40 protein-coding genes and 2 pseudogenes (2 of these 42 cut by a window edge) are annotated in these 57,671 nt (G+C 72.7%); 11 read left to right on the forward strand and 31 right to left on the reverse strand.

Going from position 1 to position 57,671, the window contains the following annotated elements; genetic code table 11:
* The 3 genes in view from ACIRGB_RS10015 to ACIRGB_RS10025 are tightly spaced (at most 52 nt apart) and all read left to right on the forward strand, a layout consistent with a single transcriptional unit that may run on beyond the window.
* Positions 1-50, forward strand: partial view of a carbohydrate ABC transporter permease gene (locus ACIRGB_RS10015; RefSeq protein ID WP_403861048.1) — the 3' end only. 766 nt of this gene lie to the left of the window's left edge; 50 of the gene's 816 nt are visible here — the last part of the coding sequence; its start codon lies off the left edge, out of view; its stop codon occupies positions 48-50.
* A 47-nt stretch (positions 51-97) separates the two neighbouring features.
* Complete coding sequence (locus ACIRGB_RS10020; RefSeq protein WP_403861051.1) at positions 98-1,303, forward strand: glycoside hydrolase family 76 protein; 1,206 nt, start codon at positions 98-100, stop codon at positions 1,301-1,303.
* Positions 1,304-1,355: 52 nt separating this feature from the next.
* Positions 1,356-4,514, forward strand: a complete 3,159-nt coding sequence (locus tag ACIRGB_RS10025; protein WP_403861054.1) for a glycoside hydrolase family 38 C-terminal domain-containing protein — start codon at positions 1,356-1,358, stop codon at positions 4,512-4,514.
* Between the two features lie 1,321 nt (positions 4,515-5,835).
* Here ACIRGB_RS10025 and ACIRGB_RS10030 read toward each other — a convergent pair.
* The 8 genes from ACIRGB_RS10030 to ACIRGB_RS10065 all read right to left on the reverse strand — a co-directional run bounded on the left by ACIRGB_RS10030 (position 5,836) and on the right by ACIRGB_RS10065 (position 12,910).
* Positions 5,836-6,630: a MerR family transcriptional regulator gene (locus ACIRGB_RS10030; protein ID WP_403861057.1), complete on the reverse strand. Its 795-nt coding sequence runs from the start codon at positions 6,628-6,630 to the stop codon at positions 5,836-5,838.
* A gap of 15 nt (positions 6,631-6,645) precedes the next feature.
* On the reverse strand, positions 6,646-7,407 hold the full coding sequence (locus ACIRGB_RS10035; RefSeq protein ID WP_403861060.1) for an ABC transporter permease: 762 nt from the start codon (positions 7,405-7,407) through the stop codon (positions 6,646-6,648).
* Positions 7,408-7,417: 10 nt separating this feature from the next.
* Positions 7,418-8,317: an ABC transporter ATP-binding protein gene (locus ACIRGB_RS10040; RefSeq protein ID WP_403861063.1), complete on the reverse strand. Its 900-nt coding sequence runs from the start codon at positions 8,315-8,317 to the stop codon at positions 7,418-7,420.
* Positions 8,318-8,553: 236 nt separating this feature from the next.
* A complete protein-coding gene (locus ACIRGB_RS10045; RefSeq protein ID WP_403861066.1) occupies positions 8,554-10,314 on the reverse strand; it encodes a lysyl oxidase family protein in 1,761 nt (586 codons plus the stop codon).
* Between the two features lie 319 nt (positions 10,315-10,633).
* Entirely contained in the window at positions 10,634-11,143 is a 510-nt protein-coding gene (locus ACIRGB_RS10050; RefSeq protein WP_403861069.1) for a 2'-5' RNA ligase family protein, read from the reverse strand.
* Positions 11,144-11,229: 86 nt separating this feature from the next.
* Positions 11,230-11,724, reverse strand: a complete 495-nt coding sequence (locus ACIRGB_RS10055; protein ID WP_403861072.1) for a GNAT family N-acetyltransferase — start codon at positions 11,722-11,724, stop codon at positions 11,230-11,232.
* A gap of 248 nt (positions 11,725-11,972) precedes the next feature.
* A complete protein-coding gene (locus tag ACIRGB_RS10060) occupies positions 11,973-12,389 on the reverse strand; it encodes a hypothetical protein (protein WP_403861075.1) in 417 nt (138 codons plus the stop codon).
* 218 nt (positions 12,390-12,607) lie between these two features.
* A complete protein-coding gene (locus ACIRGB_RS10065) occupies positions 12,608-12,910 on the reverse strand; it encodes a hypothetical protein (RefSeq protein ID WP_403861078.1) in 303 nt (100 codons plus the stop codon).
* Positions 12,911-13,162: 252 nt separating this feature from the next.
* On the opposite strand from ACIRGB_RS10065, the pseudogene ACIRGB_RS10070 reads away from it, so the two are divergent.
* Positions 13,163-13,417: pseudogene (locus tag ACIRGB_RS10070) on the forward strand (VOC family protein); the annotation flags it as partial.
* A 195-nt stretch (positions 13,418-13,612) separates the two neighbouring features.
* Entirely contained in the window at positions 13,613-13,951 is a 339-nt protein-coding gene (locus ACIRGB_RS10075) for a hypothetical protein (protein ID WP_403861081.1), read from the forward strand.
* Here ACIRGB_RS10075 and ACIRGB_RS10080 read toward each other — a convergent pair.
* Genes ACIRGB_RS10080 through ACIRGB_RS10090 form a run of 3 tightly spaced genes read right to left on the reverse strand, consistent with a single transcriptional unit; the run spans position 13,935 to position 16,343 of the window.
* Positions 13,935-14,933 carry an amidohydrolase family protein gene (locus ACIRGB_RS10080; protein WP_403861084.1) on the reverse strand — a complete coding sequence of 333 codons (999 nt, stop codon included), beginning with the start codon at positions 14,931-14,933 and terminating at the stop codon, positions 13,935-13,937. The two genes, ACIRGB_RS10075 and ACIRGB_RS10080, sit on opposite strands and share 17 nt — an antisense overlap.
* Positions 14,930-15,682 carry an SDR family NAD(P)-dependent oxidoreductase gene (locus ACIRGB_RS10085; protein WP_403861087.1) on the reverse strand — a complete coding sequence of 251 codons (753 nt, stop codon included), beginning with the start codon at positions 15,680-15,682 and terminating at the stop codon, positions 14,930-14,932. The genes ACIRGB_RS10080 and ACIRGB_RS10085 overlap by 4 nt, the downstream gene beginning before the upstream one ends.
* Positions 15,683-15,731: 49 nt before the next feature.
* Positions 15,732-16,343, reverse strand: a complete 612-nt coding sequence (locus tag ACIRGB_RS10090) for an NAD(P)-dependent oxidoreductase (protein WP_403861090.1) — start codon at positions 16,341-16,343, stop codon at positions 15,732-15,734.
* 133 nt (positions 16,344-16,476) lie between these two features.
* Here ACIRGB_RS10090 and ACIRGB_RS10095 point away from each other — a divergent pair, with 133 nt between their 5' ends.
* Entirely contained in the window at positions 16,477-17,175 is a 699-nt protein-coding gene (locus tag ACIRGB_RS10095; RefSeq protein ID WP_403861093.1) for a TetR/AcrR family transcriptional regulator, read from the forward strand.
* A gap of 18 nt (positions 17,176-17,193) precedes the next feature.
* Here the strand turns inward: ACIRGB_RS10095 and ACIRGB_RS10100 are convergent.
* From ACIRGB_RS10100 to ACIRGB_RS10110, 3 genes and pseudogenes are all read right to left on the reverse strand, one after another.
* A pseudogene (locus tag ACIRGB_RS10100) lies at positions 17,194-19,182 on the reverse strand (acetoacetate--CoA ligase).
* Complete coding sequence (locus ACIRGB_RS10105; protein ID WP_403861095.1) at positions 19,179-19,808, reverse strand: SMP-30/gluconolactonase/LRE family protein; 630 nt, start codon at positions 19,806-19,808, stop codon at positions 19,179-19,181. Before ACIRGB_RS10105 ends, ACIRGB_RS10100 begins: the two are co-directional and overlap by 4 nt.
* Before the next feature lie 448 nt (positions 19,809-20,256).
* Positions 20,257-20,802 carry an MOSC domain-containing protein gene (locus tag ACIRGB_RS10110; RefSeq protein ID WP_403861098.1) on the reverse strand — a complete coding sequence of 182 codons (546 nt, stop codon included), beginning with the start codon at positions 20,800-20,802 and terminating at the stop codon, positions 20,257-20,259.
* A gap of 232 nt (positions 20,803-21,034) precedes the next feature.
* Between ACIRGB_RS10110 and ACIRGB_RS10115 the strand changes: the two genes are divergently transcribed.
* Positions 21,035-21,259, forward strand: coding sequence for a hypothetical protein (locus ACIRGB_RS10115; RefSeq protein ID WP_403861101.1), 225 nt, complete (start codon positions 21,035-21,037; stop codon positions 21,257-21,259).
* Positions 21,260-21,350: 91 nt separating this feature from the next.
* On the opposite strand, the gene ACIRGB_RS10120 is transcribed toward ACIRGB_RS10115, so the two are convergent.
* From ACIRGB_RS10120 to ACIRGB_RS10165, 10 genes are all read right to left on the reverse strand, one after another.
* On the reverse strand, positions 21,351-22,778 hold the full coding sequence (locus ACIRGB_RS10120) for a salicylate synthase (RefSeq protein ID WP_403861104.1): 1,428 nt from the start codon (positions 22,776-22,778) through the stop codon (positions 21,351-21,353).
* 89 nt (positions 22,779-22,867) lie between these two features.
* Positions 22,868-24,631, reverse strand: coding sequence for an ABC transporter ATP-binding protein (locus ACIRGB_RS10125; RefSeq protein ID WP_403861107.1), 1,764 nt, complete (start codon positions 24,629-24,631; stop codon positions 22,868-22,870).
* Entirely contained in the window at positions 24,628-26,457 is a 1,830-nt protein-coding gene (locus ACIRGB_RS10130) for an ABC transporter ATP-binding protein (protein ID WP_403861110.1), read from the reverse strand. Before ACIRGB_RS10130 ends, ACIRGB_RS10125 begins: the two co-directional genes overlap by 4 nt.
* Positions 26,454-27,182, reverse strand: a complete 729-nt coding sequence (locus tag ACIRGB_RS10135) for a class I SAM-dependent methyltransferase (protein WP_403861113.1) — start codon at positions 27,180-27,182, stop codon at positions 26,454-26,456. The genes ACIRGB_RS10130 and ACIRGB_RS10135 overlap by 4 nt, the downstream gene beginning before the upstream one ends.
* Before the next feature lie 73 nt (positions 27,183-27,255).
* A complete protein-coding gene (locus ACIRGB_RS10140; RefSeq protein ID WP_403861115.1) occupies positions 27,256-28,089 on the reverse strand; it encodes a thioesterase II family protein in 834 nt (277 codons plus the stop codon).
* A complete protein-coding gene (locus tag ACIRGB_RS10145; protein ID WP_403861118.1) occupies positions 28,086-29,321 on the reverse strand; it encodes a cytochrome P450 in 1,236 nt (411 codons plus the stop codon). The genes ACIRGB_RS10140 and ACIRGB_RS10145 overlap by 4 nt, the downstream gene beginning before the upstream one ends.
* 9 nt (positions 29,322-29,330) lie before the next feature.
* Entirely contained in the window at positions 29,331-31,346 is a 2,016-nt protein-coding gene (locus ACIRGB_RS10150; RefSeq protein ID WP_403861121.1) for a Gfo/Idh/MocA family oxidoreductase, read from the reverse strand.
* On the reverse strand, positions 31,343-32,494 hold the full coding sequence (locus tag ACIRGB_RS10155) for a saccharopine dehydrogenase NADP-binding domain-containing protein (protein ID WP_403861124.1): 1,152 nt from the start codon (positions 32,492-32,494) through the stop codon (positions 31,343-31,345). The genes ACIRGB_RS10150 and ACIRGB_RS10155 overlap by 4 nt, the downstream gene beginning before the upstream one ends.
* On the reverse strand, positions 32,491-38,106 hold the full coding sequence (locus ACIRGB_RS10160) for an amino acid adenylation domain-containing protein (protein ID WP_403861127.1): 5,616 nt from the start codon (positions 38,104-38,106) through the stop codon (positions 32,491-32,493). Before ACIRGB_RS10160 ends, ACIRGB_RS10155 begins: the two co-directional genes overlap by 4 nt.
* Complete coding sequence (locus ACIRGB_RS10165) at positions 38,103-44,921, reverse strand: amino acid adenylation domain-containing protein (protein WP_403861130.1); 6,819 nt, start codon at positions 44,919-44,921, stop codon at positions 38,103-38,105. The genes ACIRGB_RS10160 and ACIRGB_RS10165 overlap by 4 nt, the downstream gene beginning before the upstream one ends.
* A gap of 184 nt (positions 44,922-45,105) precedes the next feature.
* Between ACIRGB_RS10165 and ACIRGB_RS10170 the strand changes: the two genes are divergently transcribed.
* The gene (locus ACIRGB_RS10170; RefSeq protein WP_403861133.1) at positions 45,106-46,746 is read left to right on the forward strand and encodes a (2,3-dihydroxybenzoyl)adenylate synthase; all 1,641 of its coding nucleotides are present in this window, start codon (positions 45,106-45,108) and stop codon (positions 46,744-46,746) included.
* A 62-nt stretch (positions 46,747-46,808) separates the two neighbouring features.
* Here the strand turns inward: ACIRGB_RS10170 and ACIRGB_RS10175 are convergent, their stop codons facing one another.
* The 7 genes from ACIRGB_RS10175 to ACIRGB_RS10205 all read right to left on the reverse strand — a co-directional run bounded on the left by ACIRGB_RS10175 (position 46,809) and on the right by ACIRGB_RS10205 (position 54,110).
* Positions 46,809-48,392, reverse strand: coding sequence for an ABC transporter ATP-binding protein (locus tag ACIRGB_RS10175; protein WP_403861136.1), 1,584 nt, complete (start codon positions 48,390-48,392; stop codon positions 46,809-46,811).
* Positions 48,389-49,249 (reverse strand): ABC transporter permease subunit, encoded by an 861-nt coding sequence (locus tag ACIRGB_RS10180; protein WP_403861139.1) that lies wholly within the window; start codon positions 49,247-49,249, stop codon positions 48,389-48,391. Before ACIRGB_RS10180 ends, ACIRGB_RS10175 begins: the two co-directional genes overlap by 4 nt.
* Positions 49,246-50,196 carry an ABC transporter permease gene (locus tag ACIRGB_RS10185; protein ID WP_403861142.1) on the reverse strand — a complete coding sequence of 317 codons (951 nt, stop codon included), beginning with the start codon at positions 50,194-50,196 and terminating at the stop codon, positions 49,246-49,248. The genes ACIRGB_RS10180 and ACIRGB_RS10185 overlap by 4 nt, the downstream gene beginning before the upstream one ends.
* Positions 50,193-51,779, reverse strand: coding sequence for an ABC transporter substrate-binding protein (locus tag ACIRGB_RS10190; RefSeq protein ID WP_403861145.1), 1,587 nt, complete (start codon positions 51,777-51,779; stop codon positions 50,193-50,195). The genes ACIRGB_RS10185 and ACIRGB_RS10190 overlap by 4 nt, the downstream gene beginning before the upstream one ends.
* A gap of 79 nt (positions 51,780-51,858) precedes the next feature.
* Positions 51,859-52,050 (reverse strand): ferredoxin, encoded by a 192-nt coding sequence (locus tag ACIRGB_RS10195; protein WP_403861148.1) that lies wholly within the window; start codon positions 52,048-52,050, stop codon positions 51,859-51,861.
* 136 nt (positions 52,051-52,186) lie between these two features.
* Entirely contained in the window at positions 52,187-53,371 is a 1,185-nt protein-coding gene (locus ACIRGB_RS10200) for a serine hydrolase domain-containing protein (protein ID WP_403861151.1), read from the reverse strand.
* Positions 53,372-53,465: 94 nt separating this feature from the next.
* Entirely contained in the window at positions 53,466-54,110 is a 645-nt protein-coding gene (locus ACIRGB_RS10205; RefSeq protein WP_403861154.1) for a TetR/AcrR family transcriptional regulator, read from the reverse strand.
* Positions 54,111-54,225: 115 nt separating this feature from the next.
* Here ACIRGB_RS10205 and ACIRGB_RS10210 point away from each other — a divergent pair, with 115 nt between their 5' ends.
* The 3 genes from ACIRGB_RS10210 to ACIRGB_RS10220 all read left to right on the forward strand — a co-directional run.
* Positions 54,226-55,782 carry a long-chain fatty acid--CoA ligase gene (locus ACIRGB_RS10210; RefSeq protein ID WP_403861157.1) on the forward strand — a complete coding sequence of 519 codons (1,557 nt, stop codon included), beginning with the start codon at positions 54,226-54,228 and terminating at the stop codon, positions 55,780-55,782.
* A gap of 14 nt (positions 55,783-55,796) precedes the next feature.
* Positions 55,797-56,966, forward strand: coding sequence for an acyl-CoA dehydrogenase family protein (locus tag ACIRGB_RS10215; protein WP_403861160.1), 1,170 nt, complete (start codon positions 55,797-55,799; stop codon positions 56,964-56,966).
* A gap of 72 nt (positions 56,967-57,038) precedes the next feature.
* On the forward strand, positions 57,039-57,671 hold the start of the coding sequence (locus tag ACIRGB_RS10220; RefSeq protein ID WP_403861162.1) for an MFS transporter. It continues 717 nt past the right edge of the window; only the first 633 of its 1,350 coding nucleotides appear in the window; the start codon lies at positions 57,039-57,041; its stop codon lies off the right edge, out of view.

Here is a 57,671-nt window from a genome sequence, read left to right on the forward strand (position 1 = left end):
TCTTCTCCGCCCAGCGCTTCTTCGTCAGCAGCCTCAAGATCCACCGCTGAGCCCGCACGCCTGCTCCTCCCCCGTCATCGTCGCGAAGGGAACCCCCATGCTGCGCTCGCTGCTCACCCGCGCCACCGCCCCCGTCGTCTGCGCCGGCCTGCTGTGGACCGCCGCCCCCGCACACGCCCAGAGCCCCGAACACACCCGCCCGGTCTCCTCCGGAACCTGGGCCGACCGTGCCACCGGCAGCTACCGCGCCCTGCAACGGAACCTGTACGAGGGCCCCGGCAGCCACGGGCTGTACCGGGAGCACACACCCCGGCAGGCCACCGACCCGGAGCACTCCTACCTGTGGCCGTTCCGCGAGGCCGCCCAGGCGGCCGTCGACATGCAGCGACTGCCGCGCACCGGGGACGCCTACCGCCAGGACGCGACCGAGCGGTTCGACACGGCCGAGCTGTACCACACCGGCGGCGAGCGTCCGGGCTACCAGTCGTACCTGCCCGCCCCCCTGGGCACGGGCGGCGACGTGTACTACGACGACAACGCCGTGGTCGCCCTCAGCCAGCTCGACCAGTACGAGGAAACCGGCGACGCACGCTACCTGCGGCGGGCCGAGCAGGTCGTGCCCGTCGTCTCCCGGGCCTGGGACGGCGACCCCACCAAGACCTGCCCGGGCGGCATGGACTGGTACGACGCGCCCGGCAACACCATCCGTGCCACCAACGTCACCGCCCTGTCGGCCCAGCTCGCCGCCCGGCTCTACGAGCACACCCGCGACCGCGCCTACCTCGACCGGGCCGAGCAGTGGTACGGCTGGGTGTACGCGTGCATGCGCACGGCACCCGGCCTGTACGTCAACGACCGCGGCGACGACGGCAGCACCAACGAGACGCTGTGGACCTACAACTCGGGCGCCATGATCGGCACCGCCACGGCGCTCTACCGCGGCACCGGTGACGCCCGGTACCTGAGGAAGGCGGTGGAGGACGCCCGCGGCTCCCTGGCGTACTGGACCGGGGGCACCCGCCTGCACGACCAGCCGGCCGTCTTCAACGCCTTCTACTTCAAGGACCTGCTCGACCTGGACGCCGTCCGCCCGGACCCCGCCTATCTGAAGGCCATGAGCACGTACGCGGACAGCACCTACCGGTCCAACCGGGACACCTCCACCGGCCTGTTCCGCTTCCAGCCCTCCAACGGCGGCGACTACGACCCCGCCGCACCGGCCGCGACCCTCAACCAGTCGGCCATGGTCCAAATCTTCGCCACCCTCGCCGACGCCACCCACCGGGACCACCGGACTTCCTGACGCGGCGGACCGCGCCCCCCGCTCCCCACGACGCAAAGGACCTTCACGCACCATGCCCAAGCCACCGCTGACCCGGCCGTCCTGGTGGGACTCCGACCTCGCGCGCGACCTCCTGAAGGAGCGCGTGGCCACCACCGTCGGCCTCGGCGGCCTCCAGGTGCGGCTGTCGGGGGAGCCGCTGCTGCGCCACGACGGGACGGGCGGACTGTTGCAGTCCGTCCGGCTCGGGGTGCGCCGTCCCGGCGGCGCACACCCGCGGCAGCGCGTCACCCGGGCCCGTGTCACCACCGTCGGGGGCACCCCCGTCCACTGCGAGACCATGCCCGGGCCGGGAGACGACACCCGTCTCCTGGTCCCGGAAGTGGACGCGCCCACCCCCCTGCTGATCGAACTTCCGGAACTCGAAGAGGGAACCCAGGTCGCCTTCGAGGTCCGGCCGCAGCGCCACTGGACGCTCCACCTGGTGCAGCACTCCCACCTGGACATCGGCTACACCGACCCGCAGGGCCGGGTGATGGCCGAGAGCCGCGCCTACCTGGACTCGCTCCTCGAACTGTGCCGCGACACCGACGACTGGCCGGAGCCGGCCCGGTTCCGCTGGGCCGTCGAGGGATTTCACTCCTTCCAGGACTGGCAGGCCAACCGGCCCCGCCGCCAGGTGGAGAGCTTCCTGGATCGGGTGCGCGAGGGACGCGTCGAGCTGACGGCCATGCCGTTCAACCTGCACACCGAGACCTGCTCCACCGACGAACTGCACGAACTGCTGCGCCCCGTGACCGCGTTGCGCGACCGGCACGGCGTCGACATCACCACCGCCATGCAGACGGACGTGCCCGGCCAGGTGGTGGGCCTGCCCGACGTCCTCACGGACAACGGCATCCGCTACCTGTCCGTGGCGCACAACTGGGCCGGCCGCGCCGTGCCCCACCTCGTCGGCGGGGAACACCTGCCCCGCCTGTTCCGCTGGCAGGCGCCGAGCGGCAACAGCGTCCTGGTCTGGCGGACGGACACGCCGCACGGCCTGGCCTACATGGAGGGCTCGATCCTCGGCTTCGACGAGTCGTACGACCACGTCGACGACCTACTGCCCGCCTACCTGGGCGCCCTGGCCAGCTTCCCCTACCCCCACCAGGGGCGCGGGATCCCCGGCTTCCCCGCCCTCGACCTGCCCGGCACCGCCGACCCCTACCCGTGGGACGTGCTGCACCTGCGGGTGCTCGGCAAGTTCGCGGACAACGGCCCGCCGCGCCGCATCATCTCCGACACCGTGCGCCGCTGGAACGAGCAGTGGGCCTACCCGCGGCTGCGCGCGTCACGCAACCAGGACTTCTTCGAGGACGCCGAGAAGCGCGTCGGAGACCGCCTGGAGACCTACCGCGGCGACTGGAGCGACTGGTGGGTCGACGGCGTCGGCGCGGGCGCCGTACCGCTGGCGGCCACCCGGCGCGGGCAGGCGGCCCTCGCCGAGGCGCAGACCGTGGCCGGGTACGCGCACCTGATGGGCGTACCCGGCAGCACGACCGTCGCCTCGGCCGCACCGGACGTCTACCGGTCCGCGTCCCTGTTCAACGAGCACACCTGGGGCGCGGGCGACCCCTGGACCCACGGCGACCACGGCCACGGGTCCGGCGAGAAGCAGTGGCACTGGAAGTACTCCCAGGCCATGCGCGCCCACGACGACGCCGAGACGCTCCTGGACGCCGCGTCCGCCCTGCTCGGGGAGGCCCTCGCCCCGTCCGACACCGCGGCGGCGTCCTTCTACGTCGTGAACACGTGCAGCTGGCCGCGCACCGAGACCGCACGCCTCTTCCTGCCGGAGAGCACGGTCGCGCTCGGCGACGCGGTGCGCGTTCTCGACGGGCGCACCGGCGAGCCGCTGCCCTTGGCGGAGGAGGCGCAGAGCAACGAACGCCACCGGGCGGCCGGGCGGTTCCTGCACGTCCCGGTCGCGGACGTACCGGCCTGCGGCGCCGTGCGGCTGGACGTCGTCACCGGCGCGGACTCCCCCGCACCGGCCGCCGGGACGCACCCGCCCGCCGACGCCACCGTCCTGGAGAACGACCACCTGCGCGTGACGGTCGACCTGCGCGAGGCGTGCATCGCGTCCGTCGTCGACAAGGCGAGCGGACGCGAGCTGGTCCGCCAGGACGCCGTCGTCGGCTTCAACGGCTACGTCTACGACGAGTACGCCACGGCCGGCGCGTTCAACCACCAGTCCAGCAAGACCGTGGCCGACGACTCGATGCACCTGCTCGCCTCCCGCAGCACCGCGCCGCCCGCCGCCCTCGTCGACCGCACCACGGACGCCACCGGGCAGACCCTGGTCTACGAATGCGCCCCGGCCGGCACCCGTCGGCTCCGGGTGCGCGTGCACCTGCCGCACCACGCGGCCCGCCTCGACATCGAGAACCGTATCGACAAGAACGCGACCCTCACCAAGGAGAGTGCCTTCTTCGCCTTCCCCTTCGCCCTCGACGACCCCGCCGTGCACACGGAGTCCACGGGCGGTGTCCTGGGCACCGACCGCGAGACCGTGCCGGGCTCCGCGGCACACATGCGCGCCGTCCGGCGCTGGATCAGCCTGAGCGACGGCACCCGCCACGCGGCACTGGCGACGGCCGACGCCCCGCTCGTCCAGCTCGGCGGGATCGCGATCCCCTACGTCCCCTACCCCCAGTCGCTGCCGCAGGCGGAGCCGGCCACCGTCTTCTCCTGGGTGCACAACAACATCTGGGACACCAACTTCCCCGCCCAGCAGGCCTTCGACCACGTCTTCCGCTACAGCGTCGGCTTCGCCACGACCGCGGAGCACGACACGGCGCGGGCCGACGAACTCGCCGTACGCGTCGCCGCTGTCACCGGCCACCCCCTCGTGCCGGTACGCGCCCGCGCCGACGCCGGTGCCGCGTCCCCGGCGCTGGTGCGATTCCTGGACCTGGACGATCCCCGGGTCCGGCTCGTCGGGGTGACGGTGCCCGACAGCGGCAGGCTCCTGGTGCGGCTCCAGTCCCTGGCCGACGTCCCCGTCACCTGTCGCCTGCGCACGCCCTTCGCCGTCGACCGCGCCGTCCGCAGCACCTACCTGGGCCTGCCCCTGCGGGACATCGGCCCGGAGCCGGACGGAGCGATACCGGTCGACGTACCGGTGCTGGGAACGGCGGCCGTGGTCCTCGATCTGCACAGCGACCGGACCTCGTCCAGGAGAGCCTGATAGTCCTCCCCATAAGCGGCCACCGCCGCGTACACGGCGTCGAGGGCCGCCTGGAGCGGGTCGGTTGCCGCCGCGCCGAGGAGTGCGGGGAGCGCCATGTGGGGCTGGGACATGCGCAGGCCGGGGTCCGGTTCGCCGACCGTGATCCGCAGGCTGTGTCCCGCGCCCTCATGGGCCCGCGATGCCGGTGCGGCGGAAGGACGCGCGGGCTCCACGCCGGCCGCGGCAGGCCCCACGATGCGGTGGGCCGGGGCGGGGCGAGCTGTCGGCGGTCGCTCGTCGTGACGGGCGGATGATTGAAAGGGCGGCCGCTTGGGTGGGACGGCCCGACCGACGGTCCGCTGCGGCACCCGCGGATCGGTTGCCAGGGCCTGCCACGCCCGGTCCGCGTCGTCCAGAGGCGGTGGCAGTGGGCGGCCCCCGGCCAGGGCGGCGAGTCCCGCGCGGACCCAGTCGAGCTGGTCGAGCCCGGCGGCCTCACAAGCCCGGCGTGCGGCCAGCCGGGCTACCGCACGCTGCGTGTCCGCCCCGGCGACGTCGATGGCGTGAACGAGAGCCGGGTCGAAGGAGAGCAGACCGCGCACGTTGCCGCCGACGGCGCGCAGGGCCCGGCTCGGCAACTGCCCGCCCCACTCCCACCGTTCGCAGTCCAGTCGGTGCTGCTCAGCGGCTCGCTCCTGCGCGAGGCGGGCCCGTCGCTCCGCCTCGGCACGTTCCGCCGGTGACGGCGGGGCCGGTTGCTCACGGGCGTAGCCTTGGCAGTACGCGGCGATCGCCGAGGTCTGCTTCAGGATCCGGTCCGGCGCGGGTTCCGCCGGCCAGAACTGGAGGAGGTAGCAGTCCATTTGCGGTTGCCCGTCCATCCGGGTGTCCTGCCGGTGCGCCTCGTCCATCCCCCGGGCGCAGTACCGCACCCGGTAGTCGATCTCTCGCAGACCGAGTTCCCGTGCGGCTTCACCCGCCCATTCGACGAGGGCGGCTCCGGCCGACGCAGGACGGAAGGAGACCTCCACGACGTCCTCCCACACCGGGTCCAGGGGCGGGGCGTGGTCGTGCACTTCGACAGTGAAGCCGACGTTTCCGGTGTGCAACCCGGTCCGCAGCCACAGCGCACCGGGTACCGCAGCTCCGCACAGCCCGGAACTCTGGCCGCCGAACGCCTCGGCCAGATCGGGACCGACGGCGTCCGGATCGCTCTCGACGTAGATCTGGCTGTAGTGAACATGAACTTCGCCCCCCACCGGCCTCTGCACCCTCTACCCCCACGTCACCGGAAACCCCCTGCACCGCCACACTATGCCGAGGCACCGCTGTCCGGTCGTCAAGGCGGCGGCGACTCGGTGGGCAGCCTGTCGGCAGGCACTCGCTCGATGCGGGTCCAGCCCTTCCAGCCCCGCTGCTCCAGAATCGCCAACAGCCGTGCGGCATTCGGTGAGGACTGGACCATGGTGGTGTCCAGCAGGTCGACGAACTGATCGTCGACGCCGTCGTCTGCACCCGCCTCGCCGGCCCCCACCGCCCGAATCATCAGGCGCTCCATGATGTCGGCGACCTCCACGATCCGCGGGTCGTCGGCCGGCCAGTCGAGAGCCCCGCTGAGAAGGCCGTAGAGCTTCACCATGTCCGGGTCGTCCAGCTCCTCGTGCTTCTTGGCGATCAGGGAGTCGATCAAGTGCGGCACCTGGGCTGCGATCAGGATCCAGGCGTCCCGCTCCAGCTCGATGTACGACTCCTCGACGCCGAGACCGCGCAGCCGGTCGAGGTAGGCCACCACGCTCTGCGGGAGCGCCAGGTGCTCTCCGGCGGCGAGCCGGGCGAGCCGTCTGCGGGTCTCCCCCAGCCGTCGGATTTCGGCGCGCAGACTCTTGTCGATCTCCTGAATGCCTCCGGCGAACTCCTCCGGGCCCGCGTCGAGTAGCTCCTGCACCCGGGCCAGCGGTACGCCGGCGTCTGCCAGCGTACGGATCCGGATCAGTCGCACGACCGCAGCAGCGTCGTAGGTCCGGTAACCGGACGGGTCGCGTTCGGGCTCCGGCAGCAGCCCGATCTTGTGATAGTGGCGTACCGCCCGTACTGTCACCCCGGCGTACGCCGCAAGCTGGCTGATGGTGAGCATGGCTGTCAGACTGCCTCAGGCGATCTTCCGGCGATAGGCGGCCATCGCGGAGACGTACGCCACGACGAGGATGCCGGCGCACCAGGCGAGGGCGGTCCAGATGTCGTCGCCGACCGGCCGTTGCGCGAACAGGTCCCGGATCGTGTTGACGATCGATGTCACCGGCTGGTGTTCGGCGAACCAACGCACCGGGCCCGGCATGGTCTGCGTGGGCACGAACGCCGAGCTGAGGAACGGCAGGAAGATCAGCGGATAGGCGAAGGCGCCCGCCCCCTCCACCGACGTCGCGGAGAGCCCGGGGATGACGGCGATCCAGGTCAGGGCCAGAGTGAACAGGAACAGGATGCCTGCGACCGCCAGCCACGCTCGCACTCCTGCCCCCGTGCGGAAGCCCATGAGCAGAGCGACGCCCGTGACGATCACGAGCGAGACCAGGTTGGCTGCCAGAGAGGTGAAGACGTGTGCCCAGAGCACACCCGACCGGGCGATCGGCATGGACTGGAACCGCTCGAAGATCCCGCTCCTCATGTCGGTGAAGAGCCGGTACGCGGTGTAGGAGATGCCCGACGCGATCGTGATGAGCAGGATGCCGGGCAGCATGTAGTTCACGTACGGACCCGAGCCGGTGTCGATCGCGCCGCCGAACACGTAGACGAACATCAGCATCATGGCGACCGGCGTGATGACGGTCGTGATGACGGTGTCCACGCTGCGTGTGACATGACGCAGGGTCCGTCCCGTGAGCACGGCGGCGTCTGTGAAGAAGTACGTGGTCATCCTCGTCCCCCTAGCGGTTCGTGCCGGTGGCGCGGCTCTTGTCGCCGCTGCCGGTGATCGCGAGGAAGATCTCCTCCAGCGTCGGCTGCCTCTCGACGTACTCGACCGTGGCGGGCGGGAAGAGCTGCTTGAGCTCGTCGAGGGTGCCGTTCGCGATGATCCGGCCCTGGTGGAGGATCGCGATCCGGTCGGCGAGCTGTTCGGCCTCATCGAGGTACTGCGTGGTGAGCAGTACCGTCGTCCCGTGCCCGGCGAGTTCCTTCACCGCCCGCCACACCGCGATGCGCGCCTCGGGGTCCAGCCCGGTCGTCGGCTCGTCCAGGAAGATCACCGGCGGATTCCCGACGAGGCTCATCGCGATGTCCAGCCGGCGGCGCATCCCACCGGAATACGTGGACACCTTGCGCGTGCCCGCGTCGGCCAGTGAGAAGCGACCGAGCAGGTCATCCGCGATCGCGCCGGGATCCTTGAGGTGGAGCAGTCTGGCGACGAGTACGAGGTTCTCCCGGCCGCTGAGGATCTCGTCGACGGCCGCGAACTGTCCGGTAAGGCTGATGGCCTCCCGGACCTTCGCCGGTTGAGTGCCGACGTCGTATCCGTTGACGCCGGCCGTCCCCGCGTCGGGCTTCAGGAGCGTGGCGAGGATCCTCACGGCCGTTGTCTTGCCCGACCCGTTCGAGCCGAGCAGGGCGAAGATGCTGCCGCGCGCCACGTCGAAGTCCACGCCACGCAACACCTCCAACGTCCCGTACGACTTCTCAAGACCCTGCACGCGAATCGCCGGATGGGCGATCGACTGGGTCGTCATGGTCGCCATCATGATCATCTGCCTCCTTCGCAAAGCTGCTCCACCGCGGTTGCGAGGAAGCCCTGCCGGAAGGATGAAGGGTTGCCCCAGCGTCAAGGTCAAGCCCGCTCCGACCACAGCACCCTGATCCCCGGTGCTGATCGACCCGCGCGCGCTGTCCGGTCATCGACCAGCCTCTGGCCCGGTTCAGGGACCAGCAGGAGCGGAGTGCGGGTCGGCGGCCCCGGGTTCGCGTACGGAGAATTCCACCGCTCGCTCGGTGACGCAGAGGAGCCGACGGCCACCGTGGGCGGCCGTCGGCTCTTCGGTGCGGGGCGCTGATGCCCCCGGGGGTCAGGTCAGTTCGCGTTCACCAGATCGTGCGCCGGTACGGTCACGGTCCTCGCGTCCGGCTTGCCGCCGAGCACGATCTTCCGCAGCGCGCTGTTGTTGGTGAGGCTGGTCTCCTTGAGCCGCTTCTCGGGGTTGGCCAGCACCTGGATGTAGTACGTGCCGTTGGGAACGTCCGTGATGTCGAAGGACTGGCCCGGCAGGTCCTGCGAGTACGTGTCGCCGGAGCCGACGTCGAGCACCTCACGCACGGAGATGGAGTTCTCCTCCCCGCAGGCGGTGGCCAGGTCGGTGTTGTACGGGTGCCAGTTGGCGTTCTTCACCGTGTAGTCGATCGCGTCGGTGTTGGCCAGGCAGAAGGCCTCCTTGCCGCTGCGCACGGCCTCCTTCTTGTCCGCCTTCAGCAGCCGGTAGCTGGCGAAGTCGGTGAAGTGCCAGTGCACGTGTCCCGGACGCGGGTCCCATTCCATGGTGCCGGTCGGGGTGTAGCCGACCTGCTTGCCCTTGGCGTCGTAGAAGTACTGGTAGGCGTCCATCTTGGCCTTGCCCGGCGACCGGAAGCCGTCCACCACCAGTTGGGCCGGACCGGCGTTCCACACGTTGGCGCTGAAGGCCAGGTAGTCCTTGCCGGGGATGTCCTTCTCCCCGTCGGTGACGACGATGCCGTAGGCCGGCAGCGAGCGCAGGTCGGGCTTGGGGACGTCCGGGACGGCGGGCTTGCCCGCGGGTCGCTTCGCCAGCGGCTGGAGTGCCGGAGCCTTGCGCGAGCCGTCGGTCTGGCCTCCCTTGTCGCCGACCGCCATGGAGCGCGCGGCCTGCTGCTTCTTCAGCGCCCACGGCAGGGCGGGCGGCGCCGCCTTGAGCGGTCCGTGGCCCACGTTGTACGAGGGGCTCGCCCCGCTGGTGACCGGCGCCGCGGCCTGGGCGGGTGTCGGTGCGTGACCCGGCCCGTGGCCCGCGTGCGCGGCCGGGGCCTGGTGGTCGGCTCCATGGCCGGCGTGCTCGCCCGCCGTCGCGGAACGGGGCGCGGCCGACTGGGCGGTGACGCCCTCGTTGTCCTCGTAACTCCGCTCCACCACGGTCATCTTGACGGTGGCGGGCTTGTTCGCGATGCCGAACAGGTCACGGTACTTCTTGGCGACGCCGACCTTGGCCGTGTAGGTCCCGGCCGCCAGTGCGACGGGCTCGGTGTAGGAACCCGCGTAGGTGTTGGCGGCCCAGCCCTTCTCGACGCCCCACACCGAACCGAGCGTGAACGGGTTGGTGGGGCAGCTCTCCGGATACTTGGAGGTGGCGGGCGCGTCGGGGCGTACCCGGCCGCTGGCGTTGTTCGGGCAGAAGTCCTCGGTCCGGCTGAGGACCTTCTTGCCCGACTTGTCGGTGATGGTGATCTCCGCGAAGCCGGGCAGCCCCGAGAAGTCCTTCACCGTGCCCTTGGGCAGGACCTTGGCCTTGGTCTTGCCGCCCTCGTACACGGTCTGGGTGATGGTCACCGGGTCCTTGTAGGACTTCCGGGTCACCTTCAGCTCCAGCGGCCTGCCCTCCGCGGTGAGGTAGGTGCCGAGGTCGAGGTAGACGCCCGGATCCTCCTTCCAGGAGGTGAGCGTCAGTGAGTTGGTCGCGGCGATGAGGCTCAGCTTGGGCCCGGTCGCCGCCTCCGCCGACTCCGCGGTGGCGGCCACGAGTCCGGCGGTCACGGCCATGGCGGCGACGGCCGTGGTGCCTGCGAGCAGTGGACGCCGCAGCCGGGTGGTGCGCGTTCTGGTCATCAATCCCTCGTCCTTCAAGTACTGGGGGGTGCGGTGGGAAGGAAGCAGGCGGGCACGTTGCTGTGCCCGCGCTGTGAGAGGGAGCGGCCGGACGCTCGGTTGTTCAGAAGGTGGGAAAATCGTGGGAGGTTGGCCGGATCGCTGCGCTGTGGACGAAATCAGGCTGAAGTCTGAGATACGGGCCGTCTGACGGCGGGTGGTGGGGTATACGGGCCGCCGCGCGACGCCGGGTGATCGGCACGGAGGACTTGCGTGGTTCCTGGCTGGGCAAGTTGCGCGGCTCGGTGTCGGGTCGGCGATGCCTCCGGGGCTCGGGAAGTCAGCGGCTGAGCGGCAGTTCGGCGAGGCCCTGCCAACCCGTGTGGGTGAGGCCGACCACGTGCACGCTGTTGACCTCCGTGGTGATCGGCAGGGCGGTGGCGGTACGGCGGGCGATCTCGGCGGCGGCCTGCGGGGCCGCGTCCAGAGCGACGGTGACGTGCACCGGCGGACGGGGGCCGAACCGGCCGCCGTAAGGGACCTGCGCCGGAAATGCGGTGCGGACAGCGTCGGCCATCCGGCTCAGTTCGGGCACCGGGACACCGACGAACCCGCCGGTTCGTTCCACCGTGGCCAACCTGACGGTGACCGGGCCGGCCGGCAGGGCGGCGCGCAGCCGGTGCAGCTCCGCCGCTTCGACCTGGTTGGCGGGCAACCAGGGATGGAGCAGCGCCGCGTGTGCGGGAATGCCCGGTCGCACCGCCATCTCGTCCACCTCGGCGGCCGACCGCAACAGCGGCTCGGCGTCCGGCAACAGCGCCAGCACCGCCGTCATTCCCGTCCGGGCCATGGGCTTCCTCTCCCCGCGCCTCGTCGTCCCCCGGCCGAACCGACCCTACGGCGTCGGGACGATCCCGGCGGAGACGAGATCAAGGTCTATGGCTGAAGGTCGCGTTGGTACCAGGTGCCTGACGTGCCGCCGAGGTCGGCCGGTGCGGCGGGGCCAACCGGGACGAACCCGGCCTTGGTCAGGACTTTCCGGGACGCGGCGTTGTCGTGGGAGGTGGCCGCCCGCAGTGTGCGCAGGCCGTGTGTCGCCGGCGCCGTCCGGCACAACTCCCGGACCGCCGCGGTCGCCACGCCACGGCCGGCGACCTGCTCGGCGACCCGGTAGCCGAGTCTGGCGGTGCCGTCCTCCACGTCGTACAGGTTGAACCTGCCGAGCACCGAGCCGTCCTCGGCGACGAGCACGTAGAAGGCGCAGACACCGTCGTCCTGCTCGGCCAGCGACGCCTCGTACCGTTCGGCGAACCGGTCGAAGAAGTCGTCGCCCCGGTCGGGGATCGACGTGGCGAAGTAGGCGCGGTTCGCCACCTCGAAGGCCAAGACCGCCGGCGCGTGGTCGGCATGCAACCGCTTCAGCTCGGGCATTGCCCGACTCTACTCCGGTCGCGCGCTGGTCCTCATGGGGTGCGATCGGCCCACCCATGTACGCCGGCATCTAGAGGGCGGACTCAGATATCACGGCTGGAAGCCCTCGGCTCATGAGCCCGTCGCCCGTGGAGGACGAACGCCGCGCGTTCCCGTGCGCAGTTCGGCCCGCCCAGGCCTCGTGAACAGGCCGGGGCGGGCCGACCGGCGGCCGTCCGTAGCGGAGTCGTCCGCGGTCCGCATTCCGCTCAGAACTGGGGGACCAGCTTGGAGCCCCAAAGGACTTCGCCACTGGACCCCACCCTCGGCTCGCTGCTGAGCCGCACCGTCACCCAGTCGGGGTTGTCGGGGTCCAGTGTCGTCTCGTGGTAGTACTCGTCGTCGCGCGGCTCCAGACAATCCCGCCACGTGTACCACCCGGCGCCGATCCGGAAGTCCTCCCGGTACGCGCTCCCGAGGACCTGGTACCAGTGGTAGTCGCCGGTCGCCAGCTGGATACGGCGTTCGAAGCAGGCCTCCGGCAGGCCCTCGTCGGGATGGGCCACCAGGTACTGGGTCCTGGTGTTGTAAGCGGTGTCGGCCGCTGCCGCCGGGCCCGCCGCGGCGAGGACGGACAGGCCGACCGAGGCCGCCAAGCAGACCAGGATGCGTGCGATTCGCGTCACGATGGTTTCCTTTCGCTCCGACAGCCGGGTGTCCCGCCACAGGACACGGGCGGAGTCCGCGCCGCCCCCGAGGCCGATCACTCCCGGCCGTCGCCTACAGAGGGGGCCCTGCGCCAGCCGCTGTTCCGGCAGGCGTCGGCCACACATCGAGTGCAGCACCCGCGCGAATTGTTCAGCACGTGCCCGGTGAACATGAACAAACCCGGGCCGCGCCCGTCTCACCCCCGTGGCGGCGCCGTCAGACAGGGCACAGGCCGGGCGAAGTCCTTACCGGGACGCCCCATCCACCCGGGGCGAGCCTGCGGTGGGTAGAGATCGATGAGCGGCAGCCCGTCAGGACGCAGCAGGCGCGTCGGGTCGCCCCGCAGCCACTCCCAGGAGCCCCACCAGTTCGCGCCCACGTCCATCACCATCACGGCGCCCGCCAGCCGGACGCCCTCCGCACGTACACGGCCCATCCGTACGGCGACCAGCGGATCGAGGATCACGAGGCAGATGAAGGACACCTGCGCGTAGACCATGGGTAAAACGCTGATGCAGCACCGTATCTGCCGTCATCCGCATTCGTTCGCCGGATAAGCAACACCCCCGACTGGACCGGACCATACAGCTCAAGAGTTGCGCGGAGTTGTTCACTGCGGCGGAACCGGCTGCTGAACAACTGCGACGTTGGTGCAATTAAGGGGACAGGCCATTGAAACACCCTTGAATGAGACAGAGGCATGCACTCTCACGCTCTGTTGATAGTCCTGGCTGTTGTGATCGTTGCCGCAGCACTGCTGTTCGACACGAAGCCGATCGCGTTCGCGGTCCGCGACATCGCGCCCGGCACCGACCTCGCCTCCGTTGCCCAGCCCGGCATCGGCGCCGCGATCTGGCTCCACGCCACCGGCGTCCAGGAGATCCACGACGCCCTCGTCGCCGACGGCCACACCATCGTCTCCGCACCGATCGACGGCCCCTTCGGCCGGACCTTCACCTTCGCCGACCCCGACGGCTACCACGTCACCCTCCACGACCGCGCCTGACGATCCGCACGCCGCTGGGGATGATCAGGGGCCACGTCACTTGTCCGGCAGACGCAGTGGCCGCAACGGTAGTGAACAGCGCGAGCGGCTGCGCTGGCTGGAACAGCTCCGCGCGGCCGCGGCTCCGACTCGATACGATCCCGCGGTCCTCCCACCCAGCGTTCCAGGGCAGCTATCGCTTTCCCAGTCCGTCGGATGCTGTCCATCGACGTCTGCCGACGCATTCTGCAACGGCCACTCGTCGGCTATACCGACGTCGTCGAACACACTGCGGCATTCGCCGCGGACACCGGCATCGGCAAACCGATGCAGCGCAAGCCGCACGAGATGCTGCGCCTGGCGCTCGCCGTGCGCGACGCGGACGGCGACGACCTCGTCGATGAGCTGGTGCTGGACGACATTCCCAACTACGGCCGGTCCGTCCGGGCGATCCTGCTGCGGGCGGAGATGCTCAGGCCCCTGCCAGCGCCGCGCGAACCCGAGCGCCCACAGCGGTCTCGGACGTCACGCGGCGCGCCTACCCGGTCAGAGTGAACACCCGTTCCGCCGTCCGATGGGCGATCGCCGTGCGCTGGTCGCCGGTCAGCGGGGTGTTCTGCAGGAAGTCCACGGCCGCCTTCGGGTCCTCGTAGGGGTAGTCGATCGCGAACATGACGCGGTCCTCGCCAACTGCGCGCAGGGCCAGGCCCAGGACGTCCGGGTCGTCGATGCCGCTTGTGGTCAGTACGAAGTTGCGGCGGACGTACTCGCTCGGGGTCAGTGACAGCCGTGGCATCGGCGTCGCCGCGCCGGCCGTCGCGGCGGCGAACGCGTGCCGGTTGTCGACGCGCCGCAGCCAGTACGGAATACCCTCGCCGAGATGGCCGAGTATGACGGTCAGCCCTGGATAACGGTCCAGCGTGCCGCTGAGGATGAGCCGCATGGCGTGGAGGCCGGCCTCGGCCTGGTAGCCCCAGATCGCCCCGAGCAGCCCGTAGGGCCGGTAGGCGTCGAGCATGCTCGGCACCCGGGGGTGCAGATAGACCGGTGCCGCGCTCGCCTCGGCCGCCGCCAGCAGCGGGCCGAATCGCGGTTCGTCCAGATAGTGCCCGCCGGTGTGGGAGTTGATCATGATGCCGTTGAGGCCGAGCGTGCCCATGGCCCGTTCGATCTCGGTGGCCGACGCCTCCGGGGCCTGCGGAGTCACCGTGGCCAGTCCGCCGAACCGGGCCGGGTGCCGACGTACGATCGCGGCGAGTGCGTCGTTGAACTCCCGGGCCAGCGGCACCGCGTCGGCCGCCGGGTACGCCTGCACCCCGGGCGGGTTCAGGCTCAGCACCGCCATGTCCTGACCAAGCGCGTCCATCTCCCGCAGCCGGACGGCGAGATCGGTGAGCCGGGCGCGGAACGCCGGGTCGCTTTCCATGGTGCGCATGCCGTTCATCTCGGCCTGGTCACTCGGCGCGACGTCCAGCCCGTGCGCGACGCGCAGGAACGCCTCGGTGGCCATGTGCTCCTCGACCGCTACGACCCTCATGCCCGCCGCCCACCGTCGACTGACAGCGCGACGCCTGTGATGTAGGACGCGGCGTCCGAGCAGAGCCAGACCGCGGCGGCCGCCGCCTCTTCCGAGGTGGCCATCCGGCCGAGCGGGGTCATCGCCGACTGCATCGCGATCATGTCGGTACCCTCCGCCACCCGCTCGAAGCCGGGGGTGCGGGTCGGGCCGGGGCAGACGGCGTTGACGCGGATGCCCTGCGGCGCGTAGTCCACGGCGGCGACCTTGCTGAGGCCGACGACGCCGTGTTTGGCTGCCACGTAGGCGGGGGCGGTCGGGATCGCATACAGGCCTCCGTTGGAGGCGACGTTGACGATCGCGCCGCCGCCTCGGCTGTGAAGCTCGGGCAGTTCGTACTTCATGCAGAGAAAGGTCCCCGTCAGGTTGACGCGGACCACGTGCTCGAACTCCTCCGCGGTCATCTGGTCGAGAGTGCGGTGGTGCGAGTCCAGGCCGGCGTTGTTCACGGCGAAGTCGAGGCCGCCGTATGTCTCGACCGTACGCTCGACGGCCCCGCGTACCGCGTCCTCGTCGGCGATGTCGACGGGGAGGGCCTGGGCCTGTCCGCCGTCCTTCCTGATCAGTTCGGTGGTCTCGGCGGCAGTGGCCTCGTCGATGTCGGTGACCGTGACGGCGGCGCCCTGCCGGGCCAGTTCGATCGCCGTCGCCCGGCCGATGCCGCTTCCGGCGCCCGTGACGAGTCCTGCTTTTCCTGCGAACGCGCTCATGATGACCTTTCGGTGCGGTTGCCGCGGTACTTGCGACTGCCCCCGGTGGCTAGCTCCGGGGCACGACGATCTCGGCGCCGTACATGCCCGCCTCCGCCTCGTCCAGCAACAGGGCCGCCAGAGTGACGCGGGAGATGCGGGGCGGCAGCAGGGGGCGCCGCAGCTCCGCCAGGGGGATGGTGCGGCGGGTGGGACTGAGGGGGCCGTCGGTGACGTCCGGGGCGTGGAAGACCGTGGCGCCCGCGGCCAGGGCGACCTCATCGGCCTCGGCCTTCTCGGCCAGTTCCGAGCCGACGAACATCCGCATCACCCCGGCGTAGATCAATCCGCCCGACCGGCTGGACACTCCCGAGCCCAGTGCGCCGAGCCACACCGTGCGCACGTCCGCCGCCGCGAGCGCCCTGGCCCCGGCGACCAGCGCGCCCGGCCCGTCGCCCTTGCCGATGCCGATGGCCGAGACGGCCACGTCGACGTCGCTCAGGTCGGGGAAGCTCCGCGGGACGGTGACGTCCGCCGTCCGGACCTCCACCTGCCGCGGCGCGGGCACGGTGACCTTGGCCGGTGTGCGGACCAGGGCCACGACGTCGTGCCCCCGCTCCAGCGCCTGGTCGACGAGTGTGCCGCCGGTCCGTCCCGACGCTCCGAGTATGGCGATGCGCATGATCGAACATCCTTTGACTGAACAACTGTTGGTGACATAACTAAACAACCGTTGGTTAAGGATGTCAAGGCGCGGGGGCCTGTACGGTGAACGCCTGTTACTCAGCCGTTCACACTGGTCGGAAGGGATGAAGATGGCGCCTCAGGAGCGGTCCGCTCCCCGTCGCCGCAATCCGCGCGGACAGGGGCAGGTACTCAAGGCCCAGCTCGTGGACGCCACGGCGAAGCTACTGGCGACGCTGGAGCAGCCGGAGACGCTGACCCTGCGGCAGGTCGCGCGGGAGGTCGGCGTGGCACCGGCCAGCATCTACGGCCACTTCCCCGACCTGGGCGCGCTGATCCAGCACGTGCTGCGGCTGCGTTACGAGGAGCTGGCCCGGCTGATGGACGAGGCCGCGCAGCCCGCCCCGGATCCTCTGTCCGACCTCGTGGCTCGGTGCGCGGCCTATGTGCGCTGGGGAGTCGGCCGACCCGGCCACTACCGCACCCTCTTCGGCGGACGGATGCCCGACGACCTCGTCCCCGGCTCGGCACACAGTGCCGGGGCTGAACCGCTGGAGGCGGTGGTGGTCTCCCTGGCGGCTGTCACCGGCGCCGAGACCACGGCGGAGCGGCAGTGGCAGGCCGGCCTCCTGCTCTGGACCGCGCTGCACGGCCTGGTCAGCCTCTACAACGACCACGGGAACATGCCCTGGCCGCCCCTGGACGACTTGATCACCGACCTGCTCAGCCTGCACACCGCTCGCCCGGCGGCCGAGATCGCGCCCCTCCTGCCACCGTTGGCGGACGACCCGGCTTCCGCCGGCTCTCCGTCTCCTTCGTCCGGCCTCTGATGCGGTCCCGCGCCACGGTCACCCGGGGGTGCCCGGAGCCGTGTCGCGTCTCGCGCGGTGCGCGGCGCCGATTTCCGTGTACCAGTGGAGGAGGTCAGGCCGGTCGACGCTGCCGGGGTCGGCCACGGCGTGCTGGGCGTCTCCGCGCAGCAGGCGTTTGACCGGGACCTCGAGTTTCTTGCCGGTGCGGGAGTGCGGGATGCCGGGGGCCTGGATGATCTCGTCGGGGACGTGGCGGGGAGAGGCTCCGCGGCGGATGGCGGCGCGGATCTTCTCCCGCAGCGCGTCGTCGAGGCCGGTGCCGTCGATGGTGGTGACGAACAGGGGCACCCAGTAATCACCGCCGTCCTGCTCGATCCCGACGACGAGAGCCTCGGCGATCTCCACGACCTCCTCCACCGGACCGTATATGTCGCTGCTTCCCATGCGTACGCCGTGGCGGTTCAGCGTCGCGTCGGACCGGCCGTGCAGGAGCACTGAGCCGTGGCCGGTGAGGGCGATCCAGTCGCCGTGCCGCCACACTCCCGGGTAGGGGTCGAAGTAGGCGGCGCGGTAGCGCGAGCCCTCGGGATCGTCCCAGAAGAACAGCGGCATCGACCGCATCGGCCGCAGAACCGCCAGTTCCCCCACCTCGCCGCGCACTGATTTCGCGTCGGGGCCGTAGGCGTCCAGGCACACCCCCAGGCAGGGGGTGGACAGTTCGCCGACCCGGACCGGCGTGGTGGGGCGGCGCCCAGTAACGCGGTGACCACGTCGGTGCCGCCGCTGGTGCACACCATCTGGGTCCCGGGCCCGAGTTCGCCGGCGGCCAGTGCTGGAGGTCGGCGGGGAACGCCGAGCCGGTGACTCCCAGCCGCGTCGGCGCGACCGAACCGTGGCCGGTGAGCCGCACGCCGGCCTTGCGGCAGGCAGCGAGGTAGCCGGGGCTGGTGCCCAGGACGCTCACCTCCAGGCCGGCCGCGAGACGCCAGAGCGCGTCGGTGCCGGGATGGGCCGGGCTGCCCTCGTAACATACGGCGGTGGCGCCCAGCAGCAGGCCGGAGACCAGGACGTTCCACATCATCCAGCTCGGTGTGGTGTGCCACAGCAGGCGGTCCCCGGCCCCGCAGGCCGAGCTGGAGGCCCAGGTTCTTGAGCTGCTCGAGCACCACCCCGCCGTGGCCGTGAACCATGCCCTTCGGCCGCCCGGTCGTGCCCGAGGAGAACACGACCCACAGCGGATGGTCGAACGGGGCCGCCAGCGGCGTGAGTTCGGCGTCGTCGTGCACGGTGCGCGCGGGCCACGCGAGGGCGCCGGGCGCCTGCGCCGCGTCTCCTACGGCGACGGTCGCCGCCAGAGCTGGCAGGGCGGCGCGCAGGGCTTGTACATCGGCGCTGCGGTCGACCCGCTTGCCGGCGTGTACGCAGCCGGTCGAGGTGATCAGTACGGTCGGCCGGAGTCGCGCGAACCGTGCCGCAGCCGCCGCCCCGGTGTAGTCCTGTCCGCACACCGCCCAGGTTGCGCCCAGGGCGGCGGAGGCGAGGAAGGCCACGACGGCCTCCAGGCCGTTGGGGAGGTATCCCACGATCCGGTCCCTCGGGTGTACGCCCTGTGCGGTGAGTTCCCGCGCGAGCGAGGCGACCTGGCGGCGCAGGCCGTCCCAGGTCACGGCGGTCGGGCCGGTGTCCTCGGTCACCGTGATGACGGCGGCGCCGGTGTCGGGCCGGCCGCGGAACACCTCGGCCGTGTAGTTCAGGGTGCTGCCGGGAAACCAGACGCTGCCCGGCATGGCCTCGGTGGCCCAGCGCGGGGCCCGCCGGGCGCCCGGGCAGACCGAAGCAGTCCCACACCACGGCCCAGAAGCCGTTCACGTCGTCGACCGACCACTCCCACAGCCGGTGGTAGTCGCTGCTCAGGTCGCCTGCGTCACGTCCGGTGTGCTGTTCCACGAAATGCGCGAAGTCGGTGATCCGGGCTTCCTCGACGGCCCGCTCCGTCGGGACCCAGTCCCGTGGCTCCGTATTCACAAGGCGTCCCCCGTCCTCGTCACGTCGAGCGGCGCGACCGTCGTACGCACCGCTTTGTGGGCCATGGCTTCGCCCAGCGGGCGGTCACCGGTGTCGGCGAGGGTGACGAACAGCCGGTCCCCGCCGTCGCGGCAGCACGCGATCGGCGCCAGCGTCCCGGTGCCCACCGATGTGACCAGCTCGTTCTCCCGCACCAAGGCGACGGTATGGCCGGTCGTGGTGGCCACCCACACGCCGTCCGGTGCAGCCCAGATGCCGTCCGGCCTGGCGTCCTCGCCGACCAGATGGGCGAGGTCGGCGTAGGTTCGCCGCCCGGTGAGGGCGCCGTCGTCGGCGACGGTGAAGGCGGTCAGCCGTTGCCGGGTGGTCTCGGCGACGATCAGGGTGCGGCCGTCGTCGACGAAGGCCAGGCCGTTGGGGAACTCGATGTCCTCGGCGGCAACCCCCACCGTTCCGTCGGCGGCGACGCGCAGCAGCCGGCCCGGCCGCACGGGCTCACCAGCGTGCGCGGCGAAACCGACGTCGTCCACGTAGAAGTTGCCGCGCGGGTCGCCGGCCATGTCGCCGAGCCGACCGGTAGCCACCGCGCCCAGGTCGGCGTAGGTGTCCCAGCTGAGATCACTCAACGTAACGAAGCACTACTAGCCGGTGGGGGCACCTGGCGCGAGATCTGCACCTGCACCACTGTTCCGGCGCTGGCAGCGGCAGGTGGTACGGGCGCGACTGCCGATGTTGTTGCAGGCGAGGGCAGACTTGGTCCGGCTGTCGCCTGGGACGCCGACGTCGACTCCACGCTCCCCGGGGCTCACCGGCACGCAGTCGGTGTCCGCCGGGACGGCGCCGGGCTGAAGGAACCGCCCGGCGAGATTGTCACGAGCCGGACGACCATGGGCTGCGCAGGCGCGGGACCAGGCGCACGATCCCCGAGCCGGCCGACCAGGTCCGCAGCCGCAAGCGCCGCGGCGGGACCGGCGGTCGCCACCCGCTCCGACAAGTTCGCGGTCCGGTTCGAGGCGGCCGTCCAGGTCGCGGCGATGCATCAGTGGAGCACGCCGATGACCACGGAACAAGAACCTAGACCCGTTCCAGCGGGCGGTGAGGAAGGGGCGGGAGCTCGACCCGGATGGAATCGTCGGGGCGGACGGTCCCGCCACGGCGGACCACCGCCATGACGCCAGACTTGAAGGTGAACTCGCCGGACTCGGGGTCCATGGCGAAGACCTCACCGAGCAGCCCCTTGCGAAAGTCGTTGATCTTCGAGCACGGATTGCGCAGTCCGGTCACCTCGATCACCGCCTGCTCTCCAAGATGGAGCAGAGCGCCGGTGGGCAGGTCCAACAGCGCCACCCCGCGCGTGGTGATGTTCTCGCCGAGCTGGCCCGCGGAGACCTTGTAGCCCTTGAGCGCGAGTTCGTCGAAGAGTTCCTCGTGCATCAGGTGGACCTGACGCAGGTTGGGCAGGTCCGGCTCGTAGGTCATGCGGAACTGGTGGCGGATCGTCTCACCTGCGTGAACGTCTCCTTCCACTCCGAGCCCCGTGAGCAACGTGATGGCATCGCGATTGGGCTTGCTGAATGAGTACACCTCGTTGCGGCTCACTGCGGCGACCTGACCAGGCATCGCGCCCTCCCCCTGTTGTCGTTCTGCGGTCGGTCGATCATAGAGGCGGTGCCACCAGCCCTGTGAACGTGATGAGATGCCCGTTCCGCCACACCGTCATCGCCGTTCAGTGGCCCGCGTGGTCCAAGAGGGCTCCGGGGTATTCACTCGGCGATGATCAAAGATGGATGGAACAAGGACGAGGGAACGCGTCGGCTTGGCCTCTGCGCTGAGCCAGGGAAGGGAGATGCACATGGCCAAGGCGGTACGGGCCTCGTTGGGCGAGATGTCGATCACGTGCCAGGTCTGCAAGAACGACCTGTTCCGCGAACGCGGGGTGAAGCTCAACAGCACGGGCGGGGAGTTGTTCAATCTGGCCTGGGCCGACGAGACCGCTACCGGGCTGATCTGCCTGCGGTGCGGTTTCGTGCACCTCTTCGTCAATTCGCAGATCGAACTGCGCCGCGCCAAGGACTGATGCGTGAGCGGCGACGACCAGCGGCACCGCGCGCCTCACTGGTCGAGGCGTGGTGGGCGCTGGTCGAGGCCATCGCCCACCGCGCCCGTCTTCAGTCCGTGGAGAACCGCAGATACGGGGCGACACTGCGCAGTTTCTCGCAGGTCTCCTCGATCTCCCGTTCCGGACTGGACTGGGCGGTGACCCCGGCGCCCGCCCGCAGCCACGCCTCGTTCCCCGTGCCGATGAGGGTGCGCAGGACGAGGGCGGCGTCCAGGGCTCCGCTGGTGCTCCCCCGGAACACCGCGCCGCCGTACAGGCCGCGTGGCCCGTCCTCGTGCCGGGCCAGGGCCTCGAGCGCGGCGCGTTTGGAGACCCCGGTGGCGGTGATCGCCGGGAAGAGGGAGGCGAAGGCGTCCCACGGCCCGGTGTCCGGCCGGAGCCGGCCCGTCACCCGGGAGGCCAGGTGCTGCACCGATCCTCGTGGGCGGACCGTCATGTACTCCTCGACCACGACGGAGCCGGGGCGGCACACGGCCGCCATCTCGTCCCAGGCCAGACGCACGGACACGGCGTGCTCGTGTATCTCCTTGGGGTCGCTGAGCAGTTCCGCGCGCCGGCGCTCGTTCTCCACCGGGTCGGCGCCCAGGGCGCGGGTGCCCGCGAGGGGCTGGGTGCTGACCCGCCCGTCCGCCCCGACCTCGAGAACGGTCTCGGGGCTGAACCCCGCAGCCTGGTAACCGCCGAGGTCCAGCAAGAAGGAACGTGCCGGTGTGTTGGCCCGGCGGCCGGCGAGATAGGTCGCGGGGAAGTCCGGGCGGGACCCGGCGGGCAACGGGACCTTCCGGGACACCACGGCCTTCTCCAGCAGACCGGCGCGGATGTCCCGGACCGTGCGCGCGACCGCTCGGCCGTAGGCGGCGGTACCGGCGGCGATGACCTCCTCGGTCCTGTCCCGCGTGGGCTCGTCGGGGGCGCAGACCCACCCGGCCGCGGGCTCCGCGAGCAGGTCGGCCACCTTGCGTGCCCATGCCTCGTCGACCGCGCGGACCACCGTCGCGTCGCCGGTGAGGGTCACCTCGACGGAGGGGACCAGCGCGTGCAGCAGGGGCTGGTCCCCGGCCGTCGCGGGGTCCGCGTGGAGGAGGTGGGCGAGTTCGAAGGCCGCCCAGCCGTAGAAGCGGCGTCCTTCATCGCTCTCGTCGCCCTCGTCCCTCGCGTCCCTCGCCTCGCGCAGGGCCGACAGGGCGGTGGCGAACGCCCCCAGTGGTGCCCCGTCGGTGCGCGAGGTCCAGGTGCGCCCGGCGGCCTGTGCGGTGATGCCGGTGGTGTCCGCGGTGACGCTCACCTCGGAGCCCGCCGCGAAGTGCCAGACGCCGCCTTCCGTCTCGTACACCACGTACTCGCCCGCGAGTTGGGCCTGGGCCAGACGGGTGGCGGTGGCCGCCGGGTCGTGGCAGGGCTCCCGGGTGCTCACGCACGCGAGCGGCGGGATGGAACTCGCCCATGTCTCCCACCTGTTCCGGGACCGGGTGCTCATCGTGTCGTGCCTTCTTTCTACCGCTGAGTTCTCTGCCACTGAGTTCTCTGCCGCTTGGGCCCAGGGCGTCGGTGGTGTCGGGTGACGGGTCATGACGGTGTCGCTTCCAGGCGCCAGCCGTGGGCCCGGGTACGCCGCTCCCAGAAGGAGGCGTACGTGCCGCCCGTCGTCATCAGGGCGTCGTGCGTGCCCCGTTCGGTGATCTCGCCGTCCTCCAGGACGAGGATCTGGTCGGCGTCCACGACGGTGCTCAGCCGGTGCGCGATGACCAGGAGGGTCTTGCGGTCGGCCAGGGTCCGCACGGCCCGCGCGAACAGCGCCTCGTTCTCCTGGTCGAGGGCGGCGGTGGCCTCGTCGAGGACGAGGATCGGCGCGTCCTTGAGGAGGGCGCGGGCGATGGACACGCGCTGCCGCTGACCGCCGGACAGGCGTGCGCCGCCCTCCCCCACCTTCGTGGCCCACCCCTCGGGCAGGTCCGCGAGCACGCGGTCGAGGCCGGAGAGCGCCGCGGCCTCGGCCAGTTCGCCGGGACTCGCGTCGGGGGCGGCGATGCGGACGTTCTCCTCGATCGTGCCGTCGAAGAGGTAGACGTCCTGGAAGACGAGGGAGACCTGGGCCGCCAGGTCGTCGGCGGCGATCTCGCGGACGTCGACGCCGCCGATGCGGACGGTGCCCTCGGTGGTGTCCCGGAAGCGGGCGAGCAGCCCGGCGATCGTGGTCTTGCCCGCGCCGGACGGGCCGACCAGCGCCGTCATGCTGCGTTCGGGCAGGCGGAAGGTCACGTCGTTGAGGACCGGGCGTGCGGCTGCCCCCGCCGTCGGAGCTGCGCCGCCGTCGTAGCGGAAGCCGACCCCGGTGAACTCCACGCTCGCGTCGCGGGGGGTCTTCGGCTCGGCGGGCTGGGGGAACGGCGGTTCGTCGAGGAACGCGCCGAGGCGTTCCAGGGTGTTGCGGGCGATGCGCAGGCCGGCGCCGGCCTCGGCGGCGGACGACACGCTGTCGATCAGGCGGACCAGCAGCACGAGCAGCGCCAGCAGGGTGGGCACGGTGAGTGATCCGTCGAGCTGCCAGGACACGCCCAGGGCGAGCAGCAGGGCGAACACGAGCCGGGTGGCGAACGAGAACGACACCAGGCCGGGCAGCCCTCGCACGATGAGCCGCCGGTCCGCGCGGGCCTCGGCCACCAGGGCGTCGTCCAGCGCTCCGTGGCCTTCGGCGGTGCGGCCGAAGGCCCTCAGTACCGGCTGGTTGCGCGCGTACTCCAGGACCCGGTCGGCGGACTCGCCGATCGCGGCGTCACGGCCGAGGTCGAGGCGGCGCATCACGGCGGTGCTCGCCGCCTGGACGGCGAACAGCACGGGCGCGCAGACCAGCAGCACCAAGGCCGTGCGGACGTCGAAGAAGAACGTGGCGATCACCAGCGTCGCCGGGGTGAGCAGCGAGTTGATGAACGGGCGCAGCAGGTGGGCGGGGGTGCTCATCACCTGGATGACGTTCGGTCCGGCCAGCCTGCTGAACTCGGCCGTGCGCCCGGCGGTGAACCAGCCCAGCGGCAGGCTCAGGGCGTGGTCCGCCATACGGCGGTGGAGCACCCGGGAGAGTCGGGAGCCGACCGTGAACCCGCCGCTGATGGCCGCGCCCTGGAGTACGGCGTGTGCGAGGGCGCAGCTGACGAACGCCGTCAGCCAGGGCCACACGTCGTCGGGTTCGGGGCCGAGCAGGGTCCGCAGGACGGGCACCAGGAGGGCGAAGGCCACGCCTTGCAGGACGGCCGCGCCGCACTGGAGGACGAGCAGCCGGTTCAGCGGGCGGGAGCCCTCCGGCCCCAGGACGCGGTAGAGCTGACGGATCATCGTGCACTTCCTTCTCGGATGTCGTCCGCGCTCCGCTGGGCGTGCCACAGCGTGGCGTACCGGCCGCCGGCGGCCACCAGGTCGTCGTGGCGGCCCTGTTCGGTGACGCGCCCGTCCTCCAGCACCACGATCCGGTCGGCGGAGCGGACGGTCGACAGCCGGTGGGCGATGACGAGCAGGGTGCGGCCGGCCGCGAGCGCGGACAGCGCGTCCTGGATCAGTGCCTCGGAGTGCGGGTCGGCGTACGCGGTCGCCTCGTCGAGCACCAGGACCGGGGCGTCGGCGAGCAGGGCCCGCGCGATGGACAGGCGCTGTGCCTCGCCGCCGGACAGGGTGACGGACGTGCCGAGTTCGGTCGCGTAGCCGTCGGGCAGGGCCAGGACGCGGTCGTGGATGCGGGCGGCGCGGGCGCACCGCTCGACCTCCTCGTCGGTGGCCTCGGGGCGGCCCAGACGGATGTTGTCGGCGACGCTCGCCCGCAGCAGCCGTACGTCCTGGAGGACGAAGCCGACCCGGCGGTACAGCTCGGTCGCGGCGATGTCCCGGAGGTCGGCGCCGCCGAGGGTCACCGTGCCGGCGGTGACGTCGTGGAAGCGGGGCAGCAGCGACGCCAGGGTCGACTTGCCGGAGCCGGAGGGTCCGACCAGCGCGGTGACCGTGCCGGGCGCGAGGTCGAGGTCGATGTCGCGCAGGACGTCGGTCTGCCCGTCGTAGGAGAAGGACACCCCGCGCAGGGAGATGTGATGGCCGTCGGGCAGGACGGGGTCGGCGGGTTCGGGGAGGGTCGGGGCGTGCAGCAGCCGCGTGATGCGGACGGCGGCGGCCTGGCCGGCCCGGATCTGCTGGACGCGCGGCCCGACGACGCCCATGGGTGCGGCGACGGCGGGGCCCAGCAGCAGGAAGGGGACGAGGGCGGTGCCGGTCGTCCACTCCTGGGTGACGAATACCGCGCCCACCACGGTCAGGAGCAGCAGGACCACGGCCGGGGCGACCACCAGGACGGCCGCGGTGGAGCTGAGCAGGGTCGTGCGGACCCAGCGGGAGAAGAAGTCGGCGAAGCCCTCGGTGGCGGCGACGAAACGCTCGTGGGCCTTGCGGCCGCGGCCGAAGCTCTTGAAGACGGCGATGCCGGAGGCGAACTCCACGGCGGCGGCGGAGATCCGCCCCAGCGCGGCGCCGAACTCGGCCATCTGCGTCCCCGCGCCCGCCATGGCCCGGCTGAACAGGAACACGCCCAGCAGCAGGGGCACGACGCCGACCAGGGCGAGGCGCCAGTCGACGGCGAACAGGTAGGCCAGGGCCGGCACCGGTGCGGTGAGGACCGCGACGACGTCGAGCAGGGTGTGCGCGAACAGCGTGTGCAGCGCGCTCACGTCGTCCTGCACCGCCTGCTTGACCTCGCCGGTCCCCCGGTCGGTGAGCCTGCCGAGCGGCAGCCGCCCGATGTGCCGGGCGAGCCGGCGGCGGAGGGTGAGCTGGAGGTCGTTGTCGGCGACATGGGCGAGGGCACCGGCCGCCGTGCCGCACACCAGGGCGAGGAGCCCTGCCCCGCAGGCCAGCGCGACCAGCGGCCACAGAGTGTCGCCGTCGGCGGGGGTCTCTGCGGTGAGACGGTCGGCGATCTCGGAGACGGCAAGAAACGGCACCACTCCGGCGAGGGCCGCGACGGTCTGGAGGCCGACGGCGACGGCCAGTCGGCCCCGGACGGGTTCGGTCAGCGCGCGCAGGGGACGCAGGGGGCGCGGGGGTGCCTCGGTGCCCGCGCCGGGGGCTGCCGGGGGCCGGGGCACCGCTTCGGCGCCCGACTCGGGTGATTGTGACGTCACTTGACGAGTACTCCGATTTCGGGGATGGGCCCGCCGCCCGCCTCGGTGATGCGGCGGCTGGTCATGCCTGCCTCGCGGGCCAGCCGGGCGACGTCGAAGGTGTGCCAGTCGTAGCTGTCGGCGACCTCGCGCACGGTGCGGCCGTCGCGCAGGACCTTCCAGGTCGTGGTGAACCGCATGGCGTCGCCCTCGGTGGGTTCGCCGCCGATCCACCACTCGTACGTCTGGCGGCCGATGGTCTCCCTCAGGGACATCACCGGGGGGATCACGCGGGGTGCGGAGACCCCCATCAGTTCTACGACGATGGGCGCCCCCTCCGGCAGCCGGGCCGCGAGCCGCTTCCACAGGGCCACGCGCTCGGGGACGGTCAGATGACCGGCCACGCCGAAGATGACGACGGCGGAGAGCCGTTCGGGCAGGACGAGCTCCTGGGCGGCGCCGTCGACCACCGTCACTCTGCGGCGCAGGTCCGGGTCGCGGGCGACGCGGGAGGTGAGCATGGCCCGCATGACGGCCGACGGTTCGGCGGCGAGGATCTCCGCCTCGGGGAGCGCGGCGGCGATGACCTCGGTGACGCGTCCGGTGCCCGCGCCGATCTCCAGGACGGGGCCGTGCGTGGTGTCCAGGCCGGTGAGGACGCGGGTCAGCGGGGGGCCGCTGCTGGCGGTGTGCCGGGTGGCGACCAGTTCGTAGAACTCGGCCGAGGCCGAGTAGTAGTCGATCACGACGGTCTCCTGACGGGGGCGGCCGAAGGGGTGGGCGCGGCGGGCCGGACGGGGGCGGCCGGGCGGCGGGCGCTCACGGGGTGCTCGGCCAGGTGCGCCGGCCGTCCGTGGTCAGCGAGGGGTCCATCCGACGCAGGACGGTGGCGACCACCTCGCGTCGTCGCGGGGTCAGGTAGAAGTGGTCGCCGGGGAGGACGCGGACCTCGGTGCGGGCGGTGGTGAGGTCTGCCCAGCCGCCGGCCCGGTCGCGGCTGCGTTCCTCGCCGAGTTCCGGGTCGGCGGCGCCGGTCAGCACGTGGATAGGACAGGACAGCGGCGGGCGCTCCTCGGGCCGGTGGGTCTCGATGATCCGGTAGTCGTGGCGGACGGCCGTGAGGATCAGGGAGCGCAGGCCGGGATCGTCGAGGACCTCGCGGCTGGTACCGCCGAGCCGGGCCAGTTCCGCGCCCAGGACGTCGTCGTCCTGCCGGTGCAGTTGCCCGGTCACCGCGGTGCCGGGTGCGGCCCGGCCCGACGCGAAGATCCGGCGCGGGCCGGGGGCCTCGCGGCGGTCCAGTTCGTGGGCGAGTTCCCAGGCCACGGCGGAGCCCATGCTGTGCCCGAAGAGGGCGTACGGCCGGTCGAGCAGCGGTTGGACGGCGTCCGCCACCGCGGTCACCAGCTCGCCCATGTCGGCGCTCGCCGGGTCGTCGAAGCGGTCCTCGCGGCCCGGGTACTGGATGCCGACGAGTTCGACCTCGGGGGGCATGAGCGCCGCCCAGGGCCGGTAGAAGCCCGCGCTGCCGCCGGCGTGCGGCAGGCAGATCAGGGTGTGCCGGGAGGCGGGGCCCTCGGTCCACCGTCTGATCCACGGGCTGTCGGCACGCGCGGCGCGGGCGGAGGTGTGCGGCGAGAAGGCGGCGGTCACCAGGTCACCATCAGTTCTTCGAGGCCGAAGGTGGCCGAGTCGTGCTTGACGACGACCTGGTCGCGGTCCCCCGCGAGGCGGAGGGTGGGGACGCGGCGGACGAGCGTTTCCAGGGCGATCTCCAGTTCCAGCCGCGCCAGGTGCTGGCCGACGCACTGGTGCACGCCGTAGCCGAACGCCACGTGGTGGTTGTCCGTGCGGTGGAAGTCGACCCGCTCGGGGTCGTCGAACTGCTCGGGGTCGTGGTTGGCACCGGCGAGGAGGGCGATGACACCGTCGTCGGCGGGGACGGTGCGGCCCGACAGCTCGATGTCCTCGGCGGCGACGCGCAGCGGTATGGAGTCGGCGACGGACAGGACGCGCAGGAGTTCGTCGACGGCCGCGGGCATCAGAGAGGGGTCCTGGCGCAGTTCCGCCATCAGCTCCGGCCGGTCCAGGAGGAGCAGGGTGCTCAGGGCGATCATGCTGGTGGTGGTCTCGCGGCCGGCGTTGACGGTGATGCCGAGGGTGGACAGCAGCTGGTCCGTCGTCACGTGGCCGGGGACCAGGTGGTCGGTGACGAGCTGGGAGATCAGGTCGTCGCGGGGTTCCTCCCGGCGCTCGGCGATCAGCTCGGCGAGCAGGCCGAAGAGGCCGCCGAGGGCTTCGGAGACCTGCTCCGCGGTGCTGGTGCGGGAGCCGGAGATCCTGGTGACGTCCCGGAAGAACTCCAGGTTGTGCGGCGGGATGCCGAGCAGTTCGCAGATCACCGACGTGGAGACGGCGTTGGCGTACGCGCTCACGAAGTCCACCGGGCCGCCGGCCTCCAGCACGGCGTCCAGGATCTCGTCCACCCGTGCCTGTACGGCGGGCCGCATCGCGCGGACCCGGCGCACGGTGAACGCCGGCAGGAGCATGCGCCGGTAGCGGGTGTGCTCGGGGGCGTCGGTGCGGATGAAGGGGCGGAACCTGGCTCCGGCCTCCTGCTCGCCCTCTCCGAGAGCGGGGAAGCCCGGGCGGCGGATGTCGGCGCTGACGCGCGGGTCCGAGAGCAGTTCGCGTACGTCGTCGTAGCGGGTCACCACCCAGGCTTCCCGCTGGGTGGGCAGGGTGACGCGGGCGACCGGGTCGTCGGTGCGCAGCGCGGCGTACTCCGCGGGCGCGGCGAAGGGGCAGCCGCGCCGGATCGGGAAGTCGCGGGGCGGGGTGGCGCCGGGGGTGTGGGCCGCCGTCGGGGATTCGGGGGGTGTCATCGTTGGTCCTCAGCCGTCAATAGAGGTGGAGATGGGAGTGGCGGTGGAGATGGGGGTGGAGGTGAAGCTGGAGGTGGCGGTGTCCGGCGTGTCCGGTGCCCGGGTGAGTACAGCGAGCGGGGGTGCTCCGGGGCGGGTGGGCAGAGCGCGTGCGGTCATCCCGGACTCGGCGACCACGTCCTTCAGCCCGAAGGGCACCCACCGGTAGGAGTCGTGCACTTCGCGCTCCGCGTCCGTGGCGTCGTCGCGGTAGACGCGCCAGGTGGAGTGCAGGCGCATCACACCGTCGTCCGTCTCGTCCGGTGCTCCGCCGAACGACCACTCGTAGCGGTGCCGTCCGGCGGTGGCGGTGGCGAGTCTGGTCTCCGGGAGCGTCAACGGCTCCTCGAACTGCATGAGTTCGACGACCACCAGGCCGCCGAGGGCCAGCCGCCGGGACAGCCGCTGCCACAGCAGCGCCCGTCCGTCGGCGTCGAGGTGGCCGAGGACACCGCACAGCAGGACGACGCTGACCCGGTCCGGAAGGTCGAGGTCGGGCGCGGCGTCCGCGGTGACGGTGACCCGGGAGCGCAGGTCCGGGTCGCTGAACACCCTGCTGGTGAGCACGGCGCGCATGCCGACCGCCGGTTCGCAGGCGAGGATCTCGGCGTCCGGCCGGGCACGGGCGACGGCCTCGGTCACCAGGCCGGTGCCGGCGCCGATGTCGACCACCGGTCCGGTGCTCAGGTCGGCGTCGGCGAGGAGCGCCGCGATCGCGGGCGCGCTCGCGGTCGCGGTGTGCTCGGCGGCGACGAGGTCGAAGAACTCGGCGGACGGGGTGTAGGCCGAGTCCCCCGAAGCGGCGCGGCCCGTCTCGGCGCGGCCCGTCTCGACGCGGCCCGTCTCGACGCGGTCCCTCTCGGCGCGGCCCGTCTCGGCGCGGGGCGCGTCGCCGCGCGGCTGCTGCGGGGTGGGGAAGACGTCACTGACCGCGAGGGGCCGCGGGGTGGCCGGACGGACGATCTCGGGCGGTCCGAGCCGTGCGGCGAGGTCGGTCCAGATGCGGCACACGGCGAGGTCGTACTGCCCCGTGCGCAGGGCGTCGCCGCCCTGCTCGACGGCTGCGCGGAGCCCGTCGAGAGCGCTGCCGACCGCTTCCGGCCACAGGTCGGAGAAGACGGTCCGGAAGGTGCCCGTGGTGCCGACGACGGCCGTGGTGCCCAGGCCCAGGTGGCCGGTGCCGGGTCCGTCGAGGACGAAACGCCGGTCGGCGTCCCGTCCGACGTGCAGCCGGGGACTCCACAGCACGGGGCCGTGGGTGTCGGCCAGGGTGAGGACGCCGCCTTCCGTGCCGAGCGAGATCCGGTGCCAGTGCAGGGCGTGGTTGTCCCGGTCGGAGGGGTCGAGCTGGTGGTGCACCCGCAGGGTGAGGGGCACGCCCGCGAACACGCCGTGCAGGGAGCGGAACGGCTGCGGGCCGATGTCCGCGGGCAGCGGTGCCGGGTCGGCGAAGCGCCAGGGGCGCAGGGTGCCCGTCGCCCGGCCGAGGATGTCCACGAGCGGGTGCATCAGGTGGACCGGGGTGGCGGCGTCGACGAAGAGCGGTCGCTGGTGCGCGACGAGCCTGCGGGCGGCGTCGACGAAGGCGCGGACCGGGGCGACGTGCGGGTAGTGGGTGTTGAGGCGGTACTGCACGCCCCGGCGGCGCGCGTGCTTCAGGTTGTCGGTCAACTCGGTGAGGTGGACGGGGTGTTCCTGGAGGACGTGGATGCCCCGGTCCATGAGGGCGCGGGCCAGCTCGGTGCCCCGGCCGCCCGAGATGGCGGAACTCACCGCCACGCAGGCGGCGTCGATCCCGGCCGGGAGGTCGCCGACGTCCGTGTAGTGGGGGACGCCGAGTCGCTCCGCGTACGCCCGGGAAGCGGCCGAGCCCCGGCTCAGGAGGCCGGCCAGCGCGTATCCGGGGCGCCGGTGTGCCGCCTCGGCGTAGAAGCGGCCGAAGTTGGTGCCGCAGACCAGCACCCGGAAGGGCGTGGAGGGGGTCACAGCACACCCTCTTCCACCTGGTCGGCCCCGGTCGCCGCGCCGGTGAGCCGGAGGTCCGCGGTGCCGCGGGCGCGCAGGTGCCGCACCACGGTGCCGGGGTCCAGCACGTCGCAGGCGAAGTGCACTCCCGGGGGCACCTGGGCCCGCAGCACCGCGTCCACCGCGAGCGCTCCCACGGTCGCGGTGAGCCGGTAGCTGCTGGCCGCGCGCAGGGTCAGTCCCGCGCTGGCCGGCCGTCCGGACGCGGTGCCCGACAGCGCGAAGTCCATGACGTAGAAGGGCGACCGTCCGGCCAGGTCGAGGCCGGCGGCGAGGAACAGCCGGTCCGCCAGCTCCGCCGGGTCGTCCCCGGCGGCGAGGCGGCCCGGCAGCACGGTGAGCAGGGCGCGTACGGCGGGACCGGGGTGGACGTTGTACCAGTCGAGCCGGTCGAGGCCGAGGACGGTGGCGAGGCGTTCGCTCTCGCCGCTGAGGTAGGGCTGGAGCGCCACCCGGCCGGGGAAGGCGTGGTGTTCGGTGTCCTCGGCGGTGCGCAGCGCGCGCGGGACGCGCCGGCCGCCGCGGACGGCGGCGAGGGCCTCGCCGTAGGCCGCGCCGTCCGCGCCTCCGGAGGTGAGGGAGAGCATGAGGTCGTGCGCCACCGTCGGCGAGCAGGTCTCCAGGCCGCCGCAGTGCGCGGTCAGCGCGGAGACGCTGTCCAGGCCCTGCCCGGCCAGCCAGCGGGGCAGGAGACTGGACAGTCCGGGCAGGGCCCCGGCCGACAGGACGGCCGTACGGCCGTCGCGGGCCGGGTCGCCCGCGTCCAGGAGGTCCTCGGCGGCCGGGTCGTCGCCGGCCACGTCGACGCAGTGCGCTCCAGCGGCGAGCGCGGCGGATGCCACGGTGGCGCGCAGCCGGTAGGTGGGGCCGGCGCAGTTGAGGACGATGTCGCAGCCCTCGGTGAAGGCGCGCAGGCCGTCCGGGGCGGTGGCGTCCGCCCACACGGTCTCGTCGTGGCCGCCGGGGTTCTCCTCGGCGACCGCGCACAGGGCCGACGCGGTCCGGCCGCCCAGGCGGAGTCCGGTGTGGCCGAGTGCGCGCAGTTCCCGTACGGCGGCCCGGCCGACCGCTCCGGACGCGCCCAGGACTCCGATCACGGGCTTGGTCATCGGGTGATCGCCCCCTGGGTCAGCTCACCGAGGGTCTTGAGGATCCCGGGTGCGTGTTCGACGGACAGGCAGCTGTAGTGGTCGCCGCCGATGTCGACGATGTCCAGGTCGCCCAGGGTCAGTTCCTCCCAGTAGGCGGTGACGGCGTCCTTGCTGCCGGGGAAGGGATAGGCGCCGTCGTGGCGCAGGAAGGTGATGTCGCCCGCGTACGGCTCGGCGTCGTAGCGGGTGATGGCGAAGACGCTCTGGCGGAAGGCGAGGAAGAGCCGGGTCATGTGGTCGGGTGCGTAGGTGCCTGCCGAGGCGGGCACCGCCTCGCACATGCGGGCGATGCGGGTGGCCCGGGGAACGTCGGCGAGGCGCCGGAAGCGGCTCGCGACGTCCTCGAACTCCCCCGGCAGTGCGGCGAGTCCGCCGTCCGGCAGGATGCCGGGACTGGTGGCCAGGGCTGCCTCGGCCGCCGCGGCCACCTGGTACTGGTCGTCCGGGAAGCCGAGTGCGGCGGGGTCGATGCCCATCATGACGGCGAAGGAGTACTCGGCGAGGAGTTCGTCGTCCAGGCGGAAGCGCGGGCTGTGGCTGCTGATGACGGTGAGGCTCTCCACCTCGGCCCCCGACTCGGCCAGGTTGCGGGCCACTTCGGTGGCGATCAGGCCGCCCAGGCAGTAGCCGACGACGTGGAAGCGGCTGCGGCCGTCCGCGGTCAGCGCCCGCGCGTAGTCGGCCGCCATCTGCTCGATCAGTCCGTCGGGCGGTGCGGCGAGGAAGGCGCTCAGGTCCGGGACCTCCACGCCGACGACTTCGGCGAGGCCCGGCGAACGGCGCCTGATCTCGGTGATCAGCGCCCGGTACGGCATGATCGTCGCGGTTCCCGCGTGCACCAGCACGGTCGTCGGCTCGTCCTCGGAGCGCGAGCCGTGCAGGTGGATCACCGGGTCCGTGCGTGCGGCGCCGGGCGCGGGCGCGTCCGGGGCGCCGGTGAGGCCGCGCAGGAATCCGGCGAGACCCGCGACCGTGGGGCGGCGCAGCATGTGGCGCAGGACGACCTCCCACTCCAGGTCCGCCGCCTGCGGTATCCGTTCGCGCAGCCGCCCCACCATGCGGGCCACCAGGAGCGAGTCGCCGCCGAGGTCGAAGAAGTCGTCGTTGCGGGTGACGCGGTCGACGGCGAGGAGTTCGGTCCACAGGTCGGCCAGGCCGCTCTCCAGCTCGTCCTTCGGCTGCTCGTCCACGACGACCGGTGCGCTCTCCCGGGGCAGCCAGGACCGCATGCGAGCGCGGTCGGTCTTGCCGTTGGCCGTGCGGGGCAGGGTGTCGACGACCTGCCACACCGTGGGGAGCATGTACTCCGGGAGCCGGGTGGCCGCCGTGCGGGCCAGCTCCCCCACCGGGACGTGGTGCCGGTCGTCCTTCATCGTGGCGATGAACACCTCCTGCCCGGTCAGTGCCAGGGCGTCGTCGGCGTCGGGCAGCGAGGTGACCTCGGACGCCCCGTGTCCGTCGAGGAGTTCGCGCCACTGGGTGTGGGTGAGGAAGGACTGTCCGGTGTGCTCGCGCACGTCGGTCCACGCGCGGCCGGCGACCTCCAGGAACTCCATGGAGACCAGCAGCGGGAGGTTCTCGTCGCGGGTGTTCTCCACGAACACCAGCTGCCCGCCCGGTACGAGCAGTTCCCGCAGCCTGCCCACGGCGGCGTCCGCGTCGACGGCGGCGTGCAGCGTGTTGGCGCAGACCACCACGTCGAAGGTGTGGGGCAGCAGGTGCTGGGCGCGCGGGTCGTCGTCGACGTCGAAACGCTGGTAGCGGACCCACGCGTGGTCGGCGAAGCGCTCGCGGGCCTCGTTCAGGAAGAACGCCGAGGGGTCGGTGAACAGGTAGTCAACGCCGTACTCGGCGAGGACGGGCACCAGTTCGCCGGTGGTGCCGCCTACGCCGCCGCCGACCTCCAGGACGCGCAGCCGCTCCTCGCCGGTGTGGTGCGCGGCGATCTCGCGCAGCGCGGCGACCACCGCGCGGTTGAGGTGCCGGATGGCGAGGTTGTCCCGGTAGGCGGCGTCCGCGGCGTCCGTCGCCGCGCCCGGGAAGAGCAGGTCCCGGATGCCCACCTCCCCGGAGACCAGCTCGGGCAGCCGCTCGGCGCAGGTGCGCATGACGGTGAGCAGTTCGGTGCTCCACCCGACCTCGTGCTCCAGCTCCGCGGCCAGCCGCCACCGGCGTTCCGCCTCGGGCGCGGGGACGGGGACGAGGCCGGTGTAGGCGTCGCCGGTGTGCTGCTGGGTGAGCCGGTCCCGGGCGGCGAGGGCCCGCAGCCAGCGGCGCACGATGTGCCGGTGCCGGGGTGTGGCCCGCAGTGCCGTGCCCACGTCCTCCGCCGTGCGCGCCGCTCCTCCGTCGAACACTCCGGAGGCGGCCAGGACCCGGGTCATCTCGGCGACGGCCACGTCGTCGAGGGCGGCCAGGAAGTCCGTGAGCCGTGCGGCGTCGACGTCCACGGAGGCTTCGCGCACGGCGTCGGCGGCGGCCGTGCGCGCCCGGTGCCGGCTGACCGCGCGCGCCTGGTCGCGGCCGGCCACCGGGGACTTGTCGTCCTGGTGCGCGGTCTCACCGCCCTTGCGGGCCGCCTCGCCGTCCTTGATCGCCGTCTCACCGTCCTTGCGGGCCGTCTCCACGAACGCGGCCAGGCGTCGTCCGCCCGCCGCCGAGTCGTCGACGACGACCGCGCCGGCCGCGACGGCCGGGTGCGCCTGTACGGCGGCCTCCACCTCGGCGAGTTCCACCCGGTAGCCGCGGATCTTGATCTGGGCGTCCTCCCGGCCCAGGAACTCGATGGTCCCGTCGTGGAGGTACCGGCCGAGGTCGCCCGTGCGGTAGAGCCGTTCCCCGCTGGCGGGGTCGGTGAGGAACCGCTCCGCCGTGCGTTCCGCGTCGCCGAAGTAGCCCAGGGCGACGCCCGCGCCGCCTATGTACAGCTCGCCCGGGACCCAGTCCGGCCTTGGCCGCAGGTGCCGGTCGAGCACGGCGAAGGTCTGGTTGGTCAGGGGCGTGCCGTAGGGGATGCTCGGGCGGGCGGTGTCCACCTCGCCGATCGGGTGGGCGATGGACCAGATGGAGCCCTCGGTCGCTCCGCCGAGGGAGACGATCTCCAGGCCCGGCAGGAGTTCCCGGGCCTGGTCGGGCAGCGAGACCGGTATCCAGTCACCGGATATCAGGGCGAGGCGCAGTGTGCCGTCGTCGGTCGGGGGCTCGGAGCGGAGCCAGTCGCACAGCATGTGGAGCTGGCCCGGCACGGAGTTCCACACCGTGACGCCGACGTCGCGGACCAGTTCGGCCCAGTGCGAGGGGTCGCCGCGCCGGTCGGCCCGGGGCAGGACGAGGGTGGCGCCCACGGCGAGCGGTCCGAACAGGTCGTAGACGGACAGATCGAAGCCGAGCCCCGCGATGCCGAGGACCCGGTCGTGTCCGGTGACGGCGAAGCGGCGGTTGATGTCCTCGATGGTGTTGAGGGCGGCCCGGTGGCTGATCATCACGCCCTTGGGCGTGCCGGTGGAGCCCGAGGTGTAGATGACGTAGGCGAGGTCGTCCGGATCACGGTGGGCGGTGACCGTCGCTCCGTCCGCGGCGGCTTCCCCGACGCGGTCCACGGCGACGGCCGACACCGTCGCCGGGAGGTCTTCGAGGTCGGCGAGCCAGGACTGGGTGAGGACGGTGCGGACGCCCGCGTCCGCGATGATCGTGTCCCGGCGGGCCGGCGGCTGGGCCGTGTCCACGGGCAGGTAGGCGCCGCCCGCCATGAGGGTGCCGAGGACGGCGACGGCCTGCTCCCAACCCTTGTCCATCCAGATGGCGACCGGTTCCCCGGGGCGCAGTCCGCACGCCGTCAGCCTCTCGGCGACACCGGCCGCGCGGGCGGCGAGCTGCCGGTAGGAGAGGGCCAGTTCGGGGGTGCGGACCGCGATCGCGTCCGGTGTGGCCCGTGCCTGGGCGAGTACGGGTTCGTGGAGCAGGGCGTCCGGCAGCGGGCCCTCGGTGGCGTTGACCGCGTTCCGGCGTGCCGCCTGCGCCGCGGGCAGGGCGGTACGGGCCGGCGTGTCCCAGGCGGCCTCACCGGCCTCGCCCGGGGCGGAGAGCGACCGTACGAGGGCCGTGTACGCCTCGAACATGGCGTCGGCCACCCCGTGGGCGAGCGCGCCCTCGCGGATGTCCCAGGACAGGCTCAGCGCGTCACCGCGGTGCATGACCTGGCAGTCGAGCCACACCTGGGGCGTCCGGGTCACGGCGTACGTCACCTCGGGGGGTACGCCCTCGGAGGTGGCGCCGGTGCCCAGGGCGCTGGTGAAGACGACCGGCATGAGCACCGGGGCCCCGGCCCTGCGGGACAGCTCCGCGAGCACGTCCGAGCCGGTGAACAGCGGGTGTGCCAGGTCGTCGAGGAGCTGTTCCCCCACGGCCCTGGTCCGCTCGGCGAAGGCGGCCGGGGCGTCGAGGTCGACGGCGAGGAGTTCGAGCGAGGTGAAGTCGCCGACGAGACGGTCGATGTCCTCGTGCAGGGCGGGCCGGTCGACGGTGGGCACGTTGAGGGTGAAACGGCTGGTCCGCGACCAGGCGCCGACCGTCTCGGCGTACGCGGCGAGCAGGGCCGTCGACACGGTCAGGCCGCGCCGCGCGGCCCGTTCGGTGAGCCGGTCCCGGTCGGCCGCGGGCAGCAGCACCTCCAGCCGCCGGAATGCCACCGCGTCGTCGGAGGCCGGGGCGCGGCCGGCTTCACCGGGGTCCGTGACGGCGGCCTCCCAGGTTTCGGCGAGGGGCAGTTCGGGGGCGGGCGGCAGGGTGTCGAGCCGTTCCGTCCAGTAGGCGCGGTCGCGGGCGTGGCCGTCGGTGTCGGCCAGGGCGCGGCGGGCCAGGACGTAGTCGCGGAAGGTGATGCGCGGTGCGTCGGAGAGGGGGGTGCCGTCGTAGCTCCGCCGGAACTCGGCGAGCAGGAGGCGCAGGCTCGCGTGGTCGACGACGAGCATGTCGAAGGCGAGGTGGAGCACGGCCCGTTCGGCGGTGCGGGTCACGTGCACGTCGAAGAGGGGCCACTGGTCGGCGGGCGCCTCGCGGGTGGACAGCCGGGCCCGGGTGCGCCGCACCCGCGCCTCGGCGGTGGCGGCCGGCAGCCCGGTCAGGTCGTCGCTCCCGACGGTGAGCGCGGGCACGTCCGGCAGCACCTGCTGATAGCCGTCGTGGTGGATGACGGCGCGGAGCATGTCGTGCCGCCGGACCAGGTCCCGCCACACGGAGGTGACGCGGTCGACGTCCAGGTCGGGGTACTCCAACTCGACGTAGGCGTGGCAGCCGACGCCTCCGTAGGCGTAGGCGTCGGTGCGGCCGATGAGGTAGGCGGCCTGGATGTCCGTCAGCGGGAACGGTTCGTGGCGGTGGCCGGGGTCCGCTCGCAGCGCGGGCTCCGTCGCCTCCAGGTGGCGCAGGATGGCTTCCTTGTGCGTACGCAGTTCGGCCCGGTGCGTGTCCGTGAGCGTGCCCTGCGGGGCCCGGAAGCGCAGTTGTCCGTCCTGGGCCCACAGCGTCACGCCGTCGTCGGCGTATCGGGCCAGCAGTTCAGCGATGTTCACAGCTCTCCGGTCTCGTAGGCGGTCCCGTGGGCCGCGAGGGTGCGGGTGATGTCCGCGGCGAGCGCGGCGACGGTCGGCGCGGCGAAGAAGCGGCGGGCGGGCACGGTGGCCCCGAAGCGGCGCTCGATCGCGGTGAGCAGGCGCAGCGCGGTGAGGCTGTCGCCGCCCACGGTGAAGAAGTTGGCGGTGCGGTCCCGCACGGCGTGCGGCAGGTACTCGTGCCAGAGCGCGGCGAGTTCCTGCTCGGTCCCGCCCCGTGGCGGCTCGGCCGCGGCGGGGGCCGTCCCGGGTCCCGCGAGGCCGGCCAGGGCGGCCCGGTCGACCTTGCCGTTGCCGGTCAGGGGCAGGGCGGGCAGGAGCAGGATGCGGGACGGGACGGCGTAGACCGGTACCCGCTCGGCCAGCAGGCCGAAGAGGTCCTCGGTGAGTCCAGGGTCGTCGGTGAGTCCGGGGTCGTCGACGGGCTCGACGCCCTCGGCGAGCGGCGGCTCGTGCGGTACGGCGAACGCGACCAGACGCCGGGCGGTGCGCTCGCCGACGGCCACGACGGCGGCCCGGGCGACGGCCGGATGTGCCTCCAACGCGGCTTCGACCTCGCCCGCCTCGATGCGGTGTCCGGCGATCTTCAGCTGGCTGTCGAGGCGGCCCAGGAACTCCAGCAGTCCGTCACCGCGGAACCGGCCCAGGTCGCCGGTCCGGTACCAGCGCCGGCCGTCCCGTTCGACGAACTTCTCGGCGGTGCGTACCGGGTCGCCCAGGTAGCCGCGGGCCAGTCCCGCGCCGCCGATCCACAGCTCGCCGGGCGTCCAGTCGGGACAGTCCCGGCCGTGCCGGTCGACCACGCGGTAGCGCTGCCCGGTCAGGGGACGTCCGTAGGGTATGGAGACCCACCGGGGGTCCGGCTCGTCGACGGTCAGGGTGTTGGACCAGATGGCGGCTTCGGTGGCTCCGCCCATCGCGACGAAGGCGCAGGGCCGCGCGGTCCGGGCCCGCAGCCGGGCGGGCAGGTCGAGACCGATCCAGTCGCCGGAGACCAGCGCGGTCCGCAGTCCGGCGAGCCGGCCGCCCTGCCGCCGACCGCGTTGCCGCCGGCCGCCGCCGTCCCGGTGATCCTGTTCATCCCGGTGATCCTGCCCGTCCTGCCCGTCCTGCTCGTCGGCGTCGAGCAGCAGGTCGAGCAGCGCCGGGACGGTGTTCCAGAGGGTCACGCCGTACCGTTCCAGCAGGCGTGGCCAGCGGGCCGGTGCGCGGCGCTGGTCCTCGGTGGGCAGCAGGAGGGAGCCGCCCGCGGCGAGCAGGCCGAAGACGTCGTACACGGAGAGGTCGAAGTCCAGGGCCGACAGGGCGAAGACGCGGTCGTCCCCGGACACGCCGTGCCGGGCGTTGATGTCCGCGATCGTGTTCCAGGCGGCGGCGTGGGTGATCTCGACGCCCTTGGGCTCACCCGTGGACCCCGACGTGAAGATCACGTAGGCGAGCGACTCGGGAGCCGTCCCGCCCGGCGCGGGCAGCGGCTCGCGGCGCTGGGTGTCCGCGAAGGACAGGGTGCGGGGGCCGGTGCCGTCCGGAGCGGGCCAGCTGCCCAGGACGACGTCGAAACCGGCCGTGGCGCGCACCCGTTCCAGTCGTGCGGCGGGCTGTTCCAGGCTCAGGGGGACGTAGGCGGCGCCGGAGGCGAGGACGCCGAGGACCGCCGCGATCTGTTCCGGGCCCTTGGGCAGCGTGACCGCGACCAGGTCGCCGGGACGCACGCCCGCGTCGGCGAGCGCGCCGGCGGTGCGCAGCGTCTGCCCGGCGAGCGTTCCGTAGGTCACCTCCTCCCCCGCCGTCGTGACGAGGGCGATGCGGTCGGGAGCGGTCGTCGCGTGCGTGAAGAACGGCTGGTGCAGGGGCCGCGGCGGCGCCGGTTCCAGGGCGGCCTCCCGTGCCGCGCCGGTGCGCCGTTCGTACTGGGCGGCAGGCACCAGGTCGGGGAGCGGCGCCTCCCAGTCGCCGTCCACGAGGTGCCGCAGCAGGCGTTCGTACGCGGAGAACATCGCGTCCAGCACGCCCTCGGTGAACAGTTCCTCGACGGCGTCCCAGGTGACGACCAGGTTCCCGGACTCCTCGGTGACCTGGTTGTCCAGGCAGACCTGCGGGGACTGGGAGATGCCGTAGACCTTCGCGGGCAACCCGGTGCCCTCTCCGGCCAGCGTCGCGTCGCCGACGCCGATGGCGCTGGTGAACACCACGGGCGCGGCGGCGTCCACCGTGCCCGTGCGGCGGCCGAACTCCCGTAGCAGCCAGTCGATCGGCACGTCGGCGTGGTCGAGGTCCTCCGCCTGACGCCGTTGCAGCGCGGCGGCCGCCGTCCGCCAGGGGGTGCCGCCCTCGCGCCGGTGACCGGCGAGGGAAAGGGAGGTGAAGTCGCCCAGCACCCGGTGGATGTGGGGGTGGACGTCGCGCCGGTTGAAGAGGGTGAGGGTGACGGTCACCGCGTCGGTCCCGCTCCAGGCCGCCAGGACCTCCGCGTACAGGGCGAGCAGGACGGTGGACGGGGTCAGGCCGTGCCGGGCCGCGTCGCGCTTGACGGCCTGCCAGTCCTCGGCGGGCAGGCTCACCCGGCGTCGGGTGAAGACGGGTGCGTCGAGCGTCGCCGGGTCCCGGTCGAAGGGCAGCGCGGGCGGTGGCGGCAGGTCCGTCAGCCGGGCCCGCCAGTGGGCGCGGGCCCGCGCGGCCGACTCCGGGTCCGCCGGGAGGCGGGTCAGGTAGTCGCGGAACGACACGCCCACCGGCGGGAGTTCGTGGTCCGGGTCGGCGTAGAGCGCGTTCAGTTCGGCGTAGAGCGTGGTGATGGAGAGCGCGTCGAGCACGAGGTAGTCCAGGCCGATGCCGATCCGCGTCCGGACCCGGGTGTCCTTCCCGTCGGCGCCGTCGTCCGCGTGGTAGCGCACCGCCTCGACGGCGAAGAGCGGCCAGCGGGCGGGGTCGCGGACCTGCTGGGACAGCCGGGCGCGCAGACCGGCCAGGGCCTCGGCCGCGTCGTCGGCCCGGGCGTCCGTCACCGGTACGCGCACCGGCGGTACGTCGGGCAGCACCCGCTGGTGGCCATCCTCGACGACCGCGCGGAGCATGCCGTGCCGTCGGACGAGGGTGTTCCAGGCGCGCTCCAGCCGGTCCAGGTCGACGTCGGTGCCGTCGAACTCGGTGTAGTGCCAGGTGCCGACGCCGCCGAGGGTGAACCGGGGGTCGCGGCCGGTGTGGTAGGCGGCCTGGACGTCGGTCAGCGGGAACGGCTGGTGCGCATGGTCCGGGTCGGGCACGAGGACGGGAGCGGTGGCCGGTGCCGGCGCTTCGTCGGCGGTCGTCGTCGGCCGCAGCGTCCGGCAGAAGTGCTGGAGCACGGGGCGGGCGAAGAGGTCGGCCACGCGTGCGCCGGGGAAGCCCGCGGCGCGCAGCCGTCCGATCACGCGGGTGGCGACGAGCGAGTCGCCGCCCAGCAGGAAGAAGCTGCTCTCGCGGCCCACCTCGGCCACGCCGAGCAGGTCGGCCCACTCGGCCGCCACGGCGGCCTCCACCGGACCGGCCGGCGCCGAGGTGCGGGGCGCCTCCTGGCCCGCGGCCTCGGTCAGCGCCCGGTGCACGGCCGTCCGGTCGAGCTTGCCGTTGGCGGTCAGCGGCAGGTCGCGCAGGACGAGGACACGCTCGGGAACCATGTGGGCAGGGAGGCGTTCCGCCGCCCGCACACGGACCTCGTCCGGGTCGGGTGCCGCGCCGGGCGCGGACACGGCGGCGGCGAGGTGACGTACCGGTGTGTCGAGCACGCAGGCGACCGCGTGCCGGACGGCGGGGTCCTCCTCCAGCGCGGACTCGACCTCGCCCAGTTCGATGCGGTGGCCGCCGATCTTCACCTGGTGGTCGGCGCGGCCGAGGAACTCCAGCACGCCGTCGGTCCGGTAGCGGGCCAGGTCGCCGCTGCGGTACCAGCGCTCACCGTCGTGGTCGACGAAGCGGTCCGCCGTGCGTTCGGGATCCGCGCGGTAGCCGTTCGCCACCCCGGGGCCGCCGATCCACAGCTCGCCGGGGACGAGATCGGGGCAGTCGCGTCCCCGTCCGTCCACGACACGGGCCCGCATGTTGCGCAGCGGAACGCCGTAGGGGACGGACCGCCAGGCGGGGTCGGTCTCCTCCACCTCGAACACCGTGGAGTGGACGGCGGCCTCCGTCATGCCGCCGAGCGCCACGAAGCGGCAGCCGGGGACGAGGGCCCGGAGCCGGCGGGGCTGGTCGAGCCCGACCCAGTCCCCGCCGAGCAGCACCATGCGCAGACGGTCCCCGAGGCCCTCGTCCTCCCCCGCGGCCAGCAGCAGGTCCAACAGGGCGGGCACGCACTGCACCAGCGTCACTCCGTGCGTGCGCACCAGCCGCGCCCAGTGGTGGGCGTCGCGGCGGTGCTCCTGTCCCACGGCCACCACCTGACCGCCGAGGGACAGCGGGGTGAAGATGTCCCAGGTGGCGAGGTCGAAGTCCAGCGCGGAGATCGCGAGGGTGCGGTCCGCGGGGCCGAGTCCGAGCTGCTCCGCCATCGCCTCGACGGTGTTGACGACCGCCCGGTGCGACACCTCGACGCCCTTGGGCAGCCCCGTCGAGCCGGACGTGAACAGCACGTAGGCGGGCAGGGCGGGGTCCGGTCGGACGACCGGTGCGGGGCGGATCGCCGACGCGTCCTCCAGGAGCAGCACCGGAGCCGGGGAGACGTCCTCGCACAGGTGGGCGTGGTCCCGGTCGGTGAGTACGGCGGACGCGCCGGCCACGGCGTGGATGCGCCGCCGCCGCACGGCGGGTTGCTCCACGCCGACGGGGGCGTAGGCCGCGCCCGCGGCCAGGACGCCGAGCACCGCGGTGATCTGGTCGGCGCCCTTGGGCAGGGTCACGGCGACGGTGTCGCCCTCCCGTACTCCATGGTCGCGCAGCAGCGCGGCGATTCGCCGTGCCGCGCGGGCGAGTTCGCCGTAGGTGAGCGGGGCGCCGCTGGTGCGGACGACCGCGGTGCGGCCCGGCTCGGTCTCGGCGAGGCGGAAGAAGCGCGTGTGCAGGGCGCGGTCCGGCACGGGGGTGGGGGGCAGGGCCGCCACCGCGCGCCGGGGCAGGACGTCGGGGGCGAGCAGGCCGTCCACCGGCCGGGCCCAGGCGTCGGGATCGGTCACCAGCCGGGTGACGAGGCGCCGGTAGGCGTCGAACGCGGCGTCGGGGACCCCGGCCTCGAACACGCCGTCGCGCACGTCCCAGTTGAGGAGGAGACCGCCGTCGAGTTCGGTGACCTGGGCGTCCAGGTACACCTGCGGGCCCTGCGAGATGATCCAGGAAGGCCGCCCGAAGGACTTCTGGACGTCCTGCTCGAAGATCTCCCCCAGTCCGATGGCGCTGGTGTACACGACGGGAGCCAGCACCGGGGCTCCCTCGGCGCGCGCGAGGTCCCGGAGCACCTCCACACCGCCGTACGCACCGTGGGAGATGCCCTCCTGAAGCCGCTCCTGGAGGCCGCGGGCCTGCCGGGAGAAGGGAAGGGGGGCGCTCATGTCCGCGTCGAGCAGGACCGAGCTGCTGAAGTCGCCGACCAGCGCGGCGACTTCGGGCGCGAACAACTCCCGGTCGAACAGCGGGAGGTTGAGGAGGAAGCGCCGGCTGTCGCTCCAGGCGGCGATCACCTCGGCGAAGGCGGTGGCGAGGGCGGCGGCGGGGGTCAGACCGTGCCGCCGGGCGGCGCCGAGGAGCGCGGCCTTGTCGGCGGGGCCGAGCCAGTGGTGCAGGCGGCGGGAGTGGGTCAGCGTCCGGTCGTCCGCGCCGACCGGGGTCATGGGGTCGACGGTCGTCGGCAGCCGTGGGGCCCGCGGCAGCTCCGGCAGCCGCTCGCGCCACCAGACGGCGTCCCGCTCGCGTTCGGTCCGTCTGCGGACGGCGTGCTCCGCGAGGTAGCGCCGGTAGTCGAGGCCGAGTGCGGGCGGCGAGTCGTCGGGACACTCGTAGAAGCGACGCAGGTCGGACAGGAGGACCCGCAGGCTCAGCGCGTCACCGGCCATCATGTCCAGGTCGATCTGGAGGCGGGTCCCGCCGTCGGGGAGCAGGCACAGGGCGGCGCGGAAGACGTCACCGGCGCCGAGGTCCGGGCGGGCGTGCGTGTTGCGTTCCCGCAGCCGCTCCAGCTCGGCCTCGGCCTCGACCGGGGTGCGTGCGCGCAGGTCGTGGACGGTGAGCGGCGCACCCGGAGCACCGAAGCGCTGCCGGCCCTCGCCGTCGAAGACGGCCCTCAGCATGCCGTGCCGCAGCACCAGCGCCCGCAGGGCGGTCCCGAGCCGGGCCGGATCGACGTCGTGGCCGTCGAGTTCGACGTAGAAGTGCGCGGCGACGCCCCCGAGGGGCTGTCCGTCCTGGCGTCCGATCCAGTAGGCGTGCTGCATCGTGGCCAGCGGGAAGGAGTCCGCGTGTGTCTCGGCCGCGACGGCGTCGTACGGCACGGACGGGGCGGACGGGGCGCTGTGCGCTGCTTCGTCGCTCCGCGTACCGGCGAGCAGGGTCGTCCAGTCCCGCAGGGTCGGGCTGCTCGTGAGGTCCTGGAAGGTGACCGTGCTGCCCTCGCGCCGCCAGGTGCCGACGAGGGACATCAGCACCAGTGAGTCGAGGCCCAGTTCGAAGAGGTCACGGTCGTCGTCCAGTTCCTCCGGTGCGATGTCCAGCGCGCGTGCCACCGCTTCACGCACCGCGGCGGGCGCGTGGCGGTCAGGGCTGCTGGTGTCTCCTTCCGCTGTCCGCGCCTGGACGACTGCTTCATCGCTCACTGGTGCTGCCTTCCGGTCGGATGAGTGGGAGCTGCGTCGAATGCCGCCGACGCCGGGAGCCGTCACGGCGCAGGGCGGAACCCCCGCTAGATTGAAATGATTATCATTTCTATACTTCACATCGTAAACACACGACGGGACTCGGCGCCAGAGCCTGAGGCCCGGCAATGAGAGGCAGAGCCCCATGACCGAGACTCAACGGACCTGGTCCGAGGCCGAGTCGGCGCGCTACCGAGCCGCCGGACACTGGCAGGGGGTGACCTTCGGCGCCCGGCTGCGCGCTCTTGCGGCCGCTTGCGGCGGACATGTCGCCCTGGTCGACGGCGACCGGCGGTGGACCTGTGCGGAGTTGGACGCCGAGGCCGACCGCGTCGCGCGCGGACTGCGCGGGCTCGGGATCGGGCGGGGTGACCGCGTGGTCGTCCAGCTCCCCAACCGCGCCGAGTTCCTGCTCGTCTGGTTCGGGCTCCAGCGGCTCGGTGCGGTCCCGGTGCACGCCATGCCGGGACACCGGCGCCGGGAGATCGGCCACCTGGTGCGCGTGGCGGGGGCCGTCGCCTGCGTGGTGCCCGACCGGCACGCCCGGTTCGACCACCGCGAACTGATGCGCGAGGTACGGGCGGAGCAGGGTCCGGACGGTGCGCTGCGGCACGTCGTGGTGGTCGGGGACCCGGGGTCCGACGAAGGCTTCGTCTCCTTCGAGACGCTGCGGACGGACGCGTCGTCCGCGTCCGGTCAGGAATCCGGCGACGACGGCGGAGCGGAGGCCGCCGATGTCGCCCTCCTGCTGCTGTCCGGCGGCACCACGGGACTCCCGAAACTCATCCCGCGCACACACGACGACTACTCCTACAACGCGCGTGCCTGTGCGGAGGTCTGCGCGGTCGACGCGCGGACCGTGTACCTGGCGGTGCTTCCCCTCGGGTTCAACTTCACGTTCGCCTGCCCGGGTGTGCTGGGCACCCTGCTGGCCGGGGGAACCGTCGTCGTCGCGCCCGACCCCAGCCCGCAGACGGCGTTCGCGCTCGTCGAGCGGGAGGGCGTGACCCTGACCTCGCTGACCCCGCCGCTGGTCCCCCACTGGATGGACGAGGCCGCGTCCGGTTCCTGGGACCTCGGCAGCCTCTCGGTGGTGCAGGTCGGCGGTGCGCGGCTGCCCGAGGACCACGCGCGCCGGCTCGGCCCGGCGCTCGGGGTGACCGTGCAGCAGGTCTTCGGCATGGCGGAGGGCCTGATCAATCTCACCCGCCTCGACGACCCCGAGGACCTGGTCTGCGCCACCCAGGGGCGGCCCGTCTCGCCGGACGACGAGGTGCTCGTGGTGGACGCCGACGGCAGGCCCGTGCCGGACGGTACGGCGGGGGAGCTGCTCACCCGTGGCCCATACACGCTGCGTGGCTACTACCGCGCCGAGGAGCACAACCGCACCGCGTTCACCCCGGACGGCTACTACCGGTCCGGCGACGTGGTGCGGCGCCTGACGTCCGGTCACCTCGTGGTGGTGGGGCGGATCAAGGACCAGATCAACCGCGGCGGCGAAAAGATCGCCGCCGTCGAGGTGGAGGAACAGCTGCTGACGCATCCCGCGATCACGGCGGCGGCGCTGGTCGGTGTGCCGGACGAGCGGTGGGGCGAGCGGTCGGTCGCCTTCGTCGTCTGTGCGGGTACGGCTCCGGGCCCCCGGGAGGTCGCCGCCCACCTCAAGGAGCGCGGACTCGCCGGATACAAGGCTCCGGACGAGGTGGTGCCGGTTCCCGCTCTGCCGCTCACCGCGGTCGGGAAGGTCGACAAGGCGGCGCTGGCACGGCGGTTGCCCCGTCCGTAGGGCGCGGCGCGGAGGAGCGCCCCGTGATGGGGCCGCTCCTCCCCTCGGCCGTAAGCGGCCCTTCACCGCCGCTGATCCGGTACGGCGACCACGGCACCGGCGGTGTGGGCGAGCAGTTCCCTGGTGACGGGGTGCTCCGGGGCCCCCAGCACCCGGTCCACGGCACCGGCCTCGACCACGCGTCCCGCGTCCAGGACGACCACCCGCTCCGCGTGGCGGGCGGCGGCCGTCAGGTCGTGCGTCACCATCACGACCGTCAGTCCCAGCGTGTGCCGCAGCGAGTCCAGCAGGTCCAGGACCCCGCTCGCCGTCTCCGGGTCCAGCGCGGAGGTGATCTCGTCGCAGACCAGGACGCGTGGCCCGGCCGCCAGCGTCCGGGCCAGCGCGACGCGTTGGCGCTGGCCCCCGGACAACTCCCCCGGCCGGCGGGCCAGCACGTCCGCGTCCAGTCCGACCAGGCCGAGCAGCCGCACGGCTTCGCGGGCGGCTTCGTCGGCGGAACGGCGCCGCACACCCGTGAGGGGGCGCAGGAGCGCGGTGCGCACGGATTCCCGGGGGTTGAGGGCGCCGCGGGCGTCCTGCGCGACGAGTTGCACGGGCGCCGCCCGCCCAGGCTCCGCGCCGTCCGCCTCCCGCCACGCGACGCTCCCCCGCGCGGGCCGGTGAAGCCCGGCGAGACACCGGGCGAGGGTGGTCTTCCCTGAACCCGAGGGGCCCACGACGGCGGTGCAGGAGCCTGCCGGGACGGTGAGCGAGATGTCGTGCAGCACGGGCCCGCGCCCGTGCCCGGCGTCCAGCCCGCGCACGGACAGGGCTCCGTCGGGACCGCTGCTCCCGGCGCTCTCCGGTCCGGGGCCGTCGGCCGGGGAGGCCGTGGCCGGGCGCGGGGCGGGCAGCCGCGCCCAGGGTGTCCCGGCGTCGACGATCCGGCCTCGTTCCAGGCGGATCACCTCGTCCGCCACGGAGGCGATCCACCCGGGGTCGTGGCTGACGAGCAGCGCGGCGCGGTCCCCGTCGGACAGGGCTTCGGCCAGCAGGTCCCGCATCCCGTCCGCCAGGACCGTGTCCAGACCGCTGGTGGGCTCGTCGAGGACGAGGAGGCTGGGCGTACCCGCCAGGGCGATGGCGAGGGCCACACGCTGGGCCTGCCCGCCCGACACCTGCCGCGGCAGCCGTCGCAGGAACGCCCGGTCGGCCGGGAGCCGTACGGACCTCAGCAGTGCGCCGACGCGCGAGCGGACCTCGTGCGCACGCCTCGCGGACGAGCGCAGGCGCACCGCCTCGGCGATCTGCGTGCCGATCCGGAGTGCGGGGTTGAGCGAGGAGGCGGGGTCCTGCCCCAGGTACGACACCACGCGCCCCCGCAGCTCGCGTGCGCCGGGGCGGGTGAACGGGTCGAGGCCGGCCACCCGGGCGGTCCCGGCGCGGACCTCCAGGCCGGGTCGGACCTGCCCGAGCAGGCTGTACGCCAGGCTGCTCTTGCCGGAACCCGACCTGCCGACGATGCCCAGGACCCGCCCGCGGCGCAGTGACAGGTGGGCGTCGTGCAGGACGGGCGGGCCGCCGGCCACGGGGCCGAGGGACAGGCCGCTGATCTCGGCGAGCGGGTCCGCCCCTGGCGGACGGGGGGTCACGTCGCCGGTCATGCGGCTCCCCTTCCCAGCGTGTCCGCCAGCCGTCCGGCCAGCAGGCCGACGCAGACGGAGAGCAGTACGAGCAACAGGGCCGGAGCGAGGAAGGGCGCGGCGGCCAGTGTCGCCCCGGGGACGTTCTCGCTCACCATGCGTCCCCAGTCGGGCGCCGCACCTCCCTGCCCGAGGCCCAGGAAGCCCGCGGTGGCGGTGAGGTGCAGTGCGGCGACCAGGCGCAGCGCGGTGTCCATAAGGGCCGGTCCGGCGATGTTGGGCAGCACGTCGTGGCGCAGCACCGCCCGCCGGGTGTCACCCCTGGCCACCGCGGCCTCGACGTATCCGCTGGTCAGTACCGTGTCCGCCGCGGCCCGCAGCACCCGGGCGGAGAACGGGGCGGTGGCCAGGGCGACGGCGGCCACGAGGGCGGCGTCGCTGCCGGGGAAGCCGGCGGCCAGGACGAGGACGACCAGCAGGGCGGGGAGGACGGCGAGGGCGTCCAGGCAGCGGATCGTCAGGTCGCCCAGCCGGCGGGAGACCAGGGCCGCCAGGACACCGGCGGTCAGCCCGACGGCGCCGGCCGCCGCCGTGCCCGCCAGCGCGGTGAGGACGAGGGTGCGCCCGCCGCCGAGCACCCGGCTCGCCACGTCCCTGCCCAGCACGTCGGTGCCGAGGAGGAACTGTCCGTCCGGTTGCTGGAAGGGTGCGGCGAGCTGTGCGGTGGGGCTGTGCGGCGCGACCAGCGGGCCCAGGAGCGCGAGGAGGAGCACGAGCAGCGTGACCGCCCCGGTGATGAACGGGGGTCGGCGGCGGCCGGGCGTGCTTGACCGGCTCGGGCGTGCCCGCCTCCGCGGTGGTGTCAGAACCGTCGTCATCGTCCGTTCCCCTCCCGTGCCCCCAGCAGGCGTGCGCAGAGGTCGCCGAGCAGCAGCACCGCGAGCATCACCGCGACCAGGGCGGTGGCGATGCCCTGCACCATCGGCACGTCCCTCGCCGCGACGGCCAGTTGCAGTTCCCGGCCGATGCCCGGGTAGTCGAAGACGTTCTCCACCACCACCGCGGAGCCGACCAGGGCGCCCGTGGTGAGGGTGAGCGCCTGCACGGCCGGTCCTGCCGCGTTGGGCAGAATGTGGCGCACCGCGAGGCGCACGCCGCGCACGCCGTTGAGCCGGGCGGCTTCGCAGTACGGGGTGGCCGCGGTGTCCGCGACGGAGGCCCGCAGCAGCCTGGTGGCCACCGCGAGACCGACCGCGCTGAGCGTCAGTACGGGCAGGACCAGCGCGTGCGGGACGTCGAGCGGCGTGCCTCCCAGCGGGATGACGGAGACCCGCGGCAGCACCTCGAGCCACACCGCCAGTACCGCGACGAGCAGCGCGGCGACGACGAACTCCGGTACGGCGGCCAGGATCTGGGCGGACGTCGAGACGACGCGGTCGGCGCCGCCGCCGCGCAGACCCGTCCACAGACCGAGCAGGGCGGCGAGCGGCGCGGTGACCGCGAGCGTCAGCCCGGCGAGGAGCAGGCTGTTGGGCAGGCGGGTGGCGAGGACGTCGGTCACCGGCCTCTCCCCCACGAAGCCGCGGCCCAGGTCCCCTCGGACGGCGCCCGCGGCCCAGTGCGCGTACCGCTCGGCCGCGGGCCGGTCCAGCCCCAGGTCGGCCCGGACTTCGGCGCGTTGCGTCTCGGAGGCGTCCACGCCGGCGACGGCGCTGACCGCGTCCCCGGGCAGGACCGCCGTGGCCGCGAACACCGCCGCCGACAGCAGGACGAGCAGGACGGCGGCCCCCGCGAGGCGACGGGCGGTGAAGGCGAGCAGCTTCACGCCAGCGACGCCCGGGAGAAGCCGGGGAACTGCTCGAAGAGGTCGTCCCGTATCCCCTGGACCCCCATGGCCTGGGCGTTCAGATTCGGTTTGAAGACCGGCAGCACCTGGTTGCCCTCTTCCCAACGCGTGCGCTGGGCCCGCGTGCCCAGCTTCTTCGCCTGCTCCTGGTCCCTCTCGGCGCGTGCCTTCGTCACCAGGGCGTCGGTCTCGGACTCCTTCCAGCCGAAGGCGGACGGTGATCCGCCCGCGGTGTTCATCTGGTAGGTCGACAGCGCGGGAATGGGCATCTGGTACGAACCGGCCAGCGGCAGCGCCGAGTACGCGGGGAAGTCGGCGTAGAGCTGACCGGCGGGCAGCTCGCGGACGGACGCGCGTACACCGATCTTCTTCAGGTCCTCGACGAAGAGCGTGGCCATCTCCACCATGCCGGGCGTCTCGGGGCCGGTGGTCAGCTGGACCTTCGTCCCGTCGGCCCCGGCCTCCTTGAGGAGTTCGCGGGCCCGCTCGGGATCGTGGGCGCGCTGGGGGATGCCGTCGGCGTAGTCGGGAAAGCCCATGGAGGGCAGGTCGTTGCCGATCTCGGCGTTGCCGTGGAACACGGTCCGCACCATGGCCTCGCGGTCGACCGCAAGTTTGAACGCCTCCCTCACCCGCGGGTCGTCGAAGGGCTTGGCGCTCATGTTCAGCTGGAAGGAGAGACCGACCAGGTAGGGGATCTTCGTGGGGGCCAGTTCGACCTTCGCCTCGCCCGCGAGCGTGCGCGCGGTGACCGGCGACAGGTCGTGCGCGAAGTCGATCTCGCCGCCCGTGAGCGCCCCCGCCCTGGCCGTCGAGTCCGCGATCGACCGCAGCTCCAGGCCGTCGAGGTGGGGCACGTGACCGTAGTGGTCGTCGTAGCGCTCGAACGCCGAGCCCTGCCCGGCGGTGAACTCGGTCAGCCGGAAGGGACCGCAACTGGGCATGCCCTTGCGGAAGGTCTCGGTGCCGTCCTTGACGACGAGGAAGTTGCCCTGGCAGAGGATGAGACGGCCGTCGGCGATGGGCCGCAGGGTGGGCAGGACGACCTTCAGGTCCCCGTCGGCCCGGGCGCGCGCGAGGTCGAAGTTGGCGGCGGCGAGCCGGTAGACGGGCAGTTTGCTCCTGGCCGCGAGCGCGCCGAGCGAGTGCAGCACGTCGGCGGAGGTCAGCCGGGAGCCGTCGGTGAAGCGGACGCCGGGCCGCACGTGCAGGGTGTAGGCCGACAGGTCGTCGGAGATGTCGATCCCCTTGAGGACGCCGTAGCGCACCCCGTCGGGGCCGCTGGGATCGAGGTTGCCCAGGGTGCCGTGCCAGGCCCGGGCGCGTACTAGATCGAGTGCGGAGGGGCCGTTGAAGAAGTCGAGCGTCTCCGAGGCACCGCCGCCGACGAAGGCGGCCCGCAGCGTGCCGCCCGAACGGGGCGAGGAACCTGATCCCGCCTTGCCGACGGCACCCGGCTCGTCGGTGGAGCACGCCGCCAGCAGGCCGGGTCCCACCGCCAGAGCCGCAGCACCGGCGGCGCCGCGACGGAGGAAGGCGCGGCGGTCGATCTGTCTGGACATGCTTCTCCTTGACGTTCTGTGACGATCTACGAGGTTCCGCGGAGTTCTGGGGAGTTCTGCGGAGCTGAACCAGGCACGGCTATCGCAGGGTGAGAGCTCCGGACGGGCAGGCCCGCACGGCCGCGCGCACGGCGTCCGACGCGGCCGCGGAAGGGCTCTCGGCGAGGACGCGCACGAGGCCGTCCGCCTCGTCCTGGTCGAAGACGCCCGGCGCGGCGAGCACACACTGCCCCGCCCCGACACACCGGTCCCGCTCAACGCCGACTCCCATGAGGGCCCCTCCCCTGCGGCCGCGCCCGCGGCCGACATGTGACGGTCAGACGTTAATAGCAAACGACATCCATATTCAACTACTCCGTCGAGTGGGCCCCCGCGAACCCGCCGCCGGCACGCCCTCGGCGCGTGCCCTACCCGTTGAGGTGCCTGCCGATCGCGAGGAACGCCTGCACGAGCGGGACCTGAGGGACCGCCGGGGAGACCACCTGGGAGGCGTAGTGGACGACGACCAGGTCCAGGGCGGGTGAGACGAACAGGCGTTGGCCGTGGATGCCGCTGGCCATGAAGGACCCGTAGGGGTCGTTCAGGATCCACCACAGGTCGTGGTACGAGAGGGTGGCCGGCGAGTCGGGCGGTGCCGCGGGGAGGCGTACGCGGCGCGGGTAGCCGTCGGGGACGCCCTCGACGAGGGCGGTCACGGCTTCCGGCAGGATCTGGCGGTCGCCGACGGCCCCGCCGCAGCGGACGAGTTCACCCAGGCGGGCCACGTCGCGGGCGGTGGCGCTGAAGCCGCCGCAGGCCGCCTCGGCCCCGTCCGCGTCGACGAGGTAGTAGGCGTCCTCCTCCGCCCCGATGCGGGACCAGATCATCTCGGACATCAGCGCCGAGGTGCTGAGGCCGGTGATCCGTCGCAGGACCTCGGCGAGCGCCTCGACGTTGCCGTTCTCGTAGCGGAACTCCGTACCCGGCTCGCCCGTGGCCCTGGCGGTGGCAAGGTGTTCGCGGATGGTCGCGGGTCCCGAGTAGCCGTAGGGGCGCAGCCGTGGAGCGAGGACGGCGAAGTAGCGCTGTGCCTCCAGGGCCTTGTCGTACGGGCGGCCGGCGTAGCTCATCCGCGTGCCCATGTGCAGCAGGTGGTCGACCTGCGCGTCTCCGAAGGCGGTGCCGGAGAGTTCGGGCACGTAGCTGGCGACCCGGGCGCGGCGGTCGAGGTGCCCTTCGTGGGCGAGGGTCGCCGCCAGCAGGCCGAGGTAGGACTTGGCGGCCGAGGCGTTGAAGTGCGGGACGTGGGCCTCGTAGCCGTGCAGGTACCGCTCGTGGACGAGCCTGCCCCGGTGCAGCACGAGCAGGGCGTCCGTCTCGGCCTCGGCGAGCAGTTCCGACAGCGTGAGAGTACGTCCGTGGGAGCCGGTGACACTGAGGCCGTCGAGGGCGCCGGGTGGCGCGGCGGGCAGGTCGCCGGGGCCGCCCGGGCCCCGCCAGACGCGACGGCTGGGCATGATCTCCCGGCCTGCCGTCGTGTGTCGTCGTGCCCAGGCCGAGTCCGTGAATCCTCGGGCCCAGACGAGGTCGGCCAGTGAGTCCGTACCGGTCACGTGTCGCTCCGCTCGTTCGGGATCAGTCCATCACGAGACCGATACCGTACATGCTGTTCAGTAACGGAGGAAGGGTGCGACCGGCCGGTGGTGACTACCGGGGTCCGGCGCCCGACCCGCCGGGGAGGTCGACGGCACCGGGAGCGTCCACCGGGGTCAGGCCCGTGGCCCAGACCCTTCCGTAGACCGACAGGTCCCGCAGGTGGGCGGTGATCTGCTCGGCGGTGTAGCCCGTGTCGTTCTCGACCCACCAGCCCAGCACCGAGACGAGTTCGCCGGTCCAGGCGCGGGCGACGATGCCGAGCGGGATCCTCGGCTCCACGCCGAGCTGCTCCGCCCGGTCGCGGAAGGCCATCTCGGCGTGCGTGCGGATGAGTTCGGTGAACTCCCGCAGCGCCCGCCCGTCGCCCTCACCGCGCAGGATCACCCGGTAGACGTCCCGCTCTCGGGTGGCGTGCTCGAAGATGTACTTCACCGGCAGGCCGGTGAAGCCCTGGGCGTGCGCCTGGCGAACGGCCGGCAGCAGACGCTCGCGGTCCTGGGCGAGGTCGCGGACGATGCCGACGAGCAGATCCTCCTTGTCCCGGTAGTGCGCGTAGAAGGTGGCCCGGCCGATGTCGGCCCGCTCGGTGATCTCCTCGACGGTGATGGCCTGGAACCCCTTGTCCAGCACCAGTTCGACCAGGGCCCGGCGGAGCGCGGCGCGCGTCCGCCGGACACGGCGGTCTTCGGGCTTCATGTCCACTTCGATTCCTTCTCGTCACGACCGTTGACCCGACCCTAGCGCTGCCCGTACGTTGCCCGACAGCGAGATTGATACTGAACAGATTGTTCAGGAACTCTGAGGAGGGGCGATGAACCTCGGGCGTTACGTACGCCGGACAGCCGAGCACCACCCGGACGCGGAGGCGGTGGTGTGCGGGCCGGTCCGGCTGACCTATGCGGAACTCGATGACCACAGCGACCGGCTGGCGGCCGCGCTCACCGGGATGGGCCTGAGCCGGGGGGAGCGCGTGGCGACGCTCGCGGCCAACCGCGCGGAGCTGGTCGTCACGGAGGTGGCGCTCTACAAGGCCGGTCTGGCCCGGGCGCCGGTCAACGCCCGCCTCGGCGACGACGAAGTCGCCCATCTCCTGCGGGAGTCCGACGCCCGCGTCCTGCTCACCGATGCCGCACACCTGGACACGGCACGGCGGGCGGTACCCGGTTCCGGCGTGAAAGCCGTCATCGGCTACGACGGCCCCGCCGACCTGGGTCCCGGCTACGCCCAGACCCTCGCGGCCACCGCCCGCGAGGCGGTCGACGTGGAGTGCGCCGAGGACGACATCGCCGTCCTGCACTTCACCTCGGGCTCCACCGGGAAACTCAAGGCGGCCGTGCAGACGTACGGCAATCGGCTGGCATTGCTGCGCAAGTCGGTGATGAACCAGGCCACCCGGGTCGGGGCGGGCGACCGGCAGATCCTCGCCGGGCCCGTCACCCACGCCTCCGGCATGCCGCTCATGGGCATCTTCTTCGCCGGCGGATGCGCCGTCGTGCTGCCGCGCTGGGACGCCGCGGAGTTCCTCGCCACCGTGGAACGCGAACGTGCCACCCACGCGTTCCTGGTCCCGACGATGGTCAACACCGTCCTCGCGCTGGAGAACGCCCGCGACTACGACCTCTCCAGTCTGCGCCATCTGCTCTACGGCGCGGCGCCCATGTCACCGGCCCGGGTCCGGGCGGCCTGGGACCTCTTCGGCCCCGTGCTCAGCCAGGGCTACGGCTGCGGCGAGACGACCTCCGGCGTGCTGTTCCTCTCCACGGAGGACCACCGCCGTGCCGTCGAGGGCGAGGACGAGGAACTGCTGCTGTCCTGCGGCCGCCCGCTCGCCGAGGCCGAGGTGCGGATCGTCGACGACAGCGGCGTCCCGGTGGCGGACGGCGAGATCGGCGAGATCGCCGTCCGCGGGCCCGACGTCGTTCCCGGCTACCACAACGAGCCGGACCTGACCGCGCGGAGCTTCCGCGACGGCTGGTTCCTCACCGGCGACCTGGCGCGGCGACGCCCGGACGGCTACGTCTTCATCGTCGACCGCAAGAAGGACATGATCATCTCCGGTGGTTTCAACATCTACGCCGTCGAGGTCGAATCCGTCCTCCACCAGCACCCCGGCGTCTTCGAGGCCGCGGTGGTGGGAGTGCCCGACGAGCAGTGGGGCGAGGCGGTCAAGGCCGTCGTCGTCCCGCGGGCCGGGGTCACGGTCGACGCGGAGGAACTGACCGCCTTCTGCGCCGCGCGCCTGGCACGCATGAAGAAGCCCCGCTCCGTGGACGTCGTCGCCGCGTTGCCCCACAACCCCAACGGCAAGATCGACCGCCGCGCGATACGCGACACCTACTGGTCCGGCGCCGAGCGCCGCGTCCACTGAACAAGGAACACCCCATGCCCTACACCCTCACTCCCCGCTACGACGACAACCCCCGCCTGGAGGAACTGGTCGACCGGCTGCGCGCCTATCTGACCGACGAACTCCTCCCCTACGAGCGGGCGCACGGGATCACCCCCGAGAGCAAGCTCGACCGGCCCACCCTGGAAGGCGTCTGGAAACGCAGCGCCGAACTGGGCTTCTACGGCATCAGCCTGCCGCCGGAACTCGGCGGCCAGGGACTGAACTTCACCGAACTGTGTGCTCTGAAGGAGGAACTCACCGCTTCCGGGGCGGCCTTGTCCCACTCGGTCCTCGGCGACATGGGCGGACCGCTGCGCGTCGGCGCGATCGTGAAGTACGCCACCGACGAGCAACGGGAACGCTATCTCCTCCCGGTGGTGCGGGGTGAGCGCGCCTGCTGCTTCTCCCTCACCGAGCAGGACGCCGGTTCGGACGTACGCCGCATGCGGACCACCGCGACGCGCGACGGCGACTCCTACGTGCTGAACGGGCACAAGGTGTTCAGCTCCGCCGCCCCGTTCGCCGACTTCGCGGTGGTCGTCGCCCGGATGGCGGACAGCGAGGAGACGTACAGCGCCTTCCTCGTCGATCTGGTCACCCCCGGCTGCCGTGTCCTGGACGGCGCCGTGCCCATGTCGGGCCAGCAAATGGAGGGCGACCTGGTCTTCGAGGACTGCCGCGTCCCCGTCGGGAACCTGCTCGGGGAGGTCGGCGAGGGGCTGCGCATCGGCATCGGCCGCATCACCCTCAACCGGCTGCTCCACTGTCCCTCCCTGATCGGTGCCGCCCGGCGCGCCTGGGACCTGTCCGTCGCCCACGCCAAGACCCGGGTCGCGTTCGGGCAGCCGCTGCTCGCGCTCCAGGCCATCCAGCACAAGCTCGCCGACATGGCCACCGACCTGTACGCGGCCCGGTCGATGGTCCTCGCCACCGCCGCGAAGGCCGACCGCGGCGAGAACATCGCGGTGGAGGCGAACATGTGCAAGCTGTTCACCGCCGAGGCCTGCTTCCGCACGGCGGACCAGGCCGTGCAGATCCACGGCAAGGACGGCCTGACCCGCGGTCACGAGGTGGAGCAGATCTTCCGGTCCCTGCGCATGTTCCGGATCGTCACCGGCACGACCGAGATCCACAAGAACGCCATCGTCAAGGCACTCGTCTGACCGGCGCCCCGGGGCGGCCGTCCGAGCCGGCCCTCCCCGGGGCCTGCTCGGCCCGCATCCGCAGGAGTCACCATGGCACCCCAACCCTCCGCGCCGCCCGCCGACCGCTCGGCGCGTCGGCCCGCCGCCCGTCCGCTCGACCGCCGCCGGGCCTGGCTGGTGACGGCCATGATCGTCACCTTCATGGTCATCAACTTCGCCGACAAGTCGGTCCTCGGCCTCGCCGCCGTCCCGATCATGGACGAGTTGCACCTCAGCAACAGCACCTACGGGCTGATCTCCAGCTCCTTCTACCTGCTGTTCAGCCTGTCCGGACTCGTCGTCGGATTCTTCTCCTCCCGTGTCTCCAGCAGGACCATGCTCTTCGTCATGGCGCTGCTGTGGGCGGTCGCCCAGCTGCCGGTGCTGGCCGTGGCGGCGGTCCCGACCCTGATCGCGGGCCGTGTCCTGCTGGGCGTCGCGGAAGGCCCGGCGGCCTCGATGTCCATGCACGCGCTGTACAAGTGGTTCCCGCCCGAGCGGCGCGGGCTGCCCTCGGCCCTGCAGATCGGCGGCGCCGCGATCGGCACGCTGGTCTCCGCGCCCGTACTCACCTGGCTCATCACGGATCTCGGATGGCGGTCGGCGTACGCCGTCCTGGCCGTGGTCAGCCTGCTGTGGGCGCTGGTGTGGTGGCGCACGGGCCACGACGGGCCGTACGACGAG

This window comes from Streptomyces sp. NPDC102490, from assembly GCF_044765285.1.
Lineage (GTDB): Bacteria > Actinomycetota > Actinomycetes > Streptomycetales > Streptomycetaceae > Streptomyces.

What these genes read in the sequence shown, in the direction of transcription:
- ACIRGB_RS10020 (WP_403861051.1), top strand. Translation starts at nt 98, where the DNA reads ATGCTGCGCTCGCTGCTCACCCGCGCCACCGCCCCCGTCGTCTGCGCC.
- ACIRGB_RS10025 (WP_403861054.1), top strand. Translation starts at nt 1,356, where the DNA reads ATGCCCAAGCCACCGCTGACCCGGCCGTCCTGGTGGGACTCCGACCTC.
- ACIRGB_RS10030 (WP_403861057.1), bottom strand. Translation starts at nt 6,630, where the DNA reads ATGCTCACCATCAGCCAGCTTGCGGCGTACGCCGGGGTGACAGTACGG.
- ACIRGB_RS10035 (WP_403861060.1), bottom strand. Translation starts at nt 7,407, where the DNA reads ATGACCACGTACTTCTTCACAGACGCCGCCGTGCTCACGGGACGGACC.
- ACIRGB_RS10045 (WP_403861066.1), bottom strand. Translation starts at nt 10,314, where the DNA reads ATGACCAGAACGCGCACCACCCGGCTGCGGCGTCCACTGCTCGCAGGC.
- ACIRGB_RS10050 (WP_403861069.1), bottom strand. Translation starts at nt 11,143, where the DNA reads ATGGCCCGGACGGGAATGACGGCGGTGCTGGCGCTGTTGCCGGACGCC.
- ACIRGB_RS10055 (WP_403861072.1), bottom strand. Translation starts at nt 11,724, where the DNA reads ATGCCCGAGCTGAAGCGGTTGCATGCCGACCACGCGCCGGCGGTCTTG.
- ACIRGB_RS10065 (WP_403861078.1), bottom strand. Translation starts at nt 12,910, where the DNA reads ATGGTCTACGCGCAGGTGTCCTTCATCTGCCTCGTGATCCTCGATCCG.
- ACIRGB_RS10075 (WP_403861081.1), top strand. Translation starts at nt 13,613, where the DNA reads ATGCTGTCCATCGACGTCTGCCGACGCATTCTGCAACGGCCACTCGTC.
- ACIRGB_RS10080 (WP_403861084.1), bottom strand. Translation starts at nt 14,933, where the DNA reads ATGAGGGTCGTAGCGGTCGAGGAGCACATGGCCACCGAGGCGTTCCTG.
- ACIRGB_RS10085 (WP_403861087.1), bottom strand. Translation starts at nt 15,682, where the DNA reads ATGAGCGCGTTCGCAGGAAAAGCAGGACTCGTCACGGGCGCCGGAAGC.
- ACIRGB_RS10090 (WP_403861090.1), bottom strand. Translation starts at nt 16,343, where the DNA reads ATGCGCATCGCCATACTCGGAGCGTCGGGACGGACCGGCGGCACACTC.
- ACIRGB_RS10095 (WP_403861093.1), top strand. Translation starts at nt 16,477, where the DNA reads ATGGCGCCTCAGGAGCGGTCCGCTCCCCGTCGCCGCAATCCGCGCGGA.
- ACIRGB_RS10110 (WP_403861098.1), bottom strand. Translation starts at nt 20,802, where the DNA reads ATGCCTGGTCAGGTCGCCGCAGTGAGCCGCAACGAGGTGTACTCATTC.
- ACIRGB_RS10115 (WP_403861101.1), top strand. Translation starts at nt 21,035, where the DNA reads ATGGCCAAGGCGGTACGGGCCTCGTTGGGCGAGATGTCGATCACGTGC.
- ACIRGB_RS10120 (WP_403861104.1), bottom strand. Translation starts at nt 22,778, where the DNA reads ATGAGCACCCGGTCCCGGAACAGGTGGGAGACATGGGCGAGTTCCATC.
- ACIRGB_RS10125 (WP_403861107.1), bottom strand. Translation starts at nt 24,631, where the DNA reads ATGATCCGTCAGCTCTACCGCGTCCTGGGGCCGGAGGGCTCCCGCCCG.
- ACIRGB_RS10145 (WP_403861118.1), bottom strand. Translation starts at nt 29,321, where the DNA reads ATGACACCCCCCGAATCCCCGACGGCGGCCCACACCCCCGGCGCCACC.
- ACIRGB_RS10155 (WP_403861124.1), bottom strand. Translation starts at nt 32,494, where the DNA reads ATGACCAAGCCCGTGATCGGAGTCCTGGGCGCGTCCGGAGCGGTCGGC.
- ACIRGB_RS10170 (WP_403861133.1), top strand. Translation starts at nt 45,106, where the DNA reads ATGACCGAGACTCAACGGACCTGGTCCGAGGCCGAGTCGGCGCGCTAC.
- ACIRGB_RS10175 (WP_403861136.1), bottom strand. Translation starts at nt 48,392, where the DNA reads ATGACCGGCGACGTGACCCCCCGTCCGCCAGGGGCGGACCCGCTCGCC.
- ACIRGB_RS10180 (WP_403861139.1), bottom strand. Translation starts at nt 49,249, where the DNA reads ATGACGACGGTTCTGACACCACCGCGGAGGCGGGCACGCCCGAGCCGG.
- ACIRGB_RS10190 (WP_403861145.1), bottom strand. Translation starts at nt 51,779, where the DNA reads ATGTCCAGACAGATCGACCGCCGCGCCTTCCTCCGTCGCGGCGCCGCC.
- ACIRGB_RS10195 (WP_403861148.1), bottom strand. Translation starts at nt 52,050, where the DNA reads ATGGGAGTCGGCGTTGAGCGGGACCGGTGTGTCGGGGCGGGGCAGTGT.
- ACIRGB_RS10205 (WP_403861154.1), bottom strand. Translation starts at nt 54,110, where the DNA reads ATGAAGCCCGAAGACCGCCGTGTCCGGCGGACGCGCGCCGCGCTCCGC.
- ACIRGB_RS10210 (WP_403861157.1), top strand. Translation starts at nt 54,226, where the DNA reads ATGAACCTCGGGCGTTACGTACGCCGGACAGCCGAGCACCACCCGGAC.
- ACIRGB_RS10215 (WP_403861160.1), top strand. Translation starts at nt 55,797, where the DNA reads ATGCCCTACACCCTCACTCCCCGCTACGACGACAACCCCCGCCTGGAG.